Consider the following 57,671-nt stretch of genomic DNA (forward strand, 5'->3'; position numbering starts at 1 on the left):
GCGGGCTGGGTTGGCGGTTGTGCCGGCTTTCCGCTGAAGTCGAAGCCCAGCCCAGGACGGCCTGTGCTGCTGAGCAGGCTTCTGCCAGTGCTGTTGCTGATCCGTACCGGGGAGGGTCCGGCCAGGATTCCGAGCTGCTCGAAGGAAGCGTCTTCCACATCCTCCACGCTCACGGCCTCGGCCAGGGTGAGGGCCAACTGCCCGGAGAGCTCCGGAAGCAGGTGCGGCGCTACCCTGATGCTGTTGGCGCGGGCCAGCTCAACGATCCTGCGGAACGGCGTAATACCGCCCACCCGGACAATGTTGGGCTGGATGATGTCCACGGCTTCTGCTTCGATGAAGTCGCGGAAGCGGTAGATGGTGTGGACGTTCTCGCCCAAGGCAATAGGCACAGGAGACTGCTTGCGCAGGCGGCGGTACGCCCAGAGGTCGTCGGCGCGGAGGGGTTCCTCCAGCCATTCCAGTCCGTACTCCCCCAAAACGTCCAAGGCACGGAACGTATGGGCGAGGTCCCATCGCTGGTTGGCGTCGATCATGAGCAGCCGGTCCGGGCCGATCACGGCCCTGACGGCGGCGACGCGCTCGGCGTCTTCCCGGAGCTCGGGTTTGCCCACCTTGATCTTCACCGCGTTCTGTCCCGCGGCCACCCATCGCTGGGCTTGATCCACCAGCTGCTCCAGGGTGTAGTGCAGGTTCACGCCGGAGCCATACACCTCCACGGATTCCTGGCGTTGACCCAGGAGTCCCGTGACGGACGTGCCCGCCTGCCTGGCCTTCAAGTCCCAGAGCGCAAGGTCAACTCCGGCCATCGCGATAGTGGTCAGTCCTCCCCCGCCGGCCTCGTGCAGCCGTTTCCACAGCTGGTCCCACACGATCTCCGGGTTGGCTTCCAGCCCGGCCACAAAAGGAGCGATGTCGTAGTCCAGCAGGGCTTTGACCGCCTGGGGACCAATGGTGGGGGTCCACGAGAAACCGTGGCCCGTGCCGCCGTCGTCCGTGGTCAGTTCGGTGACGATCACGTGGTTCTCAGGCGCCTCGGCACCCCAGCTGCGCAGCAGCGGCACCGTGATCAGCCGGGTAGTGAGGCCCGTAATGCGGGCGGGCATCAGCTGCCAGCCAGCTCGTGGCCCTTGGCCAGGATGGACTTGAGCTCCAGCAGTTGCTCCTCTGAAGGGTCAACCAGCGGCGGACGGACCGGGCCCACGGGCAATCCCGCGAGCCGAAGACCAGCCTTGATCAGGGAGACGCCAAAACCCGGAGTCTGGTCGCGGAGACGGACCAGCGGCGCGTAGAACCCTTCAAGCAGGGCGTGGCGGCGCTCTTCGTCACCGGAAACGTAGGCGTCGTAGTAGGCCTTGGCGATTTCGGGGGCCATGGCGAACGCAGCCGAGGAATACAGCGGGATGCCGAGGCCTCGGTACGCCCCCTGAGTCAGTTCGGCGGTCAGCAGGCCGTTGAAGAGTGCAAAGTCCTTGCGGCCGCTGGCGTTGATCGCGGAGACGATTTCCTGGGCCAGGCCCACATCGCCGATTCCGTCCTTGAAGCCAACCACCTTCGGGTTGGCCGTGAGGCGGGTGATGGCTTCGGCCGTGAACTTTGCCGTGCCGCGGTGGTACACAATCACCGGCAGGCTGCTCGCCGCTGCAATGGCCTCAACGTAAGCCACCACGCCATCAGTGGGCCCGGTGACCAGGTACGGCGGGAGCACCAGGAGGGCATCCGCGCCGGCTTCCTCGGCCACCTTGGCAGCGGCAATGGCGTGACCCAGGGGTCCGCCGGCACCGGAAACTACAGGCACGGCTCCCGCAACAGACTCGACGGCGGCAGTCACCACGGTGCGGATCTCATCCAGGGAGAGCGCATGGAATTCACCGGTGCCACAGGCGGGGAAGACGCCGCCCGGACCGAACGGCAGGCGGGAGGTGATGTGCTCCTTGAGCAGTGCTACATCTACCGTGCCATCTTCGGCGAAGGGCGTGACGGGGAAGAACAGTACGCCGTCGAAATTCATGGTGTCTCCTTGGTTGCTCCCGCCGGGACCAGGCCGGCGTGGGTCTCGTCATTGAGTGCTGCTTGTTCGCTTGGTGCTGTGTTGCCTGCTGCTTGATCAGCGGCGGTATCGGGGCCCTCGAATGGCGGCGTGAGTTCGGTACGCCAGCTGCGCTTCGGCTCCCAGCCGAGGAGCTCGCGGGCTTTGTTGATGGAGAACGCCGGGCTGGTGCCGGTCAGGCGTGCGGTGAGGGGTCCGCTGCCAGGCAGGAACTGCGGGAACAATTCCGCCAACGGTGCGGCAGCCAAAGCATCCTTCGCGCCTACAAAGAACACCTCGCCGTTGGGGATGGAATCCATCTTCTCCAGCAGCACATCCAGGAAATCAGCAACATCCCGCGCGTCCACGTAGTTGAACAACGCCGGCGCGGAAAGTGCCGGATCCTGCAGCCGCTCACGGACGGTGTGCCCTTGCTGCGTCAGCGCCCCTTCCCACTCTTCCGGAGAAATCACGTAGCACGGACGGAATGCTGCGTACTTGATCTTGTTGCCCTGCGCGGAAGCGAACATCTGCACGGTCTGCTCGGCGATCACCTTGGATAGTGCATAGGCGTTCCACGGCTTGGGGGGCGTCGTCTCGTCCAGAGGGAACGACGGCGGCAGCCACCCGGCCGGTGAGCCATAGCCCAGGGCGGTGGGGCTGGACGCCGTCACGATCTTCGGTACACCAGCCTCGGTGGCCGCACTGACCACCGCAAAGGCGAGCCGGGTGTTCGTGCTGAAGATGACATCCTCAGGCGCGCTAAAAGGTACGGCAATAGCAGCGAGGTGGATGACGGCGTCGGGCGCTGTTTCCCGGATGAGCCGCTCCGCCTCCCCCGGCGCCAGCAGATCTGCGGCGTACTGCTCGGCTCCGGCCGGCAAATGCTCTGCCGGGATGGCATCCCGGTCAACCGAGATCACCTTGTGGCCGGCCTCCGCGAGGCCTGCCACCACGCTGCGGCCCAACCGACCGGAACCGCCGGTGACGAAAATCCTGCTCATGGTCTTTTCCTTGCTCGGGTAGTGGAGGGTCAGGCCTGGCCGCGGCTGAGATCAGCGCCGAGGCCGAGTTCACTGATGCGGACGGGAAGATCGGTGTCCAGGGACTTGTTGCCGGCGATGCCCACCGACACCGAGCGGAGGCCGTCGATGTAGCCGGACGGACGGCCCAGCGGATCAACGCCCGGGCCGTTGAAGAGGTCCGAAAGGAGCAGGTTGTCGCCGCCGCCGTGGCCGCCTTCGCCGTTGATAATGGGGACTTCGTAGGCGGCTTCCCAGTGGCGCTGGACCACCAGGCGTTCGCCGTTGCGGCGCACAGCGTCTTCCTCCTCGATGGGAGTGGCGCTCGGGTCCACCACCGTCTTCTTATCGGTGCTGGATTCGACGGCGGCACGCTCCACCACTTCGAGCTCAGCACGGCCTTCGGTGCCGTTGACGGTGACGCGGTAGCCTTCCCACGGGCTGTGGGCGTTCAGCGAGTAGCTCAGCGTGGGCCCGCCCTGGTAGTCCACCACCAGGGCGAGGTTGTCCTCGATGGTGATGCCCTCGGTGAAAACGTCCTGGTCCCGGATGTAGCCATCAAATTTTTCGTTGTCGTAGTACAGGGCCTTGAGATGCTCGTCCTCGCGCATGTCCAGACGGAACGGATCGTGCTCCAGGCCATCAACGGTGCCGCGTTCCGGGCGTACGCCAAGGCCGCGCTCGGCAGCATTCTTGTCGCCGTAGAAGCGCAGGCCACCGGCGGCAAACACGCGCTCCGGAACATCGTTGATCCACCAGTTGACCAGGTCGAAGTGGTGCGAAGCCTTATGGATGAGCAGGCCGCCGGAGTTCTTCTTTTCGCGGTGCCAGCGGCGGAAGTAGTCCGCGCCGTGCACGGTATCCAGCACCCAGCTGAAGTCGATGGACGTGACCTTGCCGATCACGCCGTTCTGAATGACTTCCTTGAGCGCGCTGTTGCGCGGCGAGTAGCGGTAGTTGAACGTGACCACCACGTTTTTGCCGGTCTTCGCCACAGCTTCGGTAATACGGCGGCAACCGTCAACGTCGATGGTCAGCGGCTTTTCAACCACGACGTCGGCGCCCGCCTCAAGCGCTTCAACGATGTAGTCCGCGTGGGTGTAGTCGGGCGTCGTGACAATGACCCGCTCAATGCCGTTGGACTGAATGAAGCTGGTGAGTTCGCCCGGTGCAAAAGAGGCCACCGGCTCTGTTCCGCCGAGTTCCTTGATCAAGTCCTGGTAGAAGTCCACGCGGCCCTGATTGACGTCCGACAATGCAATGAGTTCCGCGACGTCCGCGTGCTGTCCGTAGATGGCACGGATATACATCTCTGAGCGGCCGCCGGTTCCGATCAATGCTATGCGGGTTCGCTGGGAGTCTTGGGGCTGGATGGTCGTTGCGGCAGATTCGGTCTGGATCTCGGCTGAGTCGACGTTGACCATGTTGGCCATGAGAGATGCCCCTTTCAGAAAGGCAGGAGTGAACCGCTTGACGGCCCGGCTTCGTATGGGAAGAATCATGAGAAAGCGTTTTCTCAGAGCGTTATAAGCTTTGTATCAAGACTCTGGTGGTCACGTCAACCACTGCTCCAACGACGGAGCATGCGGGAGGCGAGCAATGGGAAGGGGCCACATGGCACGCAGGAACACCAACAGGCGCGTCGGCATCGCCGATGTCGCAGAGAAGGCGGGCGTCTCGCACGCCACAGTTTCACGCGTCATGAACGGTAATGCCGCCGTGGACCCCGGCATCGCCGCCCGGGTTCGAGCCGCCGCTGTTGAATTGAAATACCAGCCCAATCCAGTGGGGCGCAGCCTCGCACTCGGCAAGACAGACACCATCGGGATCGTGGTTCCGGACCTCGCAAACCCAACGTTCCAGGCGATCCTCCGTGGACTCAGCATCGCCGCCGCCCAGGACGGGTACCGCGTCCTCATTGCGGATTCCTCGGAAGTCACCAGCGAGGAATCCATCCTTGCGGGCGAGGCCAGGCGCCGCTGCGATGGCGTGGTGCTCTGCGCTCCCCGCATGAGCGATGCCGAGTTGGAAGAGCTGGCCCCCACCCTGCACCCGCTGGTCTTGATCAACCGCACCACCATTGCCACCAACACTCCGAGCCTGAGCGTGGACTACGGGCAGGGCATCCAGGAACTGGCTCAACACCTGGTGACTTTGGGCCACCGCCGCCTGGTATTCCTCTCCGGCCCGGAGCACAGCGCTTCCAACCGCCAGCGCCTAGTGGGCTTGGACCAGTTCCGGGCCGAACACCCGGAGATCGAGCTGCAAATGCTCCACGGCGGCTCCAACTTCGACTCCGGCCACGAGTCCACCGAGGCCATCATTTCCAGTGGCGCCACCGGAATCCTGGCATTCAACGACCTCGTGGCCATGGGACTGCTCAGCGGCTTGCACGAGCGCGGCGTACGCGTTCCGGAGGACATTTCGGTGACCGGCTTTGACGACATCCCTTTCGCCAAATACACAACCCCTCCGTTGACCACGGCCGCCGTGCCCATCAATGAGCTCGGAAGCCTTGCCTGGCGGAGGATGCGGGAACAGATTCAGCAGGCCGGCGAAGCTGCCACCCAGGCGCAGGACGAATTCTCGCCCAGGGTGGAGATCCGCAAGAGCACTGCAGCCCCCGCCCTCAAGCCCGCGTAGGTGCAACGCGGGGTCACTTATGGCCCCTTCAGAGGGTTTTAAAGGGCCATAAGTGACCCCGCGTTGCTTTAGTTTGGCGAGGGATCCGAGCCCACTCCGGCCTCTGTGTAGAAGCCTTGGATGTGGGCGGCCACAAGCTCGGCCGCCTTGCCGCCGTCGTGGTTGTTCACGGCGGTGAGAATGGCACGATGTTCGGCCCGAAGCCTGGCGCACGTAGCGTCCCAATCGGGCAGGTTCCCTGTCAGCTCGCCGGCGTAGTTCTCAATTGCGCCCCTGAGCGAAGCCATCATGGCACTAACCACCGCATTGCCCGCGGCCTGTGCGAGCGCCACGTGGAACCGGGCATCAAGGCCCAGGAAAGTATCGATGTCCGGGGCCGCATCCATGTGATCCAGAAGAGCAGCAGCTTCCTCCAGCTCCGGCACGCCAACCTTGGCCCGCTCCGCCGCCCATGATTCAAGCAGGACGCGGGTCTCCACAATGTCCGCCACCGGAAGGTGACGGGTGGCCACATGCAGCCGGAGGGTCGAACCCAGCGCAGACCCAGGCTCGGCGATGACCACCGTACCGGCATCCTTCCCCGAACCCACGCCAGCGCGGACCACGCCCATGGCCTCAAGGATCCTGACGGCTTCACGCACGGAGGTCCGGGAAACCTGCAACTGCTCGGCCATGGCGCGCTCACCCGGCAGCCGTCCGCCCAGGGCGAGGTCTCCATCAGACAACTGCTTCTCGATCCATTGCAGGACCAACTCGTGGGTACGCATACCGGAATACTAGTTGATGTGGTCCAACCACATGGATTACAGTGTGGTTAGACCACAGTGGTAGGACCACAGAATTCAAGGGAGAACCGCATGACCGACACCCTCGACCCCAAGATCACGGCCGCGCCAGCCAATGCCGGCAGCGACGAAGCCGTAACCCGCCCAGCGCAGCCGCGACCCGCCGTCGGGCTTCCGCCTGCACTCAAGCGCCGCGTACCCAAAGTGGCCGACCTGGCGCCGCTGATGCAGTTCAAGAAGCCCGAATTCAGCAAAACAGCGCGGCTCAAGCGCGCCAGCACCATCTGGGAACTGCGCGACATCGCCAAGCGCCGCACCCCGCAGGCACCGTTCGACTACACGGACGGTGCGGCCGAAGAAGAGATCACCCTCCGCCGTGCGCGCCAGGCTTTCCAGGACATCGAGTTCCGCCCCGGCATCCTGCGCGACGTGTCCAAGATCGATCTGCGCACGGACATCCTCGGCAAGGAATCACGCCTTCCGTTCGGTATTGCCCCCACGGGCTTCACGCGCATGATGCAGTCCGAGGGTGAATACGCGGGTTCGCAGGCCGCTGAAGCTGCCGGCATTCCCTACACCCTGTCCACCATGGGCACTGCGTCGATCGAAGACGTGGCCACCTCCGCCCCGAACGGCCGCAACTGGTTCCAGCTGTACCTCTGGACGGACCGCGCCCGCTCCCTCGAACTGATCGAGCGGGCCACCAAGGCCGGCAACGACACCCTCATGGTCACTGTGGACACCGCCGTCGCGGGCGCCCGGCTGCGCGATGTTCGCAACGGCATGACCATCCCGCCGGCACTGACCATCAAGACCGTGCTGGACGCTTCCTACCGGCCGGCCTGGTGGTTCAACTTCCTCACCCACGAACCCCTGACCTTTGCCTCCCTCTCGCGCTACACCGGCACCGTGGCAGACCTCATCAACTCAATGTTCGACCCCACCCTGACCTATGAGGACCTGGACTGGCTCCGCGAAACCTGGAAGGGCAAGCTGGTGGTCAAGGGCATCCAGACCGTGGAAGATGCCCGCAAGGTAGTGGACCACGGCGCGGACGGCATCATCCTGTCCAACCACGGCGGACGCCAACTGGACCGCGCACCTATCCCGTTCCACCTTCTTCCCGAGGTCACCTCGGCCCTGAGGGCGGACAACAGCCAGGCTGCGGTCATGCTGGACACGGGCATCATGAGCGGCGCGGACATCGTGGCGGCGCTGGCTTTGGGTGCGGACTTCGCACTGATCGGCCGCGCGTACCTCTACGGCCTCATGGCCGGTGGACGTGAAGGCGTGGACCGCACCATCCAGATCCTGGAGAAGGACATGACCCGGACCATGGCACTCCTGGGCGTCAGCAAGGTGGCGGACCTGAACCCGGACCACGTTCGGCTGCTCCAGCGCTAACGGCCCCATGTAGGTAACAGATCAGGTCGTTCTGAGCGCTCAAAACGACCTGATCTGCTACCCAGTTGGGCAAAGGTGCTAGATGCAAGGGTGCTAGATCAGGCCCTGGGCCAGCATGGCGTCGGCAACCTTGACGAAGCCGCCAATGTTGGCGCCCACCACATAGTTTCCGGGCGCACCGTATTCGGCGGCAGTCTCGGCACAGCGGTCATGGATTCCCACCATGATTTCGGTGAGTCGCTGTTCGGTGTGCTCGAAGGACCATGAGTCACGGCTGGCGTTCTGCTGCATTTCCAGCGCGGAAGTAGCAACACCACCGGCGTTGGCTGCCTTACCCGGGCCAAACAGGATCCCGGCCTCCTGGAAGACGGAAACAGCTGAGCGGGTGGACGGCATGTTGGCGCCTTCGGCCACTGCGATCAGACCGTTGCTGACCAACTTCGCGGCAGCATCGCCGTCGAGCTCGTTCTGCGTGGCGCAGGGCAAGGCCACTGTGCCGTTGACGTCCCACACCGAACCGCCGGCAACATGGCTGGCACCGGGTCGGCGGGCGGCGTATTCAGTGAGTCGTCCCCGCTCGACTTCCTTGATCTGACTCAGAAGCGCGACGTCGATCCCGGCTTCGTCCACGATGTAACCGGCGGAGTCGGAACACGCCACAACGGTGGCACCGAGGGACTGTGCCTTGGCGATCGCATGTATGGCCACGTTGCCCGAGCCGGAGACCACAACGCGTTGGCCGTCAAAGGACTGTCCGCGGGTTTTGAGCATCTCCTGGGCGAAGATGACCGTGCCGTAACCGGTTGCCTCGGGGCGGACCAGGGAACCTCCCCACGAGATGCCCTTGCCCGTGAGGACGCCGGACTCATAGCGGTTGGTGATGCGCTTGTACTGGCCAAAGAGATAGCCGATTTCGCGGCCGCCCACGCCGATGTCACCGGCGGGGACGTCGGTGTACTCGCCGATGTGGCGGTACAGCTCAGTCATGAAGGACTGGCAGAAGCGCATGATTTCGGCGTCGGAGCGTCCGCGGGGATCGAAGTCCGAGCCACCCTTGCCGCCGCCGATGGGCATGCCGGTGAGCGCGTTTTTGAAGATCTGCTCGAAGCCGAGGAACTTCACGATTCCCAGATACACCGAAGGGTGGAAACGGAGCCCACCCTTGTACGGGCCGAGGGCGGAGTTGAACTCCACACGGAAGCCGCGGTTTACGTGGACGCGACCTGCGTCATCGGTCCAGGGGACACGGAAGATGATCTGGCGTTCGGGTTCGCACAGGCGCTCGAGGACGGCACCTTCAAGGAATTCAGGATGACGATCGTGTACAGGGCCGAGGCTTTCGAAGACCTCGGTAACGGCCTGGTGGAATTCCTTCTCCCCCGGGTTCCGCGCCAACACAGTGTCGCGGACAGCTTCCAGCCTTGAATCCATGCGTCTTCCTATCCTCAGTGCGCCGGCCAGCGGCGAGACGATCAGTCCCGCTCATGGTTGCACCGAGGGATGTGGGATCTCCATCCGAAGCCAATGTGACCCACATCGCGGAGTTAACACAACTGTAGAAAATCGTTGAAAACTCAAGGAAACAGGAGATTAACAAAAACTCACAATGTGATAAGGATCACGTTAAGTTGGCTTCGACTATCGCTTACGGCCGAACTTGGGAAGGTTGGGCAGGTTCGGAAGATTAGCCAGAAGATCAGCGGCCTTAGTGGCAGCGCGGCCAACACTGCGGCCAATCTGCTGGGGCACAGTATCGTCCGAAGCCGGATCAAAGGAGACCGGGGTACCGCTCGCGTGGACCTTCACAGCCTGGCCCACGGCGTCAGCACGGGTGGCTGGGACCTCCGTAGCCGGAACACCAGTTGCGGCGGGCTCTACGGCGGCAGGCTCTGCCGCGGCGCGTACCTCGGAAGGCGCGACGACGGCGGGAGCCGGGGTGCCGACGTCGAACGTTTGCAGCCAGCTGGCTACGCCGGCCAGTGGCTTGGGATTCAGCGCGTAGAAGCGCTTCTGGCCCTGGGCGCGCATGCTGACGAGATCCGCCTCACGGAGCACCTTCAAGTGCTTGGAGATAGTGGGCTGGCTCGCAGCCAGTTCTTCCACCAGTTCGCCTACAGCTTTATCCCCAGAGCGGAGGGAGACCAGGATGTCGCGCCTGGTTGCCTCAGCTATGACGGCAAATACGTCGTCAGTCACCATGCCTCCCACCCTAGCGACATATACGCCAATTGGCATCCCTGTTTCTTGGCGCGACAGGCACCCCCATCAGACCGGGGAACGTTCAGCCGCACCGGGTAACGCTCAGTCGAACCAAGGATCCAGGCCGTAAAGGGGGAAGATCTCCTTGCGCGTGGCAATAACGGTCCGGTCAACCTCGTCCGCGGGATCGTAGCCGACCTCCCAGGAACGCCACCAGACGTCCACGTCATCGCCCATCGACTCCGGCGCCCATACCCCGTAGGTTTCCTTCACATACGTCCGCCACGCTTCAGGAACCGGCGTGCGGAGGGGCACCGGGCGCTGCGTCACCATCCCGATCAGATGGCTCCACGCCCGGGGCACAACACCGGTGACGTCGTAGCCACCTCCGCCGGTAGCGATCCAGCGGTTGTCGCAGTAGCGGGCGGCAAGTCCGGCGACGGCGGAGGCCGCCTCACGCTGCCCGTCCACGCTGAGATTGAGGTGCGTCAGGGGGTCGTCCCGGTGAGAATCGCACCCGTGCTGGCTGACAATGACTTCGGGTTGGAACGCCCCAACAAGCTGCGGGACCACCGCATGGAAAGCCCGCAACCAGGCCGCGTCCCCCGTGTACGCAGGGAGCGCGACGTTCACCGCAGTTCCCAGGGCGTTCGGGCCGCCGGTTTCATTGGCAAAGCCGGTCCCGGGGAAAAGGGTGAGGCCCGTTTCGTGCAGGCTGATGGTCATGACGCGGGCATCGTTCCAGAAAATGCTTTGCGTACCGTCGCCGTGATGAGCGTCGACGTCGATGCTCACCACCCGTTGCACGCCGCCGTCGAGCAGCCGTTGGATGGCCAGCGCGACGTCGTTGTAGACACAAAAGCCGCTGGCCCGCTCACGCGCAGCATGGTGCATCCCACCGCTGAAGTTCACAGCGCGGACAGCCTGGCCGCTAAGGATGGTCTCGGCCGCCACGAGGGAACCGCCAGCGAGGCGGGCACTGGCCTCGTGCATGCCGGCAAACGCGGGATCGTCTTCGGTTCCCAGTCCGCGGTCTTCCTCCGGCACAGAGGGATCAGCACTGACCCGGCGTACGGCCTCCACATATTCGGGGCTATGTACGGAAAAAAGTTCGACGTCGGTGGCCACCGTGGGTGCCTGGACGGCCACATGCTGGTGGTCAAAGAGGCCGAGCGATTGGGCAAGCCGCGCTGTCAGCTCAAGCCGTTGCGGCGCCATGGGATGGCCCGGACCAAAGTTGTAAGCAGTCATGGCTGGATCCCACACCACCGTCGTTGGCAGTGCGGACCGCGTAATGCTGGAAGCTGTTGTTCCAAGCCGTGAGTTCATCCAGAACAGGCTACCTGAGCCCCGGGTAGCCTTCCGCCCGGTTACGTCGCGGGAATAGTGGTTTACTACTCAGGAAAGCTTGTTCAACCGAGGAAGAGCGCCATGTCTCAAAGCCAGTCGCGGTCCACGAGCCCGACCAACTGGCAACCCAACCAGCAGGAGCGGGAAGGTCTGTGGATCTTCACGCGCGTGCGCGACTTCGTCGACAACATTGCCAACACCTCACCGGCGCGTTTGGCGTTGACCGTCTTTGCCGTGGTGATCCTGGTTTTCACTGGGTTGCTGTCGCTGCCCGCCGCTTCCGCGGCAGGCACCGTCACACCCCTGCACCAATCCATGTTTACGGCGGTCTCCGCAGTCTGCGTCACCGGGCTGACAGTGGTTTCAACGGCCACACACTGGACCTTCTTTGGTCAGTTGGTCATCCTGATAGGCATCTTCGTTGGCGGCCTCGGCACACTCACCCTCGCGTCCCTGCTTGCCCTCATGGTCAGCAAACGACTGGGCGTGCGCGGCAAGCTCATCGCCCAGGAAGCCATGAACAACGCGGGCAGGCTTGGCGAGGTGGGTACCCTGCTCCGGATCGTCATCGTGACCTCAGTGGTGATCGAGGCGGCGCTGGCGCTGGCGCTCATTCCGCGCTTCATCATGCTCGGCGAAGACTTCTGGCAATCCGTGTGGCATGGGGTCTTTTATTCGATTTCCTCGTTCAACAACGCTGGATTCACGCCGCATTCCGATGGCATCGTCCCCTACGAAACCGACCTTTGGATCCTTATTCCGCTGATGTTGGGGGTCTTCCTCGGCAGCCTCGGATTCCCCGTGGTGATGGTGCTTCAGCAGAACGGGCTCAACTGGAAAAAGTGGAACCTCCACACCAAGCTCACCATCCAGGTCTCCTTCATCCTGCTCGCGGCAGGCACGGTCCTGTGGGGCTTGATGGAATGGGACAATCTACGGACCATCGGCCACATGGACGTGGGCGACAAAGTAATCCATTCACTGTTCGCCTCCGTCATGACCCGCTCTGGCGGCTTCAACCTGGTGGATCAAAACCACATGGAATCCACCACCATGCTCCTCACCGACGCCCTCATGTTCGCCGGCGGCGGCTCCGCTTCCACGGCCGGCGGCATCAAAGTGACAACCATCGCCGTAATGTTCCTGGCCATCATGGCTGAAGCCCGCGGCGACGCCGATGTGAAGGTCTACGGACGCACCATTCCCCAGGGCACCATGCGCGTGGCCATTTCCGTGATCGTAGCCGGAGCCACCTTGGTGTCCGTGGCGGCCTTCCTGTTGCTCTCCATCAGCGGCGCCTCACTGGACCGGGTGCTCTTCGAATCCATTTCCGCGTTCGCCACCGTTGGATTGAGCACCAACCTCAGTGCCGAGCTGCCGCCGTCGGGCGTTTATGTCCTGACAGCTTTGATGTTCGCCGGCCGCGTGGGCACCGTAACCCTGGCGGCCGGTTTGGCGCTGCGCCAACGCAGCCAGCTGTATCACTATCCGGAAGAGAGGCCAATCATTGGCTAGTAGCACAGGGGCAGCAAACCGCCCCGCCCACAACTCACCAGTGCTGGTCATTGGCCTTGGCCGGTTCGGATCCGCCACCGCCGAGCAGCTGGTCAAGCAGGGCCGTGAAGTCCTGGCTATCGAGCGTGACCGCACCCTCGTCCAGAAGTGGGCGCCTGTGCTCACTCACGTGGTGGAAGCCGATGCCACCAATATCGATGCGCTGCGCCAGCTGGGTGCCCAGGAATTCAGCTCAGCGGTAGTGGGCGTTGGTACGTCCATCGAGTCCTCCGTGCTCATTACCGTGAACCTGGTGGACTTGGGCATCCAACACCTGTGGGTCAAGGCGATCACGCCCTCGCACGGCAAGATCCTCACCCGGATCGGCGCCAACCACGTCATCTACCCGGAGGCTGACGCCGGTGTCCGCGCAGCCCACCTGGTGTCCGGGCGAATGCTGGACTTCATCGAATTCGACGACGACTATGCGATCGTCAAAATGTACCCGCCCAAGGAAACGGTGGGCTTCACCCTGGAAGAATCCAAGGTCCGCTCGAAGTATGGAGTGACGATCGTGGGCGTGAAGACCCCGGGTGAGGACTTCACCTACGCCCGGCCGGAAACCAAAGTGTCCGGCCACGACATGTTGATCGTGTCCGGACACGTGGACTTGCTGGAGCGCTTCGCAGCACGGCCATAATCCTGCTGGAATTTTTTGTACAGCTAACGCCCTTTAGACGCTCTTTGAGGGGCGTTAGCTGTACAAAAAATCAGCCGAGCTGTTTGGTGATTTCCGCTGCGCGGGCCGCTGCTGCGCGGGCGCCGTCGGCGATGATCTTGGGGATCCCGCCGTCGTCGAAGGCCATGATGGCGCGCTCGGTGGTGCCGTTGGGGCTGGTGACGGCGATGCGCAGGGCTGAAGGGTCCGCGCCCGGCTCGGCCAGCATGAAGCCGGCTCCCGCGACCGTTTCACGGGCCAACATCACGGACAGCTCTTGGTCCAGACCAAGCTCGACGCCGGCCGCAGCCATGGCCTCGGCCAGGTAAAACGCGTAGGCCGGGCCGGAACCGCTGATAGCGGAGAGCGCATCTACCTGTTCTTCAGGAATCTCCACTACCGTACCTGCCCCGGCCAGCGCTTTCTTGGCCTTTTCGAGTTGCTCGGGGGTGCAATGAGTACCCGGGGAGACGGAGATGACACCGCGGCCCAGCCGTGCGGGCGTGTTGGGCATAGTACGGATCACGGGCTGTCCGTCAGGCAGCGCCGCTTCAAGCTGTGCGATGGAGACTGCCGCTGCGACGCTGACAACAATCGTGTCCTTCGCCAGCGCGGGGCTGATTTCCCGGGCCAGGTCCAGGATGCCTACCGGCTTGACCCCCAGGATGACCATTCCCGAGCCTTTGGAGGCCAGCTTATTGTTATCCGGCTCTTCCTCGCCCGCAATGGCCATGACCCCATGGCGCTGGGCCAGTTCATCGGCACGTTCGGCACGGCGGACGGTAGCGACGATGTCCGCAGGGTCCGTCCCGGCGGCAACAAGACCGACCAGGATTGCCTCGTTCATGGATCCACAGCCAAGGAATGCGATTCGGTTGCTCATGGGTCCATCATTGCAGTTGGCCACGGACGGGGTCTAACGGGTTTCAGATTCCCAGCTTGCTCCCAAGGTTATTGCAGGCAGCACTCATTCTTGGTCCGTAACTTAGTAATTACCTCATTGAGGGTGCGAGTGATGAAGGCGGGCATGGGGATGTCCGCCAGCAGCACCGGTGGCCGGGCGGGTTTTCCCCCATTTCCCGATTCGGCCGCCGGTGCTTTCGCTTTTTAAGCACAGTGCACTGCGGGAGTCCCGCAGTGCACGCGACGAGGCGCCGGGCGCAGCGCCCGACGCCGGTTAGTTATCTACGCTGCGCAGCGACGGGACGCTGAGGTGCTGCCGGGCAAAACGCAGGGTTTCAGCCAGCATTTCCTCGCGCTCCCCCGCTACCTTCGCCTTGCGGGTCGAAATCTCGGCCACCACTACGCCGTCAAAACCGGTGGCGGCCAGGTGCTGCAGGGCATCGGCGCACTGTTGGGTTCCGGTGCCAGGCACCAAGTGCTCGTCCTTGCCCGAACCCGAACCATCGGTGAGATGGACGTGCCGGAGCTTGCTACCGAGTGCCTTGATGGCTTCCAAACTGTTGGCCCCGGCAGTCGCGGCGTGCGAGAAGTCCCACGTGACGTCGTCGTAATCCTGGCCCAACGGGTCCCAGTGCGGCAGGTAGGCCACCGCCTCGCGTCCACGGACCCGCCACGGGTACATGTTCTCCACGGCGATGCGCACCCGGTACCTCGCGGCGATTTCACGGACGCCTTCAACGAAGTTCTCCGCGTAATTGGACTGCCAGCGGAACGGCGGATGAACCACCACCGTGTCACAGCCGACGTCAGCGGCCATTTGGCAGGACTTCTCGATCTTGTTCCACGCCGTGCCCCAAACCTGCTGCGTCAACAGCAAGGTAGGAGCATGGATGGAGACGATCTCCTGGTGGTAACGGTGGCTCAGCTGGATCAGGGCATCGGGATTCTGGCTCACCGCGTTGTTGGTGACCATCACCTCAACGCCCTCGTAACCCAGGTCCTGCGCCACCGCGAAGGCGTCATGGACGCTCAGCGGGTACACAGAGGCACTGGACAGCGCCACGGGAATTTGGCGGTCATTCACTTCAGGTTCGACGTCGTTGCTCATCTCAGGAGGCCAGCCCGCCTGCCACAGGGGCCGGGATGGGGGAAGGGGACGGTGTGTTGACAGGGACCGGGAATTCTTTGAACCCCGGGTGGGGTTCTTCAACTGTTTCAGGAGCCTTGGCGGCTTCCTTTGCTGCCTTTTTCTTGGACTTGTCCTTCTTGCGCTTCCCTACGTGGGGCGCCGGGTCCAGGGCTTCCTCGAAGACCAATTGGTCCAGGCGGCGCAGGATCAGGCCTTCGCGGAGGGCCCAGGGACAAATCTCCATCTTGGGGAATTCGAAGAGTTCCAGCGCTGCTTCAGCAACCAGGGCTCCTGCCAGCAGTTGGCGGGCACGGGCGTCGGAGACACCGGGAAGGTACAGCCGGTCTTCCACGGTCATGGCCGAAATACGCTGTGCCCACAGCCCCAGATCTGCCGCGTGGAGCTCGCGCTTCACGTACGGCCCCGCACCGCTGGGGGCTGCACCTGCGATGCGCGCCAGGGAGCGGAACGTCTTGGACGTACCGGCCACCAGGTTAGCGCGGCCCAAATCGTGGAAGTCCCGGACCACCGGCTTCAGCGTGGACCTGATGTAGCGGCGCAGTTCCTTCACGCTCTTCGCACTGGGCGGATCGTCATGGAGCCAATCCCTGGTCAAACGGCTGGCCCCCAAAGGAACGGACGTGGCGTACTCAGGAAGTTCATCCGTTCCGTACGCCATTTCAAACGAGCCGCCACCAATGTCCAGGTCAAGGATGGGACCGGCGCCCCATCCGTACCAACGGCGTACGGCGAAGAAGGTCATGGAGGCTTCTTCGCTGCCCGTGAGTTCCTGGAGGGTCACCGTGGTTTCGTGCTTGACCCGGGCCAGAACCTCCGGGCCGTTGGTTGCCTCACGAATGGCCGAGGTACAGAACGCCAGGAGGTCCTCTGCCTTGTGGCTCGCCGCGAACTCCCAGGCTTCCAGGACGAACTCGATGAGCTCGTGCTGGCCGGCATCGTTGATGTTGCCATCGCCGTCGAGGTACTGCACCAGCGAAAGGGGGCGCTTGTGGGAAGCGAAAGCTACCGGGCGCGCGCCAGGGTGAGCGTCCACCAGCAGTAGGTGGACGGTGTTGGACCCGATGTCGAGAACGCCAAGACGCATTCTGCCATTATTCACCGATTCGAAGCCTGCGAAGCAACTTGGCGGCGACGTTTCGCTGACGGATTGGTTGCCGACAGCTTGGGCGGGCCCTATTCGGCCGGCTCCCCGGCTTCGTCGGCGCGCTTGAAGTCGCGGCGAATGTTCGCAATGCCCTCGGGGTCGATTTCGAAGCCGAATTCGCTTCCGGGGTTGATGACCATTCCCAGTTCGTCGCCGATGTTGCCGAGGATCGCGGACCCCAGGGTGCCCAGTACATGCGGGGCTGCTTCGAGGAAGCGCTCATCGACGCGGCTCGGGTGGCTGAACACGGCAAGAACGGGCTGGCCGTCTGCGTTGGAGAGCACGAGGGGTTCTACTGAAGAGTCCGGGCCGTCCACGGCTTCGGAGCTGACGAGGTAGACCTCGTTGTTCAGGAAAGCGAGGATGACGTCCACGGGGTTCGCGTCCGGCTGTTCGGCCGAGGCGAGCTTGGCCTCGAGGTCGTTCAAGGGTTCGTTGTCCGGTGAAACCGTCTGTTCAGTCATGGTTCTACTCGACCACGATGACGGCCGGGACGCAATTCGCGAATGCTGCCCCGGCCGCCATGCAGGCTACTTCTTGGCTGTTGCCTTCTTCTTGGCCGGTGCCTTGCGGGTGGTGGTCCGCTTGACTGGTCCCTTGGCACGCTTCTCTGCCAACAGCTCGACGGCTTGTTCCCTGGTCAGCTCCTCAAGTGAGGTTGAGCGCGGGACGGTGATGTTGGTGATGCCGTCAGTGATGTACGGGCCAAACCGGCCTTCCTTCACCACAATGTTCTTCTCTGACACGGGGTCCGGACCGAACTCGGCCAGCGGCGGCACGGAGGCGCGGGCACCACGCTGCTTGGGCTGCGAGTAGATCTCCAGGGCCTGCTCAAGGGTGATCGTGAAGATTTCCTCTTCCGAACCGATGGAACGGGAGTCCGTGCCCTTCTTCAGGTAAGGACCGAAGCGGCCGTTCTGCACCGTGATGGGATTACCGTCCGCGTCCTCGCCAAGGACCCGGGGCAGGCTCATGAGTGCAAGGGCTTCATCCAAGGTGACCGAATCCACGGTCATGGACTTGAACAGTGAACCCGTGCGCGGCTTGGCCTTCACCGGCTTCTTGGGGGGCTTGGGCTTGCCGTTCTTGTAATACTCAACAGGTTGGTTGGCGATTTGTTCCTCGGTCATCTCAGGGATGATTTCGGTGACGTAGGCGCCATAACGGCCATTCTTGGCAACGATGGTGTGGCCGGTGTGAGGGTCGGTTCCCAGAACCCGTTCCTCGGGGGCCGCCGTCTCCATGAGCTCTTTGGCTTTGGCGGCCGTGAGCTCGTCGGGAGCGAGTTCCTCGGGGACGTTGGCGCGCGCGGACTCAACTACTTCGCCCGTCTTCGCGTCAAGGGTGGGGATGGAGCTTTCCAGGTACGGGCCAAATTTGCCCACACGCAGCGTGATGCCTTCCGCGATGGGCACGGAATTGATCTCGCGCGCATCGATTTCGCCAAGGTTATTCACGATGCTCAGAAGGCCGGGATCAGCATCTTCACCGTAGTAGAAGTGCTTGAGCCAGGCAGCACCCACGGCTTGGCCGTTGGCGATCTTATCCAGATCGCCTTCCATATCTGCGGTGAACTCGTAGTCCACGTAGTCCGTGAAGTGCTGTTCCAACAAGCGGATCACGGAGAACGCAATCCAGCTGGGGACCAAGGCTGAGCCCTGCTTACGGACGTAGCCACGGTCCTGGATGGTGGAAATCGTGGACGCGTAGGTGGAGGGTCGGCCGATGCCCCGCTTTTCCAGCTCAGCGGTCAGGGATGCTTCCGTGTAGCGCGGCGGCGGCGATGTTTCGTGGCCAACAGCCACGATGTCCGACGCCGTGAGGGCATCGTCCTTGGCAACGTTCGGGAGGCGGCGGGCTTCGTCGGATTCGTCGTCACCGCGGCTCTCGTCCTTGCCCTCTTCATAGGCAGCGAGGAAGCCGGGGAAGGTGATGACCGTACCGGAAGCCGAGAACTCGGCGTCGCGTCCATCAGCGGCCACCGCGCCGAGGCGGATGGTGGCAGTGGAACCCTTGGCATCAGCCATCTGGGAGGCCACGGTGCGCTTCCAGATGAGCTCGTAAAGGCGGAACTCGTCGCCGCTCAGCTGCTTGGCGACCTGCGCCGGTGTACGGAAAGAGTCTCCCGCGGGACGTATGGCCTCGTGAGCTTCCTGGGCGTTGGCAGCCTTGTTGGCGTAGACGCGGGGGCTCTGGGGAACGTACTCGGGACCATAAAGCTCGGAAGCCTGACGGCGCGCTGCAGTGAGTGCTTCATCGCTCAAGGCAGATGAGTCCGTACGCATATAAGTGATGTAGCCGTTTTCATACAGGCGCTGGGCAACCTGCATGGTGCTCTTGGACGAGAAGCGGAGTTTACGGCCGGCTTCCTGCTGGAGCGTGGACGTGGTGAACGGCGCGGCGGGGCGGCGGGTGTACGGCTTGGTGTCTACGGAGCGGACGCGGAAATCAGCGTTTTCCAGGCCGGCAGCCAAGGACGTTGCGAGTTCCTCATTGAGGTGCACCACGTTGGAGGATGTCAGCTGGCCGTTGTCATTGAAGTCCCGGCCGCTGGCTACCTTGGAGCCGTCCACGGCGGCAAGCTTTGCTTTGAACGAGCCCGAGTCTGAACCAAACTGGCCGGTGAGGTCCCAATAGGACGCTGCCCGGAAGGCCATGCGTTCACGTTCGCGGTCAACCACCATGCGGGTCACCACGGACTGAACACGGCCGGCCGACAGCCCACGGGCCACCTTGCGCCACAGCACAGGGGAAATCTCGTACCCGTAAAGGCGGTCAAGAATACGACGCGTCTCCTGGGCGTCCACCAAAGCGGTATCCACATCCCGGAGGTTGTCCATGGCGCGGTGGATGGCTTCCTTGGTGATTTCACCGAAGGTCATGCGGTAGACGGGAACCTTGGGCTTCAGGACCTCCAGGAGGTGCCACGCGATGGCTTCGCCTTCGCGGTCCCCATCGGTTGCGAGGTAGAGCGCGTCAGCGTCTTTCAGCTGGGCCTTGAGCTCGGCAACCTTTTTCCTCTTGTCCGGGGAAACAACGTAGTACGGCTTGAAGTCGTTTTCGACGTCTACGGCGAACTTGCCCAGCGAGGTCTTCTTCAGTTCGGCAGGGAGGTCCGATGGCTGCGGGAGATCCCGGATGTGGCCGATCGAAGCCTCGACGATGAAGCCCTCGCCAAGATACTTGGCGATGGTCTTGCTCTTGGCGGGAGACTCCACGATCACGAGTTTCTTGCCGGTTTTTGCCTTGCTGGGCACGGTGCTCCTACAGAAAAAATGTGTAATTGGGCTGGTGCCCATATTGGCCTAGTTCACCATAGTTTGCAGAATCCTGCGTTTTGGTGCGGAAACCAGGACGGACATTCGACGGCCCGGCGGGGCTGTTACTGACCGGGTGCTACGCGATCATCCGGGATCATTGACCACAAGGTTGCCACACGTTCGGCACCTTCGGGTATCTGAGTGGGATCTTCAAGTTCGTACTCCCGCAGAACCGCGCGGATTCTATCCAGAAGTTCCCTGCGCTGAGGGTTGGTCAGGTACAGCAGGTTGCTGGAGAGGACAACCGCTGCCGGTTCTTCCCCGGTTTCCCCTCGTTGCCGACGTTCCCCGCGGGCTTTTGCGAAGGCGGATGCCCTGCGTCGGAAGGCATCCAGCTCAAGGTCCACCACGGCTATCTCAGGACTGGCAACGCTGCCTCCTGAGATAGTGAAGTCTGTTCCAGCCGCCTTCCAGCGGCGTTCCCTGGCATCTCCGGCATTTTCCGCAGGCGCCACGATCCCCCACTTTTGAAGGGCCCGGAGATGGTAGCTCATTGCACTGGGCGTCAGACCCGTTCTGGCAGCGAGTTCGGTGGCTGTGTGACTGACCTGTGTGGCGTAGAGCTCGGAGATGACCTCGAGCCGGGCGGCATGCGCCAAGGCACGGATGGCCTTGGGATCGGTGATCTCAACAGTCTTCTCGGCACGTTTCCGCCGGGGAACGTCTCCTGACGCTTGGGATGTTTCGTTGTTCACAGTCACTTCATCAGTGTAGTCAGGGTCACTTCCCGGAGGTCCGGCGGTTGATGAGCGCGCCGTGTCCCGGATCACTCGCTGACCTGCGCCGGGTCCGGAAGGAGGAAGCCGTCCAGCACCAGGTTGGTGACCTCGCGGATGAGCCCTTCGCGGAAAGCCTCTTCATCGAAGCCCTCTCCCCCACCCAGGAGCGACACCAGGGCCGAGACAATCTGCCGGACTGACAATTGGCCGTCGCAGGCGGAGACGAAACCTGCGAGTTCAGTGCTCAGCAGATTGGTCCTCCGAAGGCCAGCCCCCTGCCTGAGGAGGATGACTCCCGGATGGGCAGCCCCTGGGCGCTGGTGCCTTTCCTCCGTGACGTCCTCGGCAACCACCAGGTGCGCCGTGTCAATCGAGTGAGCCGCCATCCAGTCAGCCCGTTCCACAGCAACACCCAGGTGAGGTCCGATTGGTTGTTCGATCGGGTAAGTAATTTCCTCGAAGCGGTTGATGACGGCCGCGAGCCCTTGCTCCGGACGGCGCAGCCAGATCATGCCGAAGCCAACACCTTCAACGTTCCTGGAAGCAAAATCATCCAAATAGGCTGCGTACGCTTCCTGGTATTGCCCATCCTCACGGTTCTGCGAAGCGTCCTGAAGCCAAGTCTCCGCGTACTGTTCAGGACCCACCTGTTCCCGTTGAATGAACCAGACGTCCAAACCTGAGTTCCGGAGCCATGCCTGGGGCCTGTCCTTCCAGTCCGAACCAGAGGTTACCTCCCAGTTACCCAGCATTTGCGCTGTTCCACCGGGCTCCAAGACCTCCGCGAGGGACTGTACAAGGGACGCCACGATGTCATCGCCGGGAAGACCGCCGTCGCGGTACGTGAACTGGTCCGACGACGATTCGCCGCCCGTTCGCGGAGTGATAACGAACGGCGGATTCGATACCACCAGGCCGAACTGCTCCCCTTTTACGGGTTCAAGCAGCGAGCCAAGCCGCAGGCTTACCCTGCCCTCCAGGTTTTTGGGGTCCAGCTCAAGTTCCGCGGCGTTCAGCAGAAGGTTGAAGCGGGTAAACGCGAGTGCCCTCTCAGAGATATCCGTGGCCGTCACGTGCTCGCAGTGATGGAGCAAATGAAACGTTTGGATACCGCAGCCTGCGCCCACATCCAGCGCTCGTTTACTGTGCTTCCTGAACGTGGTTTGGACCAGCGTTGTGGAGGCACGGCCGATTCCCAGGACATGGTCATGCCTCAACACTCCCGGCTGCTGATGTGCTGCGAGATCGCTGGCAACCCAGAGCTCCGCGCCGCCGCTGCCATCGGTGTTGGCGTCCCAGCCGTACGGGCGAAGGTCCACTTTGGCCGCAACCGTCCCGGAATCCACAGTGACCAGCCCCAATTCCACGAGCCCCGCCGCACGGATACCGGGAAGGGCAGAATCGATGTCCGCCACGGACTGTGGAACAGCGAGCAGCCAAAGACGAACAACCAACGCCAAAGACCTGACTACAGGGTCCTCGGAATTCATGAGCCGCTCACTGGCCAGAAGCGCGGGAATGAGCTGGTCCCGGCCAAGTGCCTCCGAGGCGGATGCACCCAAAAGTTCAGCCACGCCGTCCACCGTGTAGGAGAGAGCACGAAGATCTGCGGCGAGCGCCGACAGCAGTTCGGGGAGGTCGCTGCGGGGAGCATCGTCGGTGGTGCCGGAAGTAAAGGAGGAAGCGGTGTCAGTCACCTTGCAAGTGTAGGGGCGGCACGCAATCCTCCGGGATGCTGAACCTGCTCTATGTGGACGAGCGGGAAAGGTGGACAAACACCCCCCTGGGAACCCGGTAGCGTTGGATGCATGCTCAACTTCTCCTCCACAAGGCGCCGTGCGGGCCTTGTTGCCATCACAGCCGCGGCCTTGCTGGGAGTCAGCGGCTGCCAGGCACCGGTCAACATCGAAAACGCCGACGTTCCTGCGTGGAAGGAAAAGGTCCTCCCCTCGGCGAACGGCGTGGTGTTGGAGGATTCCGGAAAAATCCTCAACCGGGACCCGTTGGTCAAGGAAGCCCCCAACGTTGCGGCCGGAAGCTACACACTCACCATGGCTTGCGATGGTGGCGGCAAAGCCTATTTTGCGGTTTCTTCGGGCGGCAACAAGATTGCGGACGCGGCCGCAGCCTGTAATGGCAGCCTTGACGTGGTGAAGATCAGAGTGCCTGGGGCCGGCGCTTTCAGCATCTCCACCAGCAGTGTCGATGCCCCGCTGATCTTCGCCTACCACGTGGTCCCGGCAGCCTCTTAGGCCCCCGCTGGTACCCATCCTGACAACCCTTTGGCCAGCGGCTATATGGGCGTATGGTCAGTCCATGGGCAGCAAGGCAGCTCGCTCGGTGATTCAACAGCGACTGGCGAGGGCCGCCGTCGTCATCCTTATTGCGCTGAGCGGCAGTTTGACGGCGTGCGAGTACACCTATGACGAGGGCGGAAGGCCGGAGGCCAGCCCCACTTCCACCGCCGGCAATGTAGTTCTTCCGCCCGATCCGGCGCTGGAGGAAACAGTAACCGGCGAGGCCCTCGACGAGTGGGCAAAACTGGCGCTGCCCGAATCCCAAGGACAGTCTTTCTACTCAAGCAGCGGTTATCTCAACGCCGGTGAGGCCAAGTCCGAGCAGACGGTGCAATTGCCGGGCGGGACGTACGCGGTGACGCTGGCCTGCCGCGGCACACGACGCGTGACCTTCAGCGTCGCGTTGGGCGAGACCAAGCTCGTGGACCTGACCCTGGGGTGCGCCAACGCCCGCGTAAGCGTGGTCCAGTTGGAAAAGGACGCCATACTTTCCATCACAGTGGGCTCCAGATCCGACGCCAACTTTGCGTATAGGGTGAGCCGGCTCTGACCCAGCCGTCAGGCGGCTTCGCAGCCTCCGGGGCAGCGTAGCGTTTCAGGGCTGGAGGCACATTCTGCGCAGTAGAGGGTCAAAGTACGGCAACTGAGGTTGGAGCAGTTCTCGAACTTATTGGTGGGTGCAGCGCAGCGGACGCATTCACCGATTGTTCTGGCTTCTTCGCTGAACTCGACGTGCATGCGCTTGTCGAAGACGTAGAGCGAACCTTCCCACAGGCCTTTATCCTTGAACGTCTCGCCGTAGCGGACAATCCCGCCATCCAATTGGTACACCTCTTTGAAGCCCCTGTTGACCATTAGGCTGGACAACACTTCGCAGCGGATTCCGCCCGTGCAGTACGTGACTATGGGCTTGTCCTTGAGGTCGTCGTACTTGCCGGAATCGAGTTCCTTGATGAAGTCGTGGGTGGTGTCGACGTCAGGGACGATTGCATCCTTGAACTTACCGATTTGGGCTTCGAACGCATTGCGGCCGTCGAAGAACACCACGTCTTCGCCGCTGGTCTTTTTAGCATCCACCAGTGCGTGCAGTTCCTCTGGTTGAAGGTGTTTACCGCCGCCCACCACGCCGTTCGCGTCCACTTTCAGCTCACCGGGTGCTCCGAACGACACGATCTCGTCGCGGACCTTGACGCTGAGGCGCGGGAAATCGGCGGCGCCTCCCTCCGACCATTTGACGTCGATGTCATGAAAACCCTTGTATTCGCGGGTGGTCTTCACATACTGCTTCATGTTGTTGAGCTCGCCGCCCACCGTGGCGTTGATGCCGTCCTTCGATATGAGGATCCGGCCGGTCAGACCCAGCTTTTCGCACAGGGCACGCTGCCATAGACGCACGGCGTCGGGGTCGGCGATCGGGGTAAAGCCATAGAAGAGCACAATTCGGTTCAAAGCCACTATTAAAGGGTACTTGGTGCAGTGAAATCCTCGCCTCCCGGGCCGGGTTATCCTAGCCTCCCGGGCCGGGTTCCAGGCAGGTCTTCCTGTGGGACAGGCGGCGGGAAGTCACAATTCCATAAGCAACCACCCCCGGGCTGACGTGGCTCTGTTGCTTCATGGTGCGCTGGCATACTCTCTCTACATGAGTCCAGACGCCTTGGTTGAAGACATTGCGCACCTCTTGGAAGTCTGGGTGGCCGGCTGGTCCGGCTGCCGCGGCTACGAACTAAGCCAAGAAGGTCGCTTCCCCGCCGCACTTCGCGCCGACAAAACCGGGGACTGGGAGTATTTCGCCCATGATCCCTCAGACGACGAGTTCGCCGCCTTGGCCAGCAAGACGGCAGAAGCCCCCACCCGGATCCTGACGGTCCTCACCAACGATGTTCAACGGTACAAATACCTCGCTGAACAGCGCGGACTCACCGTGACCTCCGCGTCCCAGACCATGATGATTGTGGACATGGAAACTCAGGATGCCGAGGATCCGTGGCTCCCTGACGACGATCTGGAGCTGGCCACCTCGGAGTCCAACGGTGTCCATTACGCGGTGGTCCATTCCGGCGAGCAGGTAGCTGCCAGCGGCCGGGTGTACGTGGTCAACGGCACAGCAATCTTCGACAAGATCGTTACCGAACCTGATTTTCAACGTCGAGGCCTGGGCAGTTTCATCATGAAGGCGCTGGCGGCGCAGGCCTTCGCGCACAGTGTGGAGAACGGCCTGCTCCTGGCATCCTTGGACGGCCAAAAGCTTTACTCCCATCTGGGATGGGACGTGGTGGGCCACGTCCTCATGATGTCCAGCGGAACTGAAGGATCGGACCTCTCAGGAGCATAGAAACTCCCGGCTCAAATCAATGCCCGACGGCGGCGCCCCACGGTGCCGCCGTCGGCGTCCCCGCACAGTGACAGAATGATTCGGTGGCTGCACCGAATTCATTGATCTCCTTGCTGGGCCGGACACCGGACCCTGAGCAGCTGCGCCATGTCCACACCATTCCTGCCCGGAAAGCGGTCCACGAGCCCTGGCCAGGCTGGGTCCACCCGGATGTTCTGGCGGCCTACGGTACCTTGGGCATCCACGAACCGTACCGGCACCAGATCCAGGCGGCAGACCTCGCCCATTCCGGACAGCATGTTGTTATCGCCACGGGAACTGCTTCCGGAAAGTCGCTGGCCTACCAGTTGCCGGCATTGGATGCGATACACCGTTCCGAGCTGCGGGTCCTCTCGGATCCCGGCAAGATCCACGACGACGGCGCCGTCACTCTGTACTTGTCCCCCACCAAAGCCCTGGCAGCAGACCAGCTCGCAGCAATCCGTTCGCTGAAGTTGCCCACGGTCCGGGCAGAAACCTATGACGGGGATACTGATGTCTCGTCCCGGCGTTGGATCCGTGACCACGCCAATTTCATCCTGGCCAACCCGGACATGCTGCACTTCGGCATCCTTCCCAACCACACGTGGTGGGCCCGTTTCTTCCGGCGGCTGCGCTACGTCATTGTGGACGAAGCACATAGTTATCGCGGCGTGTTCGGCTCGCACGTGGCCAATCTGATGCGACGGCTCCGCCGGATCTGCGCCTACTACGGCGCAGGGACCTCCTTTCCAGAACCGGTATTCATTGCAGCTTCGGCCACAGCCTCGGATCCAGGGGTTTCCTTTGGGCGGCTCATCGGCGCTCCCGTCCGGGAAGTCTCCGAAGACTGCTCGCCGCACGGTTCCACCACGGTGGCGTTCTGGGAGCCAGCTCTCACGGACGTCAAAGGTGAGAACGGTGCCAAACAGCGGAGGACGGCCGTAGCTGAAACAGCGGACATCCTGGCGAACCTCGTCTCTTCCCGTGTCAGGACCATCGCGTTCATCAAGTCGCGTCGCGGCGCCGAGTCCATTGCGTCCATCACCAAGAGACTTCTGGACGAAGTAGACCCCAGCCTTCCCGGACGGGTGGCTGCCTACCGGTCGGGGTATCTGCCCGAGGAGCGGCGGGCGTTGGAACAAGCTTTGAGATCCGGCCAGCTGCTGGGAGTCTCCAGCACATCCGCTTTGGAACTTGGCATCGACATTTCGGGTCTTGATGCCGTGCTGGTAGCAGGATGGCCCGGCACCAGGGCCTCCCTCTTTCAGCAGATCGGCCGCGCAGGACGCGCAGGGCAGGACGCCATTGCCGCCTTCGTGGCAAGTGACGATCCGCTGGATACGTACTTGGTGAACCACCCGGAAGCGATCTTTGATGTGTCCGTGGAAGCCACCGTCTTCGATCCTTCTAATCCCTACGTCCTTGGACCACACCTGTGCGCGGCAGCGGCCGAGCTGCCGATTGGCCCGGCGGAGCTCGATCTTTTCGGCCCCACCGCCGAAGGGCTCCTTGACCGTCTGGTCATTCAGGGATACCTGCGTAAGCGGCCCGCGGGTTGGTTCTGGACGCACCCGGAGAGCGCTGCCGGGATGGTGAACCTCCGGGCTGACGGAGGCGGACCCGTGAGCATCGTCGATGCCGAAACGGGCTCGCTCCTGGGAACCATGGATTCGCCACAAACGCACTATCAAGCCCACACGGGTGCCATCTATGTCCACCAAGGTGACAGCTACCTGGTGGAGGACCTCAATGAAACCGATCACTGCGTCATGGTGCGCCGGGTAAATCCTGACTTCTACACCACAGCCCGGGATGTAACCCAGATCGAAGTCCTTGAAACTTCGCGCTCGGTCCAGTGGGGTGACATCACCGTGCACTTTGGTGACGTCAAAGTAACCACCCAAGTGGTCTCCTTCCAACGCAAGGCCTTGATTTCCAACGAGATCCTCGGCGAGGAACCCCTCGATTTGGGTGCCAGGGACCTGTTTACCAAAGCCGTCTGGTTTGTGGTGGACAACCGTTCCCTGCACGGTGCCGGATTGGTGGAAGCGGAGTTCCCCGGGGCGCTGCACGCGGCTGAACATGCTGCAATCGGGCTCCTCCCTTTGGTGGCTTCCAGCGACCGCTGGGATATCGGCGGAGTCTCCACTGCCCTGCATGCCGACACCGGGGTGCCAACAATCTTCGTTTACGACGGCCATCCCGGTGGTGCCGGGTTCGCTGAGCGAGGTTTTGAGAAGGCCAGGATATGGCTGACGGCCACCCGGGATGCCATCAAGGCCTGCGAGTGTGAAGCCGGCTGCCCGTCCTGTGTTCAGTCCCCTAAATGCGGCAACAAGAACAACCCATTGGACAAGGCAGCCGCCATCACGCTCCTTGATGTTTTGTTGAAGGATGCCAGCTAGCTGTACAGCTAGCTGGCACCCGTGAGACAGGGCCTCTGCGGCTGCGTACACCAGGGCTTGTAGGTGCGCCCGGCTACGCGCGAGTGCATCCACAGGCCCATCCCGCAAGGAGGCCGGTGTGCTTTCCGTGCTACGGAGGAGGCCCGGCCCGCGCGCGGCCAATGGCAACGCCCCACTGGAAGGGATGAGCCAGCTCCGTTTCAATCTCCACCACCTCCCCGCCAGCCACCGTGCAGGACGTGATCTTTGCATCGTGTTTCCCCGCCACGCCTGCTGCCACCGCGCAAGGCTCCCCGGAAGTAAGCCCCCTCGCGGAATCTGCGCCAGCAAGGGCTGCCAGGTCGGCCGCAGATGCCGCCCGGGATGCCATCACTGCGGCCTGCCCCAGCAGGAGCAGACCCAGCATCAGCGCCATGACCACCGCGCCCAAGGCCAGTGCGAGCACGGTACCGGCGCCGCGTTCGTGCTGGACGCTTGCCTGCGTCTTCACGGTGTAGCCGCTTCTGCCCGTGCGGATGCTGAGGCCTTCAACGTCCAGGGGATCATCGGTCCCAAGGCCCCGCCCACTGGCGAGGAAGCAGTCACCGTGACCCACTCCCCGTCGTCGGTAAGCGACGAAGCAACGCTCTCCCCGGCAAGTCGTTTGACGATCCCGTCCACCGAGCCGGAGTCTTCGCCCCGGGCCGACGCGCGCGCTCCCGCCCTCGCCGCCTCCTCCAGCCGGAGTTGGGTAATACCCGCGGCGCCGCCTGCCAACAGGAATGCCAGGAGCAACACAACGGCCGGCAAGGCCACTGCGAACTCCGCAGTCACAGCACCCCTTTCCCTCTCATGCCGGGAGCCTCTCCCGCGGGCAGGCAGCAGACCGGTCATGGCAGGGACAACGCCGTACGGATCAGGTTGAGCAGGAAGCCGCGGACCTCTTCGCTCCGAAGTATGACCACAAGCAATCCCGCGAGCCCAACGGCAGCAAGGGTGGCGATGGCGTACTCGGCGGTGGCCATGCCCACTTCCGAGCCCATCAGCTTGGTCCGGGTGCTTGCCGTTGGCCATGTTCTTGTCCAGAAGCCATCGTCCTCAAGCCGCCCGTCGTAGGGCTCCGCAAGTTCCTCACGGTCAAGCTCCACCTGCCAGACTTCGTCCTCAAGATCGAATCGCTCAAGATCGTTATGTTCGAGCTCGTACTCCGAGAGCTCATGATGTTCGTTTGTATCCGGCTCTGCGGAGAGAGCCTCAGGGACTTCAACGGGTGCCGGCCGATCCCGGGCCACGTCACTGAGAAGGCCAGGAAGTGTGGTGGGCAGTGTCTTCATGGTGGGTTTTCCTTTCAAGAAGCGCCAGCTCTCTGCCGACAGAACCGACTCTTCCGTGGTCCGGAGACGCCTGGAAGAAGGCGATCTCCGCAAGTGGATAACCCTGCTCTCCGGCTGGCTGTGGAGGAATGGTTGTGGCTGTGGAGGCCTGCTCCACGTCTCATCCGGAAGGAAGCATGGCGATCAGGACCGGGACGATACCCAGGCAGATAAAGGCAGGTAGAGAGCAGAGTCCCAAAGGAACTACAAGCCTCACGCCCAGGGCAGCTGCCCGCTTCTCCGCGGCCCGGAACTGCTCGCGCCGTTCCCTCGCCGCCTGCGCATAGAGGATGGAAGCAGACGGCGCACCAGTCAAAGCTGCGAAAGCCAAGGCATTCTTAAGGCGGACCACTTGAGGGGCGTGCTGGGTGGGCGTCCGCCAGGCAGTCTCCCAGTCGGCGCCAATGGCGAGCGCGGCAACAACCGGCCGGAGTGATTGTGTGATGGGAGGCGAGGCACACTTCGCGATGAGCTCCAGTGCCCGCCCGATTCCGGCTCCGGCGTCGAGCATCGAAGCCACCAATTCCAGCATCATCGCCGTATCGCGAAGCCCGTCTGCTGCCGGGTCAACGTGGGTTGATGAGGACGACTCCTGCGCCCCTTCGCTTTCCCTTCCCCAGGAAAGAAACTGCGTCCTCGTCCGGGTGGATGCTGCGAAGTTGAGGATAGCGGCCAGCGCCAAAAATGTGATCATGACTATCACGGGGGCTTGGAACATCAGTTACCCCCGCTCGCAGAAGCGACCAGCCGCGCGGACCAGACACGGCCCGCGGCTGTGAGGAGGATTCCGGCCGCAAACGTGGCAAGGCCCAGGAAGTTGTTCAACAAGATCCCCAACGGGTCAACGCCCAACGCCATTCCCAGCCCAAGCCCGAACACCGGAAGCCACGACAACAGCCGAACAGTGGCCTTGGGCCCTGCGAGCGCCGTCTGACGGGCGGCCTCAGAGTCTTCTTCGGCCTCCAATTGCGCTGCGAACCGGGTGAGGAGGTCCGCCAGCGGGCAGCCGCTGGTCTCCGCGATGTCGAGGCAGGCTGCCAACTCCATCCACACGCGGCGCTCAGAACTTCCGCGTCGCGGATAAGCCTTGGCGGCAGCGCCCCGGATGGCTTCCGCGGGAGAATTTCCCACCGTTGACGCTGCCCGTGCCGCCGCGAGAACGTGCAAGGACTCGTCGGACAGACCGGCGCTTCCCTTTTCTGTTGCGGGAACCGTGCCACCATCCGCGATGTGCCGTGAACCATGGACAATCCATAACTCCTCCCACAGCCGGAAGGCTCCCCGGCCGCCGCGCAAAAGGGCCGCGAGCTGTTGTACCAGCACACCAAGCGACAACGGCGCGGGACCCTTTCGCGGCCTTGGACGTCCGAGCCGCATCCTCGGACGGGCATTGGTTCGCCGGATCCGATCCTCCGGTTCCGCCAGACTCTTCCTGAGATGCCGGATACCTGCCCGCCGACCCTTGAACTGCAGCCACGTCGCGAGTGCCGCAACCAGGATGAGGACGACGATCATCGGCTGTCACCCAAACGACGCATCCCCCGGGGACGTGACCCGGTTGATGTCGGGTTGCCCGTCATCAGGGACCGGTGCTGAGGCGGCGCATCTTGCTGTGGCAGCAAACCATTCATCTCCTCCCACGGTGCCAGCGAGAGCCGGGCTGAGAGTTCAGGCCATCCAGGCCCGGGTGTCATTCCCATAGGGCTCAAGCTGAGGGCCGCCACCACTTTCTGCCCTTGCCTGGTATCCGTCACTACACCGATGGATGCCACCTTCCGTCCCGACGGTGTTCGATCCACGTGAATCACGACGTCAAGGGCGCTGGAGACCTGCAACCGCACGGCCTCGGCGTTCAACCCTGCCAGGGCACCGAGGGCCACTAACCGTGCCGGCACCGCCTCTGCAGTGTTGGCGTGGATGGTGCCACCACCTCCGGTGTGACCCGTGTTGAGCGCGGTCAGCAGTTCGCGGACTTCAGCACCCCGGCATTCACCTACGATCAACCTGTCCGGCCGCATGCGCAGGGCTTGGCGGACCAGTTCTCCGAGGTCCAGCGCCCCTCCGCCCTCGAGGTTTCCGTGGCGCGATTCCAGCGTCACCACATGGGGGTGAACAGGGTTGAGCTCGGCGGCGTCCTCTATCAGGACCAAACGCTCGGCCGGATGACTCAATCCGAGCATGGTGGAGAGCAGCGTCGTCTTTCCTGAGCCCGTTGCCCCGCTGATGAGGAAACTCAGTTTGTGGGCCATGATGGCACGGAGGACTGCCTCGACGTGGTCCGAAAACATGCCAAGTTCTTTGAGCTCCGCGAGGGTAAACACTTCGTCCCGACGGATGCGGATGGACAGCAGGGTCCCTGCCGTTGAAATCGGTGCGAGGACTGCGTGCACCCGATATCCGCCGTTGAGCCTTACGTCCACACAGGGGGAACCGTCGTCCAGTCGCCGTCCCCCGGCGGAGACCAGGCGGGTGGCCAGTGATCTGATCTGTTGTTCGGTGTCGAAATGAACTGAGGAACGTTCCAGGCCGTTCCCGCGGTCCAACCACACGGAATCAGGGCCGTTGACGAAGATGTCAGTGACGGCAGGATCTTGCGCCAGCGGCTGGAGGGGGCCCAAGCCGTTCAGTTCCGCATTGATGGATTCGGCGGCCTCCAACGCTCCGGCGGTACCCAGTAATCTGCCGCTGGCTTGCACTGCTGCCGCAACGGTGGAGGGAGTCACGGGTCCGCTCCCTGCAAGCACTGACTCCCGCACCGTTTCGAGAAGAACTGAGTCCAGCCTGCGGCCCTGCCGATGGCGGTTCCCCTCGGCAAAAAGGCTCACTGGACGCCACCGTTCAGTTCCAGCACTGAACCGGCGAAGCGGCTGACTGATTTCCGGCGTCCGATTTCCAGCAACCGTCCCAGCTCAGTGGCTGCAGCAACACCTCGGATCTCCGGCAAGACACCCAGCAGCGGCAACCCCAGAGACTCGGCAATCACAGGAGCATCCACAGAGGTGGCACCGCTACCGCGGACCAGAAGACCGGCATCTATGGGCGGAAGTTCGTTGAGGACGCGCGCGGCGGCCACTGCGGATTTGAGGTGGGCCTTGGTCAGTACCAAGATCCTGTCGCAATCCCACGCGAGCGTGCCCAATCCTTCCCCACTGCGTCCGATGTCAACCAGGATAAGTTCAAAGCTCCGGCGGGCGGCGTCAACAACAGCAGCCACGGCGCCGGCCGCCGGGATGTGGACCGGCTCCCGGGTCCCGGGCCAGGACAGGTAAGCGAAGCCGCCGGCAACCGGCAGTGAATCCCGGAACTGCGACGGATCAATGCTGCCCCGGGTTTCGGCGAAGTCCGGCCATCGGAGACCGGGAATTTCGTCAGCCGTGACCGCCAGCTCAAGGCCACCGCCCCAGCGGTCGCCGTCGATGAGCACGGTGCTGATGCCATGACCTGCCGCAGCTTGGGCAAGCCAGATGGCGGTGGTGGTAGCTCCAGCCCCACCACTGCCACCGATGATTCCCATGACCATACCGCCAGGATCCGGGGAGCCGGACATGCTCAGGTGTTCGGCCAGCCAAGCCGCGGCCTCGGGAAGGACGGCGACGCGCTCAGCTCCAAGCGAAGCGGCTAAGCGCCATAACCCGTCGCCTTCAGAGGCTTTGCCGAGCAACACCGTGGGAGCCCTTCGCCTGGGTGGCAATTCGCGAATATCGCTACCTACCAACACGACGTCGGCGTTGTCCCAGCCGTGGACGGCTTCCGTCACATCCACGGCCGTTCTGAGACTTCCGCCTGCGGCAGCGACTATGCGTTTTGCCTCTTCCTGAAGGTAGGGATCACCGGAAACGAGCAGAATCCCGACGGTGTCGCGTGGCACCCAGGATCCGTCCGCATCCCCTTCCGCTGGTTGCTTGCTCGAGGACCCATAACGCTCAGTTGTTCGTCCGGGGTGTGGAGATTGTCCCGGGTGTCTGGGTTGCCTATGCCGACGATCTTGCTTCTTCATGGATTTCACACTGCTTCAATCGCTGGGTCAGAAGAAGGTTCGAATGCCCGTATGTGCACAACACGGCGCGGCCGGAGCTGTGGAGGAGTAGTCGCTCCCCGCCCCGGACACTCAGCACACCTCCGCACAGGGCAGAATGGACACCATGTATTTGCTGCTCGCCGCCCACCAGGAAGGCGCAGCCATACAAAGGATCTCCCCCACCGGAAAAGCGACTGCTGACGCGCGCGTCGTCACCCGTGGTGACTTGCCCGGCGTCGTGCGTGAATTCGAAACTCAGCGGCCCCGCTGGGTGTGGCATCGTGCCCAGGACTGGTATCCCGAGCTGCTGACCCAGGGCATAGAGCTGGAGCGTTGCCACGACCTCGCGCTCTGCGGAGCCATTCTGGCCCACTCGGAATTCACGGCCCACACGAACTATGCCAAGCATGCGGTCAAGCTCACGCAGGACGACGACTCCACACCGCCGCGCGCCCTTCAACCCCCGCCACCGCCCGCTGATCAAGGCGCTCTGTTCGAGGACCTTTCGCCCTCCAACCCCAAAGCGGGGCTTGCTGAGCTCAAAGAGGAATTTGCTGCCCAACAACTCGCAATCTCCCAGGTCTCCGAGGCCCACCAGCAGAAACAGCGCCTCCAACTACTGCTCGCCGCTGAGTCTGCTTGCGCGATGATCGCCGTGGAGATGCAGCACGTCGGCGTCCCCTGGCGTGAAGAGCTGCATCAGCAGATCCTGGCCGATGTTCTGGGGGCCCGGCCGCCGCTGGGGCACCGTCCACCGGCACTCGAGGCTCTTTGCGCTGAGCTCAGGAGCATCCTCAACTCCCCCAGCCTGAACCCGGACTCCCCGCAGGACCTGATGCGCGCCTTGCATCGGAACGGGATCGAGGTCAAAAGTACCCGGCAGTGGGAGCTTCAGGAGTCGAAGCATCCGGCCATTCAGCCGCTGCTCGCCTACAAGAAGCTCTCCCGGCTGCACACCGCCAACGGCTGGTCCTGGCTGGACGCCTGGGTGCGTGACGGGCGGTTCCATCCCGAGTATGTGGTGGGTGGGGTCGTGTCAGGGCGTTGGGCTTCGCGCGGTGGCGGCGCCCTCCAGATCCCGCGAAACATCCGGGCAGCGGTCCATGCGGATCCGGGGCACAAGCTGATCGTTGCCGATGCCTCTCAACTGGAGCCGCGTGTTCTCGTGGCGCTGGCCCAGGACACCAAAATGGCCGAGGCAGCCCGGGACAAGGACCTCTACGCAGGCATCGCAGCCCAAGGCTTTGGTGGTGACCGGGCGAAGGCCAAAATTGCGCTGCTGGGGGCCATTTACGGCGCCACCACGGGCGAGTCCGGCAGGCTCATGCCGCAGCTGACGCGTACTTATCCACGCGCCGTCGGGTTCGTGGAGCAAGCAGCACGTGAGGGCGAAGCAGGCCGGACCGTCACCACGCGGCTGGGTAGAAGCAGCCCGCCACCATCGATCGGCTGGCTGCGGAGCCAGCAATCCACCACGGCCGAGGAACAGCGTCGCGCTGACAATCTTGCCCGGTCACGGGGCCGTTTCACCCGGAACTTCGTGGTGCAGGGCTCGGCCGCTGAGTGGGCGGCGTGCTGGTTGGCGGAATTACGACGGCGGCTGCGGACCTTGCGCGCCGAAGGCTCACCCAGCGGCGAACTGGTCTTCTTCCTGCACGATGAAGTGATGATTCACGCTCCCGCGAGTGCCGTGGACGCTTGTATCCGTGCCATCGAAGAAGCGGCCGCAGCGGCGAAGGAACTGATGTTCGGGCGGATCCCTGTGGAATTTCCGGTGAGCCTGGCTGTGGTCGATTCGTACGACAAAGCGAAGTAGCCGGACCATAGCCGGAAGGCGCGGCACTATCCAGTCACATCTCGCCATATGAGCCGGGATGACCCTCCCGCAGCGGGTACTGCCAAGTAACTTTAGTTCGTCCCCGGTTCTGGATAGTTTCACTATGTGGATAGTTTTGCTGGTCCACATCAGAGTCAAAGCAGCATCACAAGGGGGAAGCATTCGATGGCTGGCAGGTTTGAAATACTCAAGGACAACACCGACGGTTACCGGTTTCGCCTGACGGCGGCCGATGGAACAGTCGTGGCAGAATCACCCACGTTCAAGCACCTCGAGGGCGTCGTGGCTGGAATCAACGCCGTGCGGGAAAACGCTGCAACAGGACTGATCGTTGACCGGTCGGCCACAGCCCGCAAGGCTGCCTAAAGGTCAATATCGCGCAGCTTGGCCTTGTCCCAGGGAACGGTCCATCCGAGTTCGTCGAAGAGACCGCTGAGGACCATCCCGGTGAAGCCCCACACCAGCACGCCGTTTACGGTGAAGCCAGGACTGGTGTACGTGCGGCCGAACCTCGAAATGGTGGCAGTGACACGATTGACTGGATCCAGGAGGTCGCGCACCGGCACCCTGAAGACCTGCGCTGACTCGGCATAGTCCACGACGCGAACAGGTGATGGCGCATCCCACCAGGCCAGCACCGGTGTCACCCGGAAGTTGCTCCGGATGAGGCCAAGTTCCGGGATGACACCCAGAACCCGGACACCGCTGGCGTCCAGCCCGGTTTCTTCCACAGCTTCGCGAAGAGCGGCGGCCACCACCGACTCGTCTTCCGGGTCCACGCTGCCACCAGGAAACGCCACCTGGCCCGGATGGTCATCGAGAGTGTGTGCCCGTTCCAGCAAGAGGACATCAAGATCGGCCGGCGCGATAGGGCGACCCGACTCGGCAGGGACGTTGTCCAGCACGCCGAAAAGCATCAGGACTGCCGCAGCGCGGTTGGTTTCGGGGGTGACAGGGAGCTTCTCCCAGAGGGCTGAGTGCTGTTGCTGGCCCTCTTCAAAGCGGGTCACCAGTGCAGACAGTTCCTCAAGCGCGGTCACCCGGGCCTCCTTTGCGATTCCATGCGGATCTCCGCGGCCCGGTGCGTCTCTGCCAGGAGCTTCTCGAGCAAAGCTTCATTGCCCGGCGCGAGCTCGTACTTGAGCAGTTTGGCTGCCTTGACGGGATCCGTTTCGCCCTCGCCGTAGCTGGGGCAGAGGCTTGCCACCGGGCAGGCGCCACAGGCCGGCTTCCTGGAATGGCAGACCCTTCGACCGTGGAACACCACCCGGTGCGAGAGCATGGTCCAGTCGCGGGGTTCAAACAGTTCGGCGACGTCGAACTCGATCTTCACTGGATCATCCGAGGCCGTCCACCCGAAGCGGCGGGCCAGCCTGCCGAAGTGCGTGTCCACCGTGATCCCGGGAACACCGAAGGCATTGCCCAAAACCACGTTCGCGGTTTTGCGCCCGACGCCCGGGAGCGTCACCAGATCTTCAAGACGTCCCGGGACCACGCCGTCGTACTCATCCACAAGCCGCGTGCTGAGAGCCAAAACGTTGCGGGCCTTGGCCCGGAAGAAGCCCGTCGGCTGAAGTATTGTCTCCAGCTCAACGGGATCCGCCTCAGCCATGGCGCGGGCATCCGGGTACCGGGCGAACAGGATCTTGGTGACCTGGTTGACCGCCACATCAGTGGTTTGGGCGGAAAGGACCGTGGCCACCACCAGCTCAAAGGGATTCCTGAAATCCAACTCCGCATGCGCGTAGGGATACTTATCAGCGAGAACCCTGTTGATCTTGCGTGCCCGGCGTTTGAGCGCGAGCAGCGAACCAGCTTCAGCGATGGCCACGGGATCCCTGCTTAGCCGCGTTCGATGTTGCTGAGCTCCCGGAGGATCCCAACCTTGCCGTCGGTGTCCTGGACCAGGAATTCATGGCCGCGGTCCTCCAGGGCCAGAACCCATCCACCGGGCTCGATGGTGAAGGCCCGGGCGCCCGTGTGCTCGTCGTACGTGGTACGCGGCTGGCCTACAGCGAACCAGAAAGCCTCATACTGAGGCGAATCGGATTCCTCAGGACGGCTGGCCGGATCCACGGTAGCTCCAATCGAGTCGCTCACCCTGCGCGTGTCACCGGAGACTATGGGCGTGGCCATGGTGGCAGCCCACGGCTGCTGGGCCGCTGGTTGGGCCGCCTGCTGAGCGGCGTGCTGGGTTGTAGCGGGCTGAGCCGTGTGCTGGGTAGTGGCGGGCTGAGCCGCTGAACCCGTGGCAGGAACGTGGGCATCCTTAGCGCCAGGCTCGCCAGCAGGCTCGGCCTTCTCAGGCAAAGACGTAGCGGGAGAAGCTCCGGTTCCGGACGGCGTGGGAACGCTTGCCGAGCCGAAAGCCGCCGATTCAGCGGCGGGTTCAGTGGCAGCCGGTTCAGTTGCGGCGGTGCTGCCCGTTGCGGGCCCACTGCTTGCTGGTCCACTGCTTGCATAGCCGGAACCATCCGCAGGTTTGGCGTCGGCTGCATGCACGACGGCGGACGCTTCAGTTGCCGGCGAAGGCGTGGTTCCGTAGCTGGCCGGCGGAGCGAAGGGGCTTGCGCCCGTTGCGGCACCCGCACCTGTCGCGGCGCCCGCACCTGGAGCGCCCGTGGAAGCTGCTGCAGCCGCTGAACCTGAAACGTGCGGAACGGGCGCCTGGTAACCGGGCGTCGATCCCTGGAATCCGGGGGTTGAACCAAATCCGGGGGTTGAACTCTGGAATCCGCTGCTTGAACCTGTGGCGTCAGCAGGCTTGGGCGTGGTGGGCGCCTTCGGTGCTTTAGGAGCAGCCGGCTTGCGGCTGGGCACTGCTGCTTCGCGGGCAACCACGTGCGCCGGCGTTTCAGCGCGGCCCTTGAAATCGGCGGAAAGCCACGGGAGATGCGGGGCCAGGACCGTCGCGGCCAGCAAGCCTGCAGAGCCGATCAGACCCAGAAGTACGCTGCCGTTGAACGAGTTGGCAATGGTCAGGAAGAACAAGGGGAACGCAAACGAGGCAACCACGGAGGCGAACTGGTCAACGGACAGCGAACCAATGCGGACGATTGTTCCCGGCTGCAACCTGCGGGCAACGAAGAGAGCCACCACAACCAGCGGCAGGATGATGCCCAGCAGCAGGAAGAAGAGGTTGCCGAGGTTCCAGAGGTTGTAGCGCTCCCCGAACATGGGCAGGAGCGAAGCTACGAACATCAGGAGCGTGGAACCGAAAACAGTCAGGTCCCGGATAGTGAACGGCCCGGCGACGGCGTCATACTTGGCAGCGCCATTCTTAGGAGCGTCGTTCTGAGCAGCGTTGTCCTTAACTGCAGCGTCCTTCTTGAGGGGAGCTCCGGACGTACCCGTCGCAGGATTCCCAACAGCGGTGCCGTCAGCAGCATTGCCACCTGCAGCGGTGGCCGTTCCAGCCGCGGTGTCCGGTCCCGTCGGGTGTGATTCGTGCGGGCCTGGGCTCAGCTGGTTCATGTATTTCTCCTTCGTACGGCGGCGCCTTGGACAGTCCGGCCCGGCGACCTCCGCGGAATTTCCGCCGAGAACCGGACACGCCTGAAGTGCGTCCCAAGACTTCTTCAGCCTATGTCACCCCACTGACAGGGTTCTAGCTGAAAACGGCCATACAGCTTCGCCCACAGCAAACTCCAAGGTTCCTTACAGAACTCGATCACCAGTTACCCCGCCAGCAGCGTGAGCCCGATTCCGCCATCGTGCGTCATGTAAACGGTTCCCCGCCACCCCAGCCGCCATTCGTCGCTAAATCCGCGCCGCTCACGGCCGCGTTTGTGACCACGCACACGTAGCACTTCGCTAAGCGATAGTGTTGATGCCGGACAGCACTCTGCGGACCTTGAGGAACGCGCTCGACGCCGACGACGGCCCGGGCGGGGACCTCACGTCAGGATCCGCGCAGCAAAGATCGATGAATGATGAGGTTCACCATGTCCCAGGACACCACCGGATCCACGGCCACCGCTGCAGCTTCAACGGCTCAGAACGGTCCGGCCCCACACGTCGAGGCGCTTGAAAACCTCCTCCACGAGAACCGCAAGTTCGCGCCGTCTGCGGAGTTCGCCGCAAACGCCGTGACCAGCGCGGGCGCCTATGAAGAGGCAGAAGGTGACCGTCCCGCGTTCTGGGCCAAGCAGGCCCGTGAGCTGTTGACGTGGGACAAGGACTTCACCGAGGCCTTGGATTGGTCCAACCCGCCGTTCGCCAAGTGGTTCGTCGGTGGCGAGGTTAACGCCGCGTACAACGCGCTGGACCGTCATGTGGAAAACGGCCTGGGCGACCGCGTAGCTATCTACTTTGAGGGCGAGCCCGGCGATACCCGCACCTACACTTACGCGCAGCTGACCGAAGAGGTGAAGAAGGCCGCCAACGCCTTCGAGTCCCTCGGTGTTGCCAAGGGTGACCGCGTGGCCGTCTACCTGCCCATGATCCCTGAGGCCGTTATCACCTTGCTCGCCTGCGCCAGGATCGGCGCTGTGCACTCGGTGGTCTTCGGCGGGTTCTCCGCCGACGCCCTGCGTTCCCGGATCGAGGACGCCGAAGCCAAACTGGTGGTCACCGCTGACGGCACCTACCGCCGCGGCAAGCCCAGCGCCCTGAAGCCGGCCGTGGACGAAGCCCTTTCCAAAGAAGGCCACACGGTCCAGAACGTTGTGGTGGTCAAGCGCAACGGCGAGGACGTCAACTGGGTGGAAGGCCGCGACCTCTGGTGGTCCGACACCGTTGATAAGGCCTCAACCGAGCACACCGCCGTCGGGCACGACTCCGAACACCCGCTGTTCATCCTCTACACCTCCGGCACCACCGGGAAGCCCAAGGGCATCCTGCACACCACCGGCGGCTACCTCACCCAAGGCGCGTACACGCACAAGGCTGTGTTCGATCTCCACCCGGAAACGGATGTGTACTGGTGCACCGCCGACGTCGGCTGGGTCACCGGCCACTCCTACGTCACCTACGCGCCGCTGATCAACGGTGCCACCCAGGTCATGTACGAAGGCACGCCCGACTCCCCGCACCAGGGCCGCTGGTGGGAAATCGTGGAGAAGTACAAAGTCTCCATCCTGTACACCGCGCCCACTGCGATCCGGACGTTCATGAAGTGGGGCCGGGAGATCCCGGACAAGTACGATCTCTCCTCCATCCGTGTCCTGGGGTCCGTGGGCGAATCCATCAACCCAGAGGCGTGGATGTGGTACCGGGACGTCATCGGCGCCAATGCCGGCAAGAACGGCGAGAAGAAGGACAACCCGGCCCCGATCGTGGACACCTGGTGGCAGACCGAAACCGGTGCGCAGATGATCGCGCCGCTGCCGGGAGTCACGGCCACCAAGCCCGGCTCGGCGCAGGTTCCGCTGCCCGGCATTGCCGTGGACGTGGTGGACGAAAACGGCCAGTCGGTGGCCAACGGTGAAGGCGGCTACCTGGTGGTCCGTGAACCGTGGCCCTCCATGCTCCGGGGTATCTGGGGCGACCCGGAACGCTTCAAGGACACCTACTGGTCCCGCTTCGAGGCCATGTACTTCGCCGGCGACGGAGCCAAAAAGGACGAAGACGGCGACGTCTGGCTCCTGGGCCGCGTGGACGACGTCATGAACGTCTCCGGCCACCGCCTCTCCACCACCGAGATCGAGTCCGCGCTGGTCAGCCACCCGTCCGTCGCTGAAGCGGCCGTGGTGGGTGCCGCTGACGACACCACCGGCCAGGCGATCGTCGCATTCGTCATTCTTCGCGGTGACGCCGTGAACAACGGCGACGAAACCATCCTGGAACTGCGCAACCACGTGGGCAAGGAAATCGGTCCGATCGCCAAACCCAAGCAGCTGTTGATCGTTCCGGAACTGCCCAAGACGCGCTCCGGCAAGATCGTCCGCCGCCTCCTCAAGGACATCGCAGAAGGCCGTGATACCGGCGACGCCACAACACTGGCTGACCCCGGCATCATGCAGCAGATCGCGGAATCCCTCCGTAAGTAAGTAATTCACGACGGCGCCGCTCACCTCCCGGGGTGAGCGGCGCCGTCGTGCGTTAAGGGCCCTGCTTGACACAGCGGTGACGCCGCCGCGCTTGGCCCGCCGCGCTTGGCCCGCCGCGCTTGGCCCGCCGCGCTTGGCCCGCCGCGCTTGGCCCGCCGCGCTTGGCCTGCCACGCTCTGGAAGCCTCCAGCCCTAGACTGGAGCCAGACTCAGCTCCATGTTTGACGAGGTTCCCCAGAAAGGCCCTGATGCTTCAGGCAGCACGCCACTCCGCCATCATCGACGCCGTCCAGCGCGAACGCGTGGTGCGGGTCTCGGACCTCGCGCAACTGCTGGGCGTCTCCCCCATGACCGTGCGCCGCGACATCGAAGCACTCGAGGAAGCCGGCCGTGTGGAGCGCATTCACGGCGGAGCCAAGATTCCCGGCGATGCGAGCACTCACGAGCCCGGTTTCGAACTCAAGTCAACACAGCTGCCCGCGGAGAAGCACGCCATCGCGGTGGAAGCCGCAAGCCTGGTTCAGGAAGGCATGGCGATCGGGCTCGGTGCCGGCACCACCACCTGGGCTTTGGCGAAGGAACTCGTCAACGGGCCACGCATCACCGTGGTCACCAACTCGGTGCGCATTGCAGATCTCTTCCACCACGGTTCCTCGTCCGGCCCGGCACGCTTCGGGTCCACCGTGATCCTGATCGGTGGCGAGCGGACACCGTCTGATGCTTTGGTGGGCCCCATAGCCACGTCATCCCTGAAGCAGCTGCACTTGGACGTCCTGTTCCTGGGGGTCCACGGCATGGATGCCCACGCCGGGTTTACCACGCCGAACCTGCTGGAAGCCGAAACCAACCGTGCTTTCATGACATCCGCCCGGAGCACAATTATTCTGGCCGACCACAGCAAGTGGGGCGTGGTGGGTATCGCCTCGATCGCCCGGTTGGAAGAAGCTGACGAGCTGATCACGGACTCGCTCCTTGGTGAAGACGCCCGGCGCGTGCTGGCCGAGAACGTGGCGAAGCTGCGGATCGCCGAAGCCTAACCCAAGTAGGTGACAGATAACGTCGTTATGAGCTCTCATAACGACGTTATCTGTTACTCAGTTGGGTCTCATACCCCGGGTGGAGGCCAGCCCGCAGACTTCAGCCGCGGGACTGATGCCGCGGAGTACCGCCCGCAGCGATGCTGGATATATGAACGCCATCCTCCACGCCCAGCAGCTCACCAAGCACTACCCCGGCAGCATCGCCCTGGACCACGTCGACTTCACAGCCAACGCCGGCCAGTCCATTGCGATCATCGGCCCCTCAGGTTCCGGTAAGACCACCCTTTTGCACTGCCTCGCCGGAATTTTGAGGCCCGACGCCGGTGCGATCACCTTGAATACTCCGTCTTCGCCTTTGCGGCTGGACACCTTGGGAGATGCTGCGCTGTCCCGGCTGCGGCGCGAGGAGTTCGGTTTCGTCTTCCAGCAGGGCATGCTGCTTCCGGAGCTCACGGCTTTGGAAAACGTGGCGCTGGCCCTCATGCTCAATGGCACGGACCGCAATACTTCCGAGACCAGGGCGGCCGAATGGTTGGCGGCACTCGGCCTGGCAGGAATGGAACAACGCCGCTTGGGCGAACTCTCAGGCGGACAGGTTCAGCGCGTTGCCATCGCCCGCGCCCAAGTCACCGGGGCCCGGGTTGTCTTCGCTGACGAGCCCACTGGCGCCTTGGATTCGGCCACCTCCAACGAGGTCCTGGACGTACTCCTCCACTCAGTGGCCGCGAATGGCCGGACACTTCTAGTTGTCACTCACGATCCCAACGTTGCTGCCCGCTGCGAGCGTGTTGTGGAACTGCGCGACGGCCGGATTGTGGCAGACAGCGGACGTTCCGTTGCGGCTCCCAACCTCCCAGCACAAGCCGGTGAGTCAGCCCCGGACACGCCAGCTGCCCCGGGCACGCAGGCCGCCGCCAACTTCAAGGGTGCGTTCAATGTCTAGTCTCTCCATGGCCCTGCGCCTCACCCCCTACCTGGCACGAAGCAACGGGAGCAGCTTCCGGGAGGCCGGCCTCCGCGACGCCGGGCTCCCCATCCTCGCCTTCGGAACGGTCACAGCCCTGCTGCTCACCGTGGCGGGAGGTTCACAGGTTTTCTGGTCCTGGTCCGACGACATCGCAGGCACCTACCAGGCCTTGGCCGTGGTGGCCATGGTGCTGCTGATCATCCCTTTGTTGACGCTCGGTGCCTCGGCCGCACGACTCGCCGCACGCCGTCGTGATGACCGTTTGGCATCCTTGCGGTTGCTGGGCGCCAACAGCGCAACGGTGGTCTGGATGACCGTCATCGAGTCCACCGTCCTCGCGGCAGTGGGTGCTGTGGCGGGTGCGGGGCTTTACGCCTGCGTGGCACCGTTCCTGGGGTTGATCCAGTTCCGGGGACAAGCAATCGGAAGCCATGCGTGGTTGTCGGTGCCTTCCATTCTCGGCTGTGTCCTGGCCGTCTGCGTCCTTGCCGCAGCCAGTGCTGCGCTGGGGCTTCGGAAAGTTGTGGTGACGCCGTTGGGCGTCCGGACCCGGCAAACGGCCGACGGCGCGCACTGGGTTCGCGGACTCATCGCGGCTGTGGTGGTGGTTGTTGGAGTGGTGGCGATGGGAATGCTCAGCAGCTTCGGCGCGTTCATTGTGATCATCGCGGTGATGGGCGGTTGCTTCGGGCTGGCTTTGCTGGCGTTGAACCTCATGGGACCTTGGATCCTGCGGCTGCGGGCGTCCTCGCAACTCAAGCACGCCAAACGTCCCGAGCAACTGTTGGCTGCACGGACCGTGCTGGAAAGCCCCAAGGAATCGTGGCGGCAAGTTGGGGGCGTCGCGATGACCAGTTTTGTTGGCGTGTTCGTAGGCGTCGGCATGGCGGTGGCCGACACCATGGGCACCAGCGGCGATGCCGAAGCCACACTGCTGGTCCGGGACATCAACACGGGAGTGATGATCACCCTGCTGGGCTCGTTCCTCATGGTTGCCTGTTCAGCGGGGGTGAACCAGGCTGCTGCCGTGTTGGACCGGGCCTCCACCCTGGTGGCTTTGGACCGTGTTGGTATGCCTCAGAAACTCATGGTGGCAGCGAGGGTCAAAGCCGTGATGTCGCCGCTGTTCCTGGTCGCGGGCATTTCAGCTGCCGCGGCTGCCGTCCTGGTGCTGCCGCTGACCGGTACTGTCTTGCTGACCCAACCCGTGGTGTTCCTGACCATCGGCGGAGTGTTCGCCGCCGGCTTCCTGCTGGTCCGGCTGGCTGTGGCCGCGGGAACGGCGCAGATCAGCCAGGTGCTGGCCCGCCCCGAGCGCTACGCGAGCATGGACTCGTAACCGGGCAGCCGCCGTCGTAATCCCCGAGGGTTACTTGCAGCCGCAGGACTGCCGGATGATCAGTTCGGTGGAGAGGATCTGGTGTTTCAGCTCATCGCCGCGGCCCTTGCCCACCAGTGCCTGCACCGCGGCTTGGGCCATCGCCCTAACGGGCTGTGCAACGGTGGTCAGCGCAGGCCAGCTGTATTCCGAGTCCAAGGAGCCGTCGAAGGATACCAACGCCAGGTCCTCGGGCACCCTGACTCCTGCCTCATGAAGCGCCCTGAGGATACCGATTGCCTGCATGTCATTGCTGGCGAAGATTGCCGTTGGACGGTTGGCCATGGAGAGGAAGCGCTTACCTACCTCGTACCCGCCCGGGCGGCTGAAGGGACCGTGAAGCATGGGCCCGTCCGGCAGTCCGGCGTCACGCAAAGTGGCCAGCCAGCCCACCTCGCGCCCGTCCAGCTGGTTCCCGGTATTGGTGCCGATCGCCAAGCCGATGTTCGTATGCCCATGGCCGATCAGATGTTCCACAGCGGCACGCGCCCCGGCTTCCAAGTCCACGCCCACACTGTTGATTCCCGGTGGTGAGCCTGCGTTATTCAACAAAACGGAGGGGATTTCCGAGGCTTCCAGTTCCGTGACGTCGGGATCGAACACACAGCTGGCCAAGAAGACGCCGTCCACCTGCCGGGCGGCCAGGGTGCGGATGTTCTTGCGTTCGCGTGTCAGGCTTCCGTCCGAGTTGGTAAGCACCATGCCGAAGCCGAGTTCCGCGGCCGCATCTTCCACAGCATGGGCCAGCTGGGTGAAAAACGGGTTGGTGTTGTCCGGAACCACCACGCCAATGGTCTCGCTGGACCCCAATTTCAGGGCACGGGCGGCAGCGTTGGGCCGGTATCCGAGGACGCGGATGGCCTCGCGGACCTTGGCTTCGGTGGCCGGGGCCACGTTCTTGGGCCCACCGTTCACCACATAACTCACGACGGCGGTACTCACCCCGGCGTACCGGGCCACGTCTTTGCGTGTAACCGGGCCGCGCGAGGTTTGTACCGCCGAAGTTGTCATGAGGTAAATGCTAGCTACTCCACGGGGGCATCACCGAAGTCGCGGATGGGAAGGCGCTCCCCGCCACGGAGCGCGGACTCATGGGCGATGATTCCCGGCAACGTGAACCGGGCCGCAACCCAAGCGTTGACAGGAGGAAGGCTGCGGTTGTTCACGGCCGTGACGAAGTCGTCCACCAGGAATTGGTGGCTTCCTTCATGCCCGTTGGGCGCTCCGAGGAATTCCTGCGGAAGCCTGGACTGGTCATGCACCGGAGCCAGCCCGGAGATGAAGGCATCCCTCAACTCAGGCGCCACGTCTGCCAGGGATGGGTCATCCAGGGACATGGTGGGCTTGGTTGCCACTTGCTCGGACACGTCCTCCACTGTGGATTTGTCCTGCCACACGGTGGTGGTGGCAAGTTGCTCAAAGCTGGCATCGGTGCCAAAGAACCGGAACCGGGACTCTCGAATGTGGGAGGGATACCCTACGCGGCGCATCTCGTTGGTGCGCATCGCACCGCCGTCGTTCATTTCAAACAACGCCGTGGCGTTGGAGAAGTCGTTGGCGAACATGCTGACGTCCTTGTCGAAGACGCCGTCGCCACGCTGGTCCTTCACGCCGATGCAGCTGACGCTGACCGCATGGCCGGGGACCGCGCCCAAGACGCCACCGATGGCGTGCGTGGGGTAGAGCATGGGCGGGTAGCTGGCGGTTTCCTTCCATCGCTCTCCGCCGCTGTACTGATAAGCCTCGTAGAACCCGAGGTCCATGTCATGGACGTAATCGCCCTCCGTGTAGAAGATGCGGCCGAACTTGCCTGCCGCATGTTGTTTCCGCGCGAAGACCGTGGCGGGGTTGTAGTAGCTGGTCTCACCCATGGCGTAGACCAGCTTCGTATCACGCACGGCCTCAATGATCCGATCAATTTCCTCTTCAGAGATGGCCATGGGCACCGCTGAGTAGACGTGCTTCCCGGCCCGCAGTGCGCGCTCAACCAGCGGCCCATGCGTCCAGCGCTGCGTGAAGATGGCCACGGCATCGACGTCGGACTCCAACAGCTCCTCAAAGCTGCCCATCACACCGTCCAGTCCCCAGCGCTCCTGCGCTGCAGCGGCCCGCTCAGGGAGTTCATCTACGGCATAGACCGCGCTGACACCCGGGTGGAGCTTGAACAAGTGGGCGAACTGGCTGCCGAACTGTCCGGCACCCACTACTCCGATCGAAAACGTCATTGTTTACCTTCCCTGGGCTGCCGAAGCAGTCTCCGTTGAGTCCAAATGTGATGTGTTGTCGATTCTGGCACTGGGATCTACTCGAGTCAACAGAAGGAACATATTTGAACATTTTTCACCAAAAGTTTGCGCCCGCTCTTGCCATAGCCAAATCTACTCGTGTAGATTCGCATCCAGTTGTTACGCACATCACAGCCACGAAAGGGTCGACGATGACCACGATCACCAAGCAACCAGATCCGGAGCTCTCCTCCGTCAGGGCGCCGCGGAAGTCACGGAAGCGGGGAAAACCAGCCGACGGGTTCCGCGGAATAGGGGACCTCAAGGTTGCACTCTTCTTCATCGCTCCAGCGATGCTCGGACTGATCCTCTTCTACCTCGTCCCCACCATCCGGGGCATCTACCTCAGCTTCACCGAGTACAGCATCCTGGGCGACCCGGAATGGATTGGCACGCGGAACTACGAACGCATAGCCAAGGATCCGCTGTTTTGGAACGCGTTGGGCGTCACCTCGGAATACGTGGTGATCAACATTGTTCTCCAGACCACGTTGGCCCTGGGCCTTGCCATCCTGATGCACCGGGTCGCAAAGTCCACCCTCGTCCGTGGTGCGCTCCTGATGCCCTACCTGATGGCAAACGTCATCGCCGCCCTGCTGTGGTTCTGGATGCTTGACTACCAGATCGGCATCATCAACCAGATCATCGAATGGACCGGTCTTCCCCGGGTGGCGTTCTTCGGTAGCGAGCAATGGGCTATCCCCACCCAGGCACTCATCAACACGTGGCGGCACATGGGCTACACAGCGCTCCTGATCTTCGCCGGGCTCCAAGCCATACCGAACAGCGTCTATGAGGCCGCCAGCATCGACGGTTCCAAGGCCATGAGCACTTTTTGGCGGATCACCCTGCCGCTGCTCCGGCCCGTTCTGGTGCTGGTCCTCGTAGTGACCGTGATCGGTTCCTTCCAGGTCTTTGACACCGTTGCCGTCACCACGGCCGGCGGTCCTGTCAACGCCACCCGCGTCCTGCAGTTCTACATCTATCAACGCGCCTTCAATGAACAGGACTTCGGCTACGGATCCGCCCTGGCTGTCATCCTCTTCCTCATTCTCGCCATCGTCGCTTTCATCCAGATGAAATTCCTCCGCGGCAACCAGTCGGACCTGGACTAAGGACCCGCCATGACTACTCTTGCCTCACCCAAGAACGGCAGCCGCCGTCGCCCGCTCAGCCGCCCCTTCAACTGGCGCCGCGCCACCGCCCTGACCCTCCTCGCCCTAGCCGTTGCTGTGAGCATCCTGCCCTTCTACTGGGTACTGCGCACGGCCCTGTCCACCAACGGCTCGCTCGCCGCGAACTCCGCCAACCTGCTGCCGGCCGACTTCAACCTGGGCGCGTTCAAGCGGGTTTTCGGCCTCCAGAGTGCCTCCGAAGCCATCGCAGAAGGCGGCTCCGGCGCTTCGATCAATTTCTGGCAATACCTTTGGAACTCGCTGCTCTTCTCCGGCATCACTACAGCCTGCGCCGTGTTCTTCAGCTCAATGGCCGCCTACGCCTTCTCCCGGCTCCGGTGGAAAGGACGTGACGCAGTCTTCTCGCTGTTCCTTGCCACCATGCTCGTCCCGCCGATCTTCACGGCACTGCCCAATTTCCTCCTCATCAAGAACCTGGGCCTGCTCAATTCCATGCTCGGACTCGTGCTGCCTTACTTGTTCATGACCCCGTTCGCCATCTTCTTCATGCGCCAGTTCTTCCTGAACATGTCCAGGGAAGTTGAAGAAGCTGCAATGCTCGACGGCGCCAAGCACTGGCGGATCTTCTTCCAGATCATCATGCCCAACGCCGCTGCCCCAATTGCCACCCTGGCGCTGCTGACCTTCATGGGTCAGTGGAACGAATACTTCTGGCCACTACTAGTAGGCACTTCTGAGGAATCCCGGGTGCTCACCGTGGGACTGGGAGTCTTCAAATCCCAGTCTCCGCAAGGCGCACCGGACTGGTCCGGGCTCATGGCCGCAACGCTCGTGTCCGCCACACCCGTGCTGATCCTCTTTGCCATCTTCGGTAAACGGATCGTCAACTCCATCGGCTTCAACGGCACCAAATAGCTGTAATCCACCTCCCTCCCGAAGAACCGGCAGGCGCCGGTTCGCACCCCCTCCCGTCCTGAAAGGACCAACCATGATGAACAAGAAGCCGCTCGGCGCCGTCGCCGTCGCAGCAGCCGCCGTCCTCGCACTGTCCGCCTGCGCCGGCGGAAGCTCCGGAGGAGACGCTGCCAAGGGCGAGATCAGCTATTGGCTCTGGGACGCCAATCAGCTCCCCGCCTACCAGCAGTGCGCCACCGACTTCACCAAGGCCAATCCGGACATCACCGTCAAAATCACCCAAACCGGCTGGGACGACTACTGGTCCAAGATCACCAACGGCATGGCCTCCGGCACCGCACCTGACGTCTTTACGGACCACCTGTCCAAGTACCCGGAGTTCCTCAAGACCAAGCAGCTGGTGGCCCTTGAGGACGGCATCGCCGATCTTTCCCAGTACAACGAAGGCCTCGCAGACCTCTGGGTTGGCCAGGATGGCAAGCGCTACGGCCTGCCCAAAGACTGGGACACCGTGGCTCTGTTCTTCAACCAGAAGATGGCCACCGACGCCGGCATCACCCCTGAACAGATGGGCTCCCTGACTTGGAACCCGGAGGACGGCGGAACGTACGAGAAAGCAATCGCCCGACTCACTGTGGACAAGAACGGCAAGCGCGGCGACGAAGCAGGCTTCGACAAGAACAATGTTGCCGTTTACGGATTGGGCCTGCCCGGCTCCGATGCCGAGAACGCCGGACAGACGCAGTGGAGCTACCTGTCCGCCACCACTGGCTGGACCACCACTGACAAGAACCCCTGGGGCACCCACTTCAACTACGACGACAAGAGGCTCCAGGACACCATCGACTGGTGGGCCTCACTCTCCGAGAAGGGCTACATGCCCAAGCTTGAAACCACCGTTGGTGCCAACGCCGCCGACAGCTTCGGCGCAGGCAAAGCCGCCATCAACAGCAACGGTTCCTGGATGATCGGCCAGTACACCGGCTACAAGGGCATAGACCTAGGTATCGCCCCCACACCTCAGGGCCCGGAAGGCAAGCGTGCCTCCATGTTCAATGGCCTGGCTGATTCCGTTTGGGCAGGCACCAAGAAGAAGGACGCCGCCATCAAGTGGGTCGAGTACCTGGGATCCGCCGCCTGCCAGGACGTCGTTGCCTCCAAGGCCGTGGTGTTCCCCGCAATCACCACCTCCTCCGAGAAGGCCGCAGAAGCCTTCAAGGCCAAGAACGTGGACGTTAGTGCTTTCACCCAGCATGTGAAGGACAAGACCACCTTCATGCTTCCCATCACGGACAACGCCTCCAAAGTTTCGGGAATCATGAAGCCGGCAGTGGACGCGGTGATCGCCGGCAAGGCCCCGGCAAGTTCGCTGACAGCTGCGAACGAACAGGTCAACGCACTCTTCGCGAAGTAACAACCCACCCGTTGCGGGGCCCGCTTTGCGCGCCATTTCCTTCGCGAAGCGCGCAGAGCGGGCCCCGCAACTCATCCCTAGACTCGAACTACGCCCCTTATGCGAAAGTGACTTCAAACATGCACCCGCTCTATCTCCGTTCCGCAGGTACCAGCCTGGTGATCAGCACCCACCGTGGAGAGGCTGAGATAACCCACTGGGGAGCCGATCTTGGAGATACCTTGCCGGACCTGGCCATTCTCAGCGAGCCCATTCCGCCGTCCTCCATCGACGCCAACGTTCCCGCGGGACTCCTCCCGCAGGCTTCTTCGTCGTGGCAGGGACGGCCGGGGCTCCGCGGCCATCGCATCACGGACGGCGTTCCCGGCTTCGATTTCTCAGTACGCCTGCGCGTGGTGAGTGCGACGACGGACGGCACCTCCGCCGTCGTGCTTCAGTCGGATCCCGACGCCGGCATCACGGTAACCAGCAACCTCACCCTGCATCCTGGCGGGCTTCTGGAATTGAGGCACACAGCAACGAACCACGGTACGTCGCCCTTCCAGGTGGATGAATTGGCAACGATGCTCCCGGTGGCTCCTGACGCCGTCGAACTTTTGGACCTGACCGGCCGCTGGTGCCGTGAGCGGCACCCACAGCGCAGGGCCATTCAGCAAGGAACCTGGGTCCGCACGGGCCGCCATGGCCGAACCGGGCATGATTCCTCGCTGCTGCTTGCCGCAGGGACTGCGGGCTTTGGGAACCGGCACGGCAAGGTGTGGGCGACGCATCTGGCCTGGAGCGGCAACCATGAGCAGTTTGCGGACAGAGTTGCCGACGGCCGCACCATTGTGGGCGGCTCCGAACTGCTCGGCCCGGCCGAAGTAATCCTGCAGCCCGGCGAAAGCTACACAACACCTGCCTTGTTTGCGGCTTACTCAGACCGTGGGTTGGACGGGATTTCCGAGGCCTTCTACGCGTGGTTCCGTTCGCGGCCGCATCACGTAGGTGCGGTTTCCGGAAAGACCCGCCCAGTAGTCCTCAACACCTGGGAAGCGGTGTACTTCGACCACAATCTGGAGACGCTGATCGAACTGGCCGAGTCCGCTGCGGACCTTGGCGTAGAGCGTTTCGTGCTCGACGACGGCTGGTTCCGTGGGCGCCGCGACGACCACGCCGGGTTGGGCGATTGGTACGTGGACGAGACTGTATGGCCTGGCGGGCTGACTCCCTTGATTGATGCCGTGACCAGCCGTGGCATGGAGTTCGGGATATGGGTTGAGCCGGAAATGGTCAACCTGGATTCCGACATCGCCAGGGCTCACCCCGAGTGGATCGTGGGGCCCTCTGTTGCGTCCTCCAAGGACGGTGGTCGGCTGCCACTCGAGTGGCGGCAGCAACACGTGATCGACCTCGTGAATCCAGACGCGTGGCAATACATTTACCACCGCATGGACACTCTTCTGCGCGAGAACAACATCAGCTACCTCAAGTGGGACCAAAACCGCGACCTTCTGGAGCACGGGCATGCGGGCCGGGCTTCGGTGCATGAGCAAACCCTGGCCGCGTACCGGCTCTTCGATGCCCTCCGTGCGGCCCACCCCGGGGTTGAGATCGAAAGCTGCTCTTCAGGCGGCGCCCGCGTGGACCTTGGGATCCTGGAACGGACCGACCGCATCTGGGCCTCGGACTGTAACGACGCGTTGGAGCGGCAAACCATCCAGCGATGGACCGGCATGGTTGTTCCGCCGGAGCTGGTGGGCGGGCACATCGGGCCCACAACGTCGCACACCACCGGCCGGACACACGACCTCTCGTTCCGTGCCATCACCGCCCTGTTTGGCCACTTCGGCCTGGAGTGGGACGTCCGCTCCGTCACCGGAGAGGAGCGCGCAGAACTCAAGCGCTTCATCGGCCTCTACAAAGAACACCGTGGCCTCATCCACACGGGCCGAATGGTGCGGGCCGATGTGCCGGACGAGTCGCTGATGGTGCACGGCGTGGTTGCTGGCGCTGAAGGGCTCGACGGCGGCACACCAGTTGGTGCCACCGCCGCCCTTTTCGCTGTGGTGAAGACCAGAACAGGCTTTGGCGAACAACCCGGACGGGTAGCCATCCCGGGGTTGGATCCTTCGCGTTCATACCGTGTGGAGGCCATCTTCCCTGCAGCCGGGGACGCGGATTACGGGCACACGTTCATCGAGGCAAAGCCGGCGCCTTGGCTTGCGTCCGGGGCTGAAGCTACAGGGCTGTTCCTGGGAGAGGTAGGCCTGCCCATGCCGGTCCTGAACCCGGAGCACGCCATCCTGCTGCGGTTCACGGCCCTCTAAACCTCTCTCACATCCCTCGGGCTTCAACCCAACGCTCTTCCACATCCCTCGGGCTTCCCGGGAACCCTCGCTCACTTACCGAGGCCTTCCCGGGAACCCTCTGGCACGTTAGACCGCGTCGGCCAGGTAATCGATGGCCAGCTTGTAGCCGAGCACTCCCGCGCCGACGATGATCGCCGTGCACACTCCAGACAGGTAAGAGTGGTGACGGAATTCTTCACGCTGGTGAACGTTGGTGATGTGGACCTCGACGGCGGGCAGCTGCACAGCCGCCAGGGCGTCGCGAAGTGCCACGGAGGTGTGCGTATAGGCGCCGGCGTTAATCACGATCCCGACTGCGGTGCCACGGGCGGCGTGGATGGCGTCGAGAAGATCGCCTTCGTGATTGGACTGCACGCAGTCCACGGTGAATCCGTGGGCGGCGGCCGCTGCCATGGCGAGCTGCTCGACATCGGCCAGCGTGGAAGTTCCGTACTTCTCGGGCTCGCGGGTGCCCAGCAGATTCAGGTTGGGTCCGTTGATCACAAGGATGGTGCCGCGACCTGTTTCGGTGGCGGGGGTGGCTTCAGTCATGGCTCCCAATCTATAGCGGCAGGAGGGTGTCCGGGAATCGCGCCCAAGAGGTGAGAGAGCATCGGCTCAAAACACTCACTATGTGAGAGCGGGTTCGCCTGAACATGCCGGAAGGTGAGGAAGGGTCCGCTACTTTCGGGTGCACTGCCCAGCGGAAACGGGGCTGCTGAGGCCGGGAGCCTGTGCAGCCACGGGTTCCAGGTCCTCCATGGTGAGCGCGAAGCCCAATGCTGCATCAGTGGTGGTCTTGGCGAAGATCAGCCCGGCCACCTGTCCCTGCATGGTCAGCAGCGGGCCACCGGAGTTGCCCGGCTGAACATCGCCCGCCAGCCTGTAAACCTGCGCGGGCGAAGGATTGTTGCCGTAAATATCCGGAACCAGAATGGTGGAAATACCTTGGACAGTTGCCGGCTTGGATTGGAAGGGACCGCCGTGCGGGTACCCCGCAAAAGCGGCCGGACTGCCTCCGGCGAGGTCGGCGCTCAACGGCAGCGGGCTGGACTGCAGGCCATCCACGGCCAGGACGGCGATGTCCCGCTGGGAGTCGAAGTAGACCACACGGCCCGGCAGCGCGCCGCCGTCGGGAACTTCCACCACCGGCTGCGACACGCCCGCCACAACGTGGGCATTGGTGACGACTCGCCCGGGCGAGACAACAAATCCGGAACCGGTCTGGTTCTGCCCGCATTCGAACGCGGTGCCGGCGATCTTCAGGACGGAATCTGCTGCCTGGTTCAGGGCAGGGGTGTCTGTTGATTCATTGGGAACGGGCACCGGAGTGACGGGTCCGATTCCCTCGATGAGCTTGGGTATGCCGTCGCCAATCACCGTGGACCGCAGCTGGGCCATGGTGCTCTTGACGGGAGTGGGAGTCAGGTTGTCGATGTAGCGAATGACGCGGGACTCGGCCAACTGCTGCGAAACGAACGGCACACCCAGCGAACTGATGCTGAACGCCAGCATGGACATCACCAGCGCGGCGACCACCACGCTCACCACACCGCCAATCAACCGGTCCACGGCATGCAACGGCTTGATCCGCACAACGTGGCGGACTTTTCGCCCGATCATGGTGCCCAGCCCGTGCCCTAAAGCAATAAGCACGACGGCGGCACCCACCGTGGCGGTCAGCCTCCAACCGCTATCGGTCACCCAGCCGCTGACGAGGGGAACTGCCATGAATGCCGCAATGGCACCAATGACGAATCCTGCGATTCCACCAAGTGTGACCATGAAGCCATTGCGGAGGCCATAGATCAGGTAGGACAGGAGCATCAGAATCAATGCCAAATCCAATATCGTCAAGCCAAACACCAATGCTCCTCATAGCCGGGTAGCGCCAATTCTAGATGTCCACCCTGACAACAAACCGTTAGTCCGGTCACGGTAAGGAGCCGTTTATACCCTGTGAGAGGCTTCAGAGTGGGCCGGATGCCCCGAAAACCGCGCCATTTCAGCGTTTCACGTGCCAAGTACGTCACAGAAGCTTAAAAATTCTGAAACAATGGCCTGAGCGCCACGACCGAAACTTATATTCAGGAGATTTCATGGACATCGAGGTATTGCGCCGCGCACCCCTCTTCGCCACCCTTGACGACGACGCATTCCGCTTGCTGACGGACGAACTCACCGAGGTGGACCTTTCACGTGGAGCTTCGGTGTTCCGCGAAGGTGACCAGGGTGACCAGCTCTACTTCATCGTTTCCGGCAAGGTAAAGCTCGGACGCACGTCCCCCGACGGCCGCGAGTCGCTCTTGGCCATTCTTGGCCCGGGTGAGCTCTTCGGCGAAATGGCGTTGTTCGATCCCAGCCCGCGTACCGCTACGGCCACGGCTGTTTCGGAAACCCGCCTGGCCGGCCTCAAGAATGAGAGCCTCAACGCGCTGCTCCGCACGCGCCCCGAGGTTTCCGCGCAGCTGCTGCAGGCTCTGGCCCGCCGTCTTCGCCGGACCAACGACTCCCTCTCCGACCTCGTCTTCTCCGACGTCCCGGGCCGTGTTGCCAAGGCCCTCCTGGACCTGGCAGACCGCTTCGGCCGCCCGGCTACCGACGGCGTCCTGGTTGCCCACGAGCTCACCCAGGAAGAACTGGCCCAACTGGTGGGAGCTTCCCGCGAAACTGTGAACAAGGCACTGGCCGAGTTCGTCCAGCGTGGATGGCTCCGCCTGGAAGCCCGCGCCGTGGTGATCCTGGACATGCAGCGCCTTCGCCAGCGCTCACGCTAAACAGCTACGAAAAGCCGCCCCGGTGTTCGCCGGGGCGGCTTTTTTGTTGTTGTTTGCCGGCGTTACCGCCCGGCCCGAACCACACCAAAGAACGTACGAATGTCGCTGGCCAGGAGCGATGGCACTTCCAAAGCGGCGAAGTGCCCTCCCTCCTCAAACCGACTCCAATGCACGATGTTTGAGTTGTCGCGCTCGGCGAAGACGCGGATCGTTTGAAAGTCGTCTTTGAACACTGTCGAAGGTCGATCGCGCGCCCGAGAACAACGGGACGGATGCCGAAGATCCCGAAGTCAACCACGCGGTTATCGCCGCTATTGCGGCTGCCATCCGCGACGTCGAGTGGTTCCGGTTCGATGACCGCGGTACGTCGCGGCTCGTGGAGCCGTATCGCCTGCTGAGCTGGCAACGGCGCTGGTACTTGGTGGGGCGAGACCCTGTCTCGGAAAAATGGGACGTCTTCCGCGCAGACTGGATAGAACCCCGGATGCCTACCCGCCGTCGCTTCTCCCCGTCACCGCTGCCAGGCGGTGACTACACCGCGTTCGCGATGCATTCGATCGCAGCCAGCGGCTGGAAAGTGCACGCTCGCCTGCGCGTTGCTGCTCCCGCGGAGGCCGTCCTGGCTCGAATCAACCACGCTGTGGGGGTGGTGGAGTCGATCTCCGATACCGAGTCCGTGCTGGTCACTGGCGCCGACAGCCTGGAGACCATCGCCGCGTATATCAGCATGCTGGGCATGGATTTCACAGTAGAGTCGCCCGCCGCCCCGATACCGCATTTGAGGCACCTTGCAGATGTCTACCTCCGAGCGACAAACGTCGACGGGAAGTGAGCGAGCGTCCAGCTCAAGCCCGAGGGAAGTGAGCGAGCGTCCAGCTCAAGCCCGAGGGAAGTGAGAGAGCGTCCAACTCAAGCCCGAGGGAAGTGAGCGAGCGTTGGAGGGACCTAGCGTTCGCGCTGGGGCTCTCCAGCCACAGTCCGGGCGGCTTCGACCTCGAGCATCAGGATTCCCCCCTCGTCCACCAGTTTCGCCTGGTAGACGTGAGCTTTGCGTTTGTAGCTCAGGTACGCGATGCAGCCGTTGGCGTTGGCCATCTTTTCGAGCATGATTTCCGAGCCGGGCACCAGAAGTTCGCCGAGCTTGAGGCCAACGGTGTTTTCCTGACCCACCTCGTCACCCAGTGCTGAGGTTTCACGCATGGTGATGGCCTGGGCAGCACACACCCAGCGCCCCCACACGCCTTTGCTGCCCAGAATGCTGGGCTGCTGGTTCACGGGGACAGTGGCCGCGAAGTACCGGGTGTTGAAGCGCGCATGTGCAAAGTCAGGGCTGAGCCAGTTCACCAGCGGCTTCAGGAGGTCGGTACGGAGGGACAGTCCGCGCTTGGTAAGCATCTCCGTGAAGGACTTCTCCTGGGCGGCCACTGCTTCGCGGGCGCGCATCCAGTCGATGGTGGAGTTCGCTTCAACCGTGGAGGAAGCGTCGGGGCCAGCGAGCAGGACACCCGTTTCTTCGAAGAGTTCACGGATGGCGCCCAGCACGTGACGGCGGGCGAGCCCGACGTCGTCCGTTCCCATTTGCTCAGCCCACTGCTGGGGTGAGGGGCCCAACCAACCTACGGGGTCGTCGTCGGACGGGTCCAAAGAACCGCCGGGGAACGCAACAACGCCCAACGGCGAGGAACCTGGCCTGTAGCCAAGCCAGGTTTCCAAGCCGGTGGGCGAATCGCGCAACAACACAACTGAGGAGGCGTAGCGGGCGGCCCTGGGGGTCCGTTCGCCAAGCTCAAGCCAGTTCCGTGCTGCCCCTTCGAGTTCCGGGGGCAGTACAAACAGACGGCGGGCAAGCTGCGGCAATTGGGTGAACCGGTTCCTTAGCTGAATTCAGCGATGAGCTCGACTTCAACGGGAGAGTCGAGCGGCAGGACAGAAACGCCGACGGCGGCGCGTGCGTGCTTGCCGGCGTCGCCGAATACCTGTCCGAGGAGCTCCGATGCGCCGTTGATCACGCCGGGCTGGCCGGTGAAGGTGGACTCGGAGGCTACGAAGCCCACAACCTTGACGATGCGGGTAACGCGGTCAAGATCGCCAATGACGCTCTTGACTGCAGCGAGGGCGTTGATGGCACAGACGGCTGCGTAGCGCTTCGCGTCTTCCGGGTCAACGGTGGGTTCGTCAGAGGTGCCCAACTCACCGAGCGACACCTTGCCCGTAGCTTCGAGTTTGCCGTTAATAAATGGCAGCTGTCCGGAGGTGTAAACGTAGTTGCCGGAGACGATGGCGGGCACGTAGTCAGC

52 protein-coding genes and 1 pseudogene (1 of these 53 running past the window's edge) are annotated in these 57,671 nt (G+C 63.1%); 20 read left to right on the forward strand and 33 right to left on the reverse strand.

Annotated elements, in window-relative coordinates; all coding sequences use genetic code 11:
• The 4 genes from CQ020_RS19125 to CQ020_RS19140 form a co-directional block, all read right to left on the reverse strand.
• Positions 1-1,106 (reverse strand): mandelate racemase/muconate lactonizing enzyme family protein (locus CQ020_RS19125; RefSeq protein ID WP_105693276.1); only part of this gene is annotated, 1,106 nt, incomplete at its 3' end.
• Positions 1,106-2,011, reverse strand: coding sequence for a 5-dehydro-4-deoxyglucarate dehydratase (locus CQ020_RS19130; protein ID WP_105693277.1), 906 nt, complete (start codon positions 2,009-2,011; stop codon positions 1,106-1,108). The genes CQ020_RS19125 and CQ020_RS19130, both read right to left, overlap by 1 nt.
• Positions 2,008-3,033 carry an NAD(P)-dependent oxidoreductase gene (locus CQ020_RS19135; protein WP_105693278.1) on the reverse strand — a complete coding sequence of 342 codons (1,026 nt, stop codon included), beginning with the start codon at positions 3,031-3,033 and terminating at the stop codon, positions 2,008-2,010. Before CQ020_RS19135 ends, CQ020_RS19130 begins: the two co-directional genes overlap by 4 nt.
• A gap of 29 nt (positions 3,034-3,062) precedes the next feature.
• Complete coding sequence (locus CQ020_RS19140; protein WP_105693325.1) at positions 3,063-4,475, reverse strand: Gfo/Idh/MocA family protein; 1,413 nt, start codon at positions 4,473-4,475, stop codon at positions 3,063-3,065.
• A 190-nt stretch (positions 4,476-4,665) separates the two neighbouring features.
• On the opposite strand from CQ020_RS19140, the gene CQ020_RS19145 reads away from it, so the two are divergent.
• Positions 4,666-5,694: a LacI family DNA-binding transcriptional regulator gene (locus CQ020_RS19145; RefSeq protein ID WP_105693279.1), complete on the forward strand. Its 1,029-nt coding sequence runs from the start codon at positions 4,666-4,668 to the stop codon at positions 5,692-5,694.
• Between the two features lie 68 nt (positions 5,695-5,762).
• On the opposite strand, the gene CQ020_RS19150 is transcribed toward CQ020_RS19145, so the two are convergent.
• Positions 5,763-6,461, reverse strand: a complete 699-nt coding sequence (locus CQ020_RS19150) for a FadR/GntR family transcriptional regulator (protein WP_105693280.1) — start codon at positions 6,459-6,461, stop codon at positions 5,763-5,765.
• Between the two features lie 90 nt (positions 6,462-6,551).
• On the opposite strand from CQ020_RS19150, the gene CQ020_RS19155 reads away from it, so the two are divergent.
• Positions 6,552-7,883 carry an alpha-hydroxy acid oxidase gene (locus tag CQ020_RS19155; protein ID WP_105693281.1) on the forward strand — a complete coding sequence of 444 codons (1,332 nt, stop codon included), beginning with the start codon at positions 6,552-6,554 and terminating at the stop codon, positions 7,881-7,883.
• Between the two features lie 93 nt (positions 7,884-7,976).
• Here the strand turns inward: CQ020_RS19155 and gdhA are convergent, their stop codons facing one another.
• The 3 genes from gdhA to CQ020_RS19170 all read right to left on the reverse strand — a co-directional run bounded on the left by gdhA (position 7,977) and on the right by CQ020_RS19170 (position 11,411).
• Positions 7,977-9,314: an NADP-specific glutamate dehydrogenase gene (gene gdhA / locus CQ020_RS19160; RefSeq protein WP_105693282.1), complete on the reverse strand. Its 1,338-nt coding sequence runs from the start codon at positions 9,312-9,314 to the stop codon at positions 7,977-7,979.
• A gap of 207 nt (positions 9,315-9,521) precedes the next feature.
• On the reverse strand, positions 9,522-10,082 hold the full coding sequence (locus CQ020_RS19165; protein ID WP_105693283.1) for a helix-turn-helix transcriptional regulator: 561 nt from the start codon (positions 10,080-10,082) through the stop codon (positions 9,522-9,524).
• Between the two features lie 102 nt (positions 10,083-10,184).
• Complete coding sequence (locus tag CQ020_RS19170; protein ID WP_105693284.1) at positions 10,185-11,411, reverse strand: acetoin utilization protein AcuC; 1,227 nt, start codon at positions 11,409-11,411, stop codon at positions 10,185-10,187.
• Positions 11,412-11,513: 102 nt separating this feature from the next.
• Between CQ020_RS19170 and CQ020_RS19175 the strand changes: the two genes are divergently transcribed.
• Entirely contained in the window at positions 11,514-12,947 is a 1,434-nt protein-coding gene (locus tag CQ020_RS19175; RefSeq protein ID WP_105693285.1) for a TrkH family potassium uptake protein, read from the forward strand.
• A 40-nt stretch (positions 12,948-12,987) separates the two neighbouring features.
• Positions 12,988-13,626 (forward strand): TrkA family potassium uptake protein, encoded by a 639-nt coding sequence (locus tag CQ020_RS19180; RefSeq protein ID WP_011775951.1) that lies wholly within the window; start codon positions 12,988-12,990, stop codon positions 13,624-13,626.
• 70 nt (positions 13,627-13,696) lie between these two features.
• On the opposite strand, the gene proC is transcribed toward CQ020_RS19180, so the two are convergent.
• The 7 genes from proC to CQ020_RS19215 form a co-directional block, all read right to left on the reverse strand.
• Complete coding sequence (gene proC, locus CQ020_RS19185; RefSeq protein ID WP_105693286.1) at positions 13,697-14,527, reverse strand: pyrroline-5-carboxylate reductase; 831 nt, start codon at positions 14,525-14,527, stop codon at positions 13,697-13,699.
• A gap of 294 nt (positions 14,528-14,821) precedes the next feature.
• Entirely contained in the window at positions 14,822-15,655 is an 834-nt protein-coding gene (locus CQ020_RS19190; RefSeq protein WP_105693287.1) for a sugar phosphate isomerase/epimerase, read from the reverse strand.
• A gap of 1 nt (position 15,656) precedes the next feature.
• Complete coding sequence (locus tag CQ020_RS19195; RefSeq protein WP_105693288.1) at positions 15,657-16,781, reverse strand: Ppx/GppA phosphatase family protein; 1,125 nt, start codon at positions 16,779-16,781, stop codon at positions 15,657-15,659.
• Positions 16,782-16,870: 89 nt separating this feature from the next.
• Entirely contained in the window at positions 16,871-17,305 is a 435-nt protein-coding gene (locus CQ020_RS19200; RefSeq protein WP_105693289.1) for an SseB family protein, read from the reverse strand.
• A gap of 66 nt (positions 17,306-17,371) precedes the next feature.
• A complete protein-coding gene (topA, locus tag CQ020_RS19205) occupies positions 17,372-20,098 on the reverse strand; it encodes a type I DNA topoisomerase (protein WP_105693290.1) in 2,727 nt (908 codons plus the stop codon).
• 125 nt (positions 20,099-20,223) lie between these two features.
• Positions 20,224-20,931, reverse strand: coding sequence for a helix-turn-helix transcriptional regulator (locus tag CQ020_RS19210; protein WP_024817959.1), 708 nt, complete (start codon positions 20,929-20,931; stop codon positions 20,224-20,226).
• Positions 20,928-22,577, reverse strand: a complete 1,650-nt coding sequence (locus CQ020_RS19215) for a class I SAM-dependent methyltransferase (protein WP_258142091.1) — start codon at positions 22,575-22,577, stop codon at positions 20,928-20,930. The genes CQ020_RS19210 and CQ020_RS19215 overlap by 4 nt, the downstream gene beginning before the upstream one ends.
• Positions 22,578-22,688: 111 nt before the next feature.
• On the opposite strand from CQ020_RS19215, the gene CQ020_RS19220 reads away from it, so the two are divergent.
• Entirely contained in the window at positions 22,689-23,132 is a 444-nt protein-coding gene (locus tag CQ020_RS19220; RefSeq protein WP_258142092.1) for a hypothetical protein, read from the forward strand.
• A 64-nt stretch (positions 23,133-23,196) separates the two neighbouring features.
• Positions 23,197-23,727 carry a hypothetical protein gene (locus CQ020_RS19225; protein WP_105693292.1) on the forward strand — a complete coding sequence of 177 codons (531 nt, stop codon included), beginning with the start codon at positions 23,197-23,199 and terminating at the stop codon, positions 23,725-23,727.
• 8 nt (positions 23,728-23,735) lie between these two features.
• Here CQ020_RS19225 and CQ020_RS19230 read toward each other — a convergent pair whose 3' ends face one another.
• Positions 23,736-24,632 (reverse strand): rhodanese-related sulfurtransferase, encoded by an 897-nt coding sequence (locus CQ020_RS19230; RefSeq protein WP_105693293.1) that lies wholly within the window; start codon positions 24,630-24,632, stop codon positions 23,736-23,738.
• Positions 24,633-24,816: 184 nt separating this feature from the next.
• On the opposite strand from CQ020_RS19230, the gene CQ020_RS19235 reads away from it, so the two are divergent.
• Entirely contained in the window at positions 24,817-25,509 is a 693-nt protein-coding gene (locus CQ020_RS19235; RefSeq protein WP_181151960.1) for a GNAT family N-acetyltransferase, read from the forward strand.
• Between the two features lie 83 nt (positions 25,510-25,592).
• Positions 25,593-27,935, forward strand: a complete 2,343-nt coding sequence (locus CQ020_RS19240; RefSeq protein ID WP_105693294.1) for a DEAD/DEAH box helicase — start codon at positions 25,593-25,595, stop codon at positions 27,933-27,935.
• Positions 27,936-28,065: 130 nt separating this feature from the next.
• Here CQ020_RS19240 and CQ020_RS19245 read toward each other — a convergent pair whose 3' ends face one another.
• From CQ020_RS19245 to ssd, 7 genes are all read right to left on the reverse strand, one after another.
• Positions 28,066-28,425 carry an Rv3654c family TadE-like protein gene (locus tag CQ020_RS19245; protein WP_105693295.1) on the reverse strand — a complete coding sequence of 120 codons (360 nt, stop codon included), beginning with the start codon at positions 28,423-28,425 and terminating at the stop codon, positions 28,066-28,068.
• Positions 28,422-28,748: a TadE family type IV pilus minor pilin gene (locus CQ020_RS19250; RefSeq protein WP_374955170.1), complete on the reverse strand. Its 327-nt coding sequence runs from the start codon at positions 28,746-28,748 to the stop codon at positions 28,422-28,424. The genes CQ020_RS19245 and CQ020_RS19250 overlap by 4 nt, the downstream gene beginning before the upstream one ends.
• Positions 28,749-28,804: 56 nt before the next feature.
• Positions 28,805-29,248: a DUF4244 domain-containing protein gene (locus CQ020_RS19255; RefSeq protein WP_105693297.1), complete on the reverse strand. Its 444-nt coding sequence runs from the start codon at positions 29,246-29,248 to the stop codon at positions 28,805-28,807.
• Between the two features lie 160 nt (positions 29,249-29,408).
• Positions 29,409-29,981, reverse strand: coding sequence for a type II secretion system F family protein (locus CQ020_RS19260; RefSeq protein ID WP_105693328.1), 573 nt, complete (start codon positions 29,979-29,981; stop codon positions 29,409-29,411).
• Positions 29,982-30,004: 23 nt separating this feature from the next.
• Positions 30,005-30,802 (reverse strand): type II secretion system F family protein, encoded by a 798-nt coding sequence (locus CQ020_RS19265; protein ID WP_105693298.1) that lies wholly within the window; start codon positions 30,800-30,802, stop codon positions 30,005-30,007.
• Complete coding sequence (locus tag CQ020_RS19270; protein ID WP_258142094.1) at positions 30,799-32,112, reverse strand: TadA family conjugal transfer-associated ATPase; 1,314 nt, start codon at positions 32,110-32,112, stop codon at positions 30,799-30,801. Before CQ020_RS19270 ends, CQ020_RS19265 begins: the two co-directional genes overlap by 4 nt.
• Positions 32,109-33,155 (reverse strand): septum site-determining protein Ssd, encoded by a 1,047-nt coding sequence (gene ssd / locus CQ020_RS19275; RefSeq protein WP_258142095.1) that lies wholly within the window; start codon positions 33,153-33,155, stop codon positions 32,109-32,111. The genes CQ020_RS19270 and ssd overlap by 4 nt, the downstream gene beginning before the upstream one ends.
• A 274-nt stretch (positions 33,156-33,429) precedes the next feature.
• Here ssd and CQ020_RS19280 point away from each other — a divergent pair, with 274 nt between their 5' ends.
• Entirely contained in the window at positions 33,430-35,121 is a 1,692-nt protein-coding gene (locus tag CQ020_RS19280) for a bifunctional 3'-5' exonuclease/DNA polymerase (protein ID WP_105693299.1), read from the forward strand.
• Between the two features lie 186 nt (positions 35,122-35,307).
• Positions 35,308-35,508: a DUF1508 domain-containing protein gene (locus tag CQ020_RS19285; RefSeq protein ID WP_105693300.1), complete on the forward strand. Its 201-nt coding sequence runs from the start codon at positions 35,308-35,310 to the stop codon at positions 35,506-35,508.
• On the opposite strand, the gene CQ020_RS19290 is transcribed toward CQ020_RS19285, so the two are convergent.
• Genes CQ020_RS19290 through CQ020_RS19300 form a run of 3 tightly spaced genes read right to left on the reverse strand, consistent with a single transcriptional unit; the run spans position 35,505 to position 38,616 of the window.
• Complete coding sequence (locus tag CQ020_RS19290) at positions 35,505-36,182, reverse strand: CoA pyrophosphatase (RefSeq protein ID WP_105693301.1); 678 nt, start codon at positions 36,180-36,182, stop codon at positions 35,505-35,507. The two genes, CQ020_RS19285 and CQ020_RS19290, sit on opposite strands and share 4 nt — an antisense overlap.
• Positions 36,179-36,973, reverse strand: a complete 795-nt coding sequence (gene nth, locus CQ020_RS19295; protein ID WP_105693302.1) for an endonuclease III — start codon at positions 36,971-36,973, stop codon at positions 36,179-36,181. Before nth ends, CQ020_RS19290 begins: the two co-directional genes overlap by 4 nt.
• A gap of 11 nt (positions 36,974-36,984) precedes the next feature.
• On the reverse strand, positions 36,985-38,616 hold the full coding sequence (locus CQ020_RS19300; protein WP_105693303.1) for a hypothetical protein: 1,632 nt from the start codon (positions 38,614-38,616) through the stop codon (positions 36,985-36,987).
• Between the two features lie 470 nt (positions 38,617-39,086).
• Between CQ020_RS19300 and acs the strand changes: the two genes are divergently transcribed.
• The 4 genes from acs to CQ020_RS19320 all read left to right on the forward strand — a co-directional run bounded on the left by acs (position 39,087) and on the right by CQ020_RS19320 (position 44,478).
• On the forward strand, positions 39,087-41,132 hold the full coding sequence (gene acs, locus CQ020_RS19305; protein ID WP_105693329.1) for an acetate--CoA ligase: 2,046 nt from the start codon (positions 39,087-39,089) through the stop codon (positions 41,130-41,132).
• 248 nt (positions 41,133-41,380) lie between these two features.
• Positions 41,381-42,169, forward strand: coding sequence for a DeoR/GlpR family DNA-binding transcription regulator (locus CQ020_RS19310; protein WP_105568077.1), 789 nt, complete (start codon positions 41,381-41,383; stop codon positions 42,167-42,169).
• Between the two features lie 151 nt (positions 42,170-42,320).
• On the forward strand, positions 42,321-43,115 hold the full coding sequence (locus CQ020_RS19315; protein ID WP_105568078.1) for an ABC transporter ATP-binding protein: 795 nt from the start codon (positions 42,321-42,323) through the stop codon (positions 43,113-43,115).
• Entirely contained in the window at positions 43,108-44,478 is a 1,371-nt protein-coding gene (locus CQ020_RS19320) for an FtsX-like permease family protein (RefSeq protein ID WP_258142096.1), read from the forward strand. Before CQ020_RS19315 ends, CQ020_RS19320 begins: the two co-directional genes overlap by 8 nt.
• 30 nt (positions 44,479-44,508) lie before the next feature.
• Here the strand turns inward: CQ020_RS19320 and CQ020_RS19325 are convergent, their stop codons facing one another.
• The gene (locus CQ020_RS19325; RefSeq protein ID WP_105693305.1) at positions 44,509-45,528 is read right to left on the reverse strand and encodes a LacI family DNA-binding transcriptional regulator; all 1,020 of its coding nucleotides are present in this window, start codon (positions 45,526-45,528) and stop codon (positions 44,509-44,511) included.
• Between the two features lie 14 nt (positions 45,529-45,542).
• Positions 45,543-46,742 (reverse strand): Gfo/Idh/MocA family protein, encoded by a 1,200-nt coding sequence (locus CQ020_RS19330; protein ID WP_105693306.1) that lies wholly within the window; start codon positions 46,740-46,742, stop codon positions 45,543-45,545.
• 212 nt (positions 46,743-46,954) lie between these two features.
• Here CQ020_RS19330 and CQ020_RS19335 point away from each other — a divergent pair, with 212 nt between their 5' ends.
• The 4 genes from CQ020_RS19335 to CQ020_RS19350 all read left to right on the forward strand — a co-directional run bounded on the left by CQ020_RS19335 (position 46,955) and on the right by CQ020_RS19350 (position 52,576).
• Entirely contained in the window at positions 46,955-47,917 is a 963-nt protein-coding gene (locus tag CQ020_RS19335) for a carbohydrate ABC transporter permease (RefSeq protein ID WP_024817988.1), read from the forward strand.
• Positions 47,918-47,926: 9 nt separating this feature from the next.
• Positions 47,927-48,853 carry a carbohydrate ABC transporter permease gene (locus CQ020_RS19340; RefSeq protein WP_105693307.1) on the forward strand — a complete coding sequence of 309 codons (927 nt, stop codon included), beginning with the start codon at positions 47,927-47,929 and terminating at the stop codon, positions 48,851-48,853.
• A gap of 73 nt (positions 48,854-48,926) precedes the next feature.
• Positions 48,927-50,267 (forward strand): sugar ABC transporter substrate-binding protein, encoded by a 1,341-nt coding sequence (locus CQ020_RS19345; protein ID WP_105693308.1) that lies wholly within the window; start codon positions 48,927-48,929, stop codon positions 50,265-50,267.
• 119 nt (positions 50,268-50,386) lie between these two features.
• Positions 50,387-52,576, forward strand: a complete 2,190-nt coding sequence (locus CQ020_RS19350; protein WP_105693309.1) for an alpha-galactosidase — start codon at positions 50,387-50,389, stop codon at positions 52,574-52,576.
• A 108-nt stretch (positions 52,577-52,684) separates the two neighbouring features.
• On the opposite strand, the gene aroQ is transcribed toward CQ020_RS19350, so the two are convergent.
• On the reverse strand, positions 52,685-53,149 hold the full coding sequence (gene aroQ / locus CQ020_RS19355) for a type II 3-dehydroquinate dehydratase (RefSeq protein ID WP_105693310.1): 465 nt from the start codon (positions 53,147-53,149) through the stop codon (positions 52,685-52,687).
• 129 nt (positions 53,150-53,278) lie between these two features.
• Positions 53,279-54,463, reverse strand: a complete 1,185-nt coding sequence (locus tag CQ020_RS19360) for a MarP family serine protease (protein WP_105693311.1) — start codon at positions 54,461-54,463, stop codon at positions 53,279-53,281.
• Between the two features lie 233 nt (positions 54,464-54,696).
• On the opposite strand from CQ020_RS19360, the gene CQ020_RS19365 reads away from it, so the two are divergent.
• Positions 54,697-55,374 carry a Crp/Fnr family transcriptional regulator gene (locus tag CQ020_RS19365; protein WP_011775987.1) on the forward strand — a complete coding sequence of 226 codons (678 nt, stop codon included), beginning with the start codon at positions 54,697-54,699 and terminating at the stop codon, positions 55,372-55,374.
• Positions 55,375-55,436: 62 nt separating this feature from the next.
• Here CQ020_RS19365 and CQ020_RS24810 read toward each other — a convergent pair.
• Positions 55,437-55,607 (reverse strand): annotated as a pseudogene (locus tag CQ020_RS24810) (epoxide hydrolase); the annotation flags it as partial.
• A gap of 92 nt (positions 55,608-55,699) precedes the next feature.
• Between CQ020_RS24810 and CQ020_RS19375 the strand changes: the two are divergent.
• Entirely contained in the window at positions 55,700-56,206 is a 507-nt protein-coding gene (locus CQ020_RS19375; protein WP_258142099.1) for a WYL domain-containing protein, read from the forward strand.
• Positions 56,207-56,319: 113 nt separating this feature from the next.
• On the opposite strand, the gene CQ020_RS19380 is transcribed toward CQ020_RS19375, so the two are convergent.
• Complete coding sequence (locus CQ020_RS19380) at positions 56,320-57,231, reverse strand: NUDIX hydrolase (RefSeq protein ID WP_105693313.1); 912 nt, start codon at positions 57,229-57,231, stop codon at positions 56,320-56,322.
• 17 nt (positions 57,232-57,248) lie between these two features.
• On the reverse strand, positions 57,249-57,671 hold the 3' portion of the coding sequence (locus tag CQ020_RS19385; protein WP_105693314.1) for a RidA family protein. The gene runs 114 nt beyond the window's last position; only the last 423 of its 537 coding nucleotides appear in the window; its start codon lies off the right edge, out of view; the stop codon is at positions 57,249-57,251.

This window comes from Arthrobacter sp. MYb23 (assembly GCF_002979775.1).
Taxonomy (GTDB): domain Bacteria; phylum Actinomycetota; class Actinomycetes; order Actinomycetales; family Micrococcaceae; genus Arthrobacter.

Excerpts from the sequence above, each read along its gene's own strand:
- CQ020_RS19260 (WP_105693328.1), bottom strand. The coding sequence starts at position 29,981 with ATGATCACATTTTTGGCGCTGGCCGCTATCCTCAACTTCGCAGCATCC.
- CQ020_RS19315 (WP_105568078.1), top strand. The coding sequence starts at position 42,321 with ATGAACGCCATCCTCCACGCCCAGCAGCTCACCAAGCACTACCCCGGC.
- CQ020_RS19235 (WP_181151960.1), top strand. The coding sequence starts at position 24,817 with ATGAGTCCAGACGCCTTGGTTGAAGACATTGCGCACCTCTTGGAAGTC.
- CQ020_RS19170 (WP_105693284.1), bottom strand. The coding sequence starts at position 11,411 with ATGAACTCACGGCTTGGAACAACAGCTTCCAGCATTACGCGGTCCGCA.
- CQ020_RS19280 (WP_105693299.1), top strand. The coding sequence starts at position 33,430 with ATGTATTTGCTGCTCGCCGCCCACCAGGAAGGCGCAGCCATACAAAGG.
- CQ020_RS19340 (WP_105693307.1), top strand. The coding sequence starts at position 47,927 with ATGACTACTCTTGCCTCACCCAAGAACGGCAGCCGCCGTCGCCCGCTC.
- CQ020_RS19220 (WP_258142092.1), top strand. The coding sequence starts at position 22,689 with ATGCTCAACTTCTCCTCCACAAGGCGCCGTGCGGGCCTTGTTGCCATC.
- CQ020_RS19325 (WP_105693305.1), bottom strand. The coding sequence starts at position 45,528 with ATGACAACTTCGGCGGTACAAACCTCGCGCGGCCCGGTTACACGCAAA.
- CQ020_RS19255 (WP_105693297.1), bottom strand. The coding sequence starts at position 29,248 with ATGAAGACACTGCCCACCACACTTCCTGGCCTTCTCAGTGACGTGGCC.
- CQ020_RS19145 (WP_105693279.1), top strand. The coding sequence starts at position 4,666 with ATGGCACGCAGGAACACCAACAGGCGCGTCGGCATCGCCGATGTCGCA.
- CQ020_RS19190 (WP_105693287.1), bottom strand. The coding sequence starts at position 15,655 with ATGAGCAACGACGTCGAACCTGAAGTGAATGACCGCCAAATTCCCGTG.
- CQ020_RS19155 (WP_105693281.1), top strand. The coding sequence starts at position 6,552 with ATGACCGACACCCTCGACCCCAAGATCACGGCCGCGCCAGCCAATGCC.
- CQ020_RS19300 (WP_105693303.1), bottom strand. The coding sequence starts at position 38,616 with ATGAACCAGCTGAGCCCAGGCCCGCACGAATCACACCCGACGGGACCG.
- CQ020_RS19130 (WP_105693277.1), bottom strand. The coding sequence starts at position 2,011 with ATGAATTTCGACGGCGTACTGTTCTTCCCCGTCACGCCCTTCGCCGAA.
- CQ020_RS19265 (WP_105693298.1), bottom strand. The coding sequence starts at position 30,802 with ATGATCGTCGTCCTCATCCTGGTTGCGGCACTCGCGACGTGGCTGCAG.
- CQ020_RS19330 (WP_105693306.1), bottom strand. The coding sequence starts at position 46,742 with ATGACGTTTTCGATCGGAGTAGTGGGTGCCGGACAGTTCGGCAGCCAG.
- CQ020_RS19345 (WP_105693308.1), top strand. The coding sequence starts at position 48,927 with ATGATGAACAAGAAGCCGCTCGGCGCCGTCGCCGTCGCAGCAGCCGCC.
- acs (WP_105693329.1), top strand. The coding sequence starts at position 39,087 with ATGTCCCAGGACACCACCGGATCCACGGCCACCGCTGCAGCTTCAACG.
- CQ020_RS19365 (WP_011775987.1), top strand. The coding sequence starts at position 54,697 with ATGGACATCGAGGTATTGCGCCGCGCACCCCTCTTCGCCACCCTTGAC.
- CQ020_RS19225 (WP_105693292.1), top strand. The coding sequence starts at position 23,197 with ATGGGCAGCAAGGCAGCTCGCTCGGTGATTCAACAGCGACTGGCGAGG.
- CQ020_RS19165 (WP_105693283.1), bottom strand. The coding sequence starts at position 10,082 with ATGGTGACTGACGACGTATTTGCCGTCATAGCTGAGGCAACCAGGCGC.
- CQ020_RS19335 (WP_024817988.1), top strand. The coding sequence starts at position 46,955 with ATGACCACGATCACCAAGCAACCAGATCCGGAGCTCTCCTCCGTCAGG.
- CQ020_RS19320 (WP_258142096.1), top strand. The coding sequence starts at position 43,108 with ATGTCTAGTCTCTCCATGGCCCTGCGCCTCACCCCCTACCTGGCACGA.
- CQ020_RS19140 (WP_105693325.1), bottom strand. The coding sequence starts at position 4,475 with ATGGTCAACGTCGACTCAGCCGAGATCCAGACCGAATCTGCCGCAACG.
- CQ020_RS19310 (WP_105568077.1), top strand. The coding sequence starts at position 41,381 with ATGCTTCAGGCAGCACGCCACTCCGCCATCATCGACGCCGTCCAGCGC.
- CQ020_RS19135 (WP_105693278.1), bottom strand. The coding sequence starts at position 3,033 with ATGAGCAGGATTTTCGTCACCGGCGGTTCCGGTCGGTTGGGCCGCAGC.
- CQ020_RS19195 (WP_105693288.1), bottom strand. The coding sequence starts at position 16,781 with ATGCGTCTTGGCGTTCTCGACATCGGGTCCAACACCGTCCACCTACTG.
- gdhA (WP_105693282.1), bottom strand. The coding sequence starts at position 9,314 with ATGGATTCAAGGCTGGAAGCTGTCCGCGACACTGTGTTGGCGCGGAAC.
- aroQ (WP_105693310.1), bottom strand. The coding sequence starts at position 53,149 with ATGACTGAAGCCACCCCCGCCACCGAAACAGGTCGCGGCACCATCCTT.
- CQ020_RS19350 (WP_105693309.1), top strand. The coding sequence starts at position 50,387 with ATGCACCCGCTCTATCTCCGTTCCGCAGGTACCAGCCTGGTGATCAGC.
- CQ020_RS19175 (WP_105693285.1), top strand. The coding sequence starts at position 11,514 with ATGTCTCAAAGCCAGTCGCGGTCCACGAGCCCGACCAACTGGCAACCC.
- CQ020_RS19150 (WP_105693280.1), bottom strand. The coding sequence starts at position 6,461 with ATGCGTACCCACGAGTTGGTCCTGCAATGGATCGAGAAGCAGTTGTCT.
- proC (WP_105693286.1), bottom strand. The coding sequence starts at position 14,527 with ATGAGCAACCGAATCGCATTCCTTGGCTGTGGATCCATGAACGAGGCA.
- CQ020_RS19285 (WP_105693300.1), top strand. The coding sequence starts at position 35,308 with ATGGCTGGCAGGTTTGAAATACTCAAGGACAACACCGACGGTTACCGG.
- CQ020_RS19200 (WP_105693289.1), bottom strand. The coding sequence starts at position 17,305 with ATGACTGAACAGACGGTTTCACCGGACAACGAACCCTTGAACGACCTC.